Source organism: Brucella sp. GW823-FHT04E01, assembly GCF_058796175.1.
Map to the genome: position 1 here is coordinate 644,757 of NZ_JBXAIK010000003.1, position 56,678 is coordinate 701,434.

Genomic DNA, 56,678 nt, shown 5'->3' on the forward strand with positions numbered 1-56,678 from the left:
TTCTGGTCTTGTCGCATTTGCGATCCGGAAAGGTTCAAGGCTCGATCGGATCATGCGCTAAAGCGGATATCTGTTTCTTAACCCACTTTAGAATCATTCTTAAAATATATGAAGTCTTTTCTCACCTTTAAAGGGGAAAAGTTGTTACCGGTATCAAATAACCGCGAGTTCCTCCCAGACCCGCTGCAAAAGCCCATTCTGACCTACTGGCAAACGTCTATCCATTCGGCGCTGACCAGCTCAGCCATTTTGTGCGGAGCGATGCGCACGGCACTGTTGGTCGCTCCGGCAGCGGGCACGACTTCCTCGAAATTCTTCAGCGATACATCGCAGTAAACGGGCAGGGCGCTCGGCAGACCGAACGGACACACGCCTCCGACCGGATGGCTGGTTTCGGCAAGAACGGTCTCGGCATCAAGCATACGAGGCTTGGTTCCGAACTGATCCTTGAACTTGCGATTATCGATACGCGCATCGCCACGGGTGACAATAAGAATGGTCTGGTCTTTGGCGGAAAAAGAAAGCGTCTTGGCGATCTGTCCCGGTTCCACGCCATGTGCTTCGGCGGCGAGAACAACGGTGGCGGTGCTCGTCGGCAGTTCAATCACTTCGATTTCAGGCGCTTTGGCCGCAAAAAAAGCCTTAACGGAATCCAGACTCATAGCTTCCCTTTTTCTTATTTTGATTATTAAACTCAAGTTTAAGCCGCAATGTGGCAAAGGACAAGTCTGGTTGCTTCCTTGCGGCGTTTTGGCATTCAGTTTCTAACAGATCGAAGTCTCGATCTGCAACAATGCGCCAGGACCGAGAATGGGAAGCAGGTGAGGGGAGTTTGTCTCATAACACGGCTGCCATTGGCCCCGTGTTATGAGGGGCTTTGCGCTTTGCTTCAAAGATCGACAGGGCGGCCGGATGCTTCCTCTTCCAAGGTTACTGCAATATCTGCATTAGCCGACAATCTCACCTTGTCGCCCTCGACGTCGGCAACAAAGCCGAGTTCGATATAGTGATGATGGTCGCTGTGCATACCGGAATTATCGGTTTTCTTCAGCTTGATGCGGTTATCTTCGATGCGATCGACCGTGCCGACATGTACGCCATCGGCGCCGATGACTTCCATATTCTCCTGGATTTTGTGCTGCATGGGGAATCCTCCGTGTTGAATGATGCCGGAACGGCAATCTGCAATTGAGGCTGCGTGAGAGAAGTTAGCGCGTTTTCAGAAACTGACCATGGTGGCCACACTGAAAGTTGTATTGCTGAAGGCTGGATCGAACTCTTTTGATCGTGATCGGATGCTGGTTTCGTTCCGTGTTGTTCAGAATGCTGGCAAATGAAACAGTGCACGTTGACGCCGCAAGAAAAGCTGCTAAGAAGTCACTCGCTAAGCAATTGGGCGCAAATCGATAGCTTGCTGTGATTTGCTGTTTTTCCAGACTTGTGAAAAGCATAGATAAAACAATTGCCTGGAGGGGTGGCCGAGCGGTTTAAGGCACCGGTCTTGAAAACCGGCGTGCGAGAGATCGTACCGTGGGTTCGAATCCCACCCCCTCCGCCATTTCGATATAAAATCAAAACACTGGCACTAGCCGCCGCCTGTCGTTTGCAAACCGAAGCCGATCGCGTTACTCCGGTTGCGAGCATGGGTGCTTCGGTGCAAGCTGCACGGTCCAGAGCCTGCTTCCATCAACATTTCTGGTAAGACGCAAAAAGCCCGCCCCGGTTTGGGGGCAGGCTTCGTGTGGTGGCGGCCTGTTCGGAAGCGAACTTCTCTTCACTGGGTAACGTGGGCAATCGCCTCAAGAATAACTTCTGCGACTTCCGACGGTTGGGAAATGTGCGGTGCGTGCCCGGCTGGCAGAGTAGTCACCTTTGCGGAGATTTTCTGCGCCATTGCTGTCTGGAGATCTGGTTGGATCATGCGATCCTGTTCACTCACCACATACCAGGACGGTTTCGTCGTCCACGCAACCACGGACACCTTGCCATCGAAACTACTGGCGTGGGTTGGGTGCTGTGTGGCGAATATCACCTTGGTTTGTTCAGGTGCAATGTCCTGAGCAAGATGCTGCTGCACACCTTCCAATGTCAATGTCAGGAAGCCATCCTTGTCGGCTTGGACGTGGTTAAAACCGGAAGGAGGCGGATAGTCCTTGGCCGTCTGGTTGACCGACATACCTTCGGAAAGCGCGAAGGCCGCCACATAAACAAGTGCTTTCACATTGTCGTTCTGGCCGGCTTCGGTAATCACGGCTCCACCATATGACCAGCCGACCAGCACAACAGGGCCTTGCAGTCTTTCAAGCGCGCGCCGGGTGGTCGCGATGTCGTCCTCCAGGGAGGTCAACGGGTTCTGTACGGCTACGACATTCACACCTTTTTCCTGCAGCAGGGAGATCAGTCGGCTCCACGTCGATCCATCGGCCCATGCTCCATGCACGAGGACTACAGTTGGTTGCTGTGCGCTGGGACGGGTCGCGGTGCTTGTTGTATCAGAGATGGGTTGCATGGCTTTGTGCCTTTCCTTCTAAATGGTGTTGTCCCGGTTGATCGCGGGATAATGGCAGCTTCGTGCATATTGTAGTTATGAAACAATGAGGATAAAATGGTTCATATTTTTCAATAATGGAAATGGATTGTTTGTAATGGATCGGTTGACTGGCATGAGAGTCTTCGTAAAGGCAGTCGAATCCGGGTCCATCTCGTCGGCGGCACACGAGTTGGAGATGTCGTCACAGCTTGCCGGCAAGCAGATACGTGCCTTGGAGCTCGGACTGGGCGTAAGACTGCTGACAAGGACGACGCGTCGGCAAAGCCTTACTGACAGCGGGCAAGTGTTCTACGAGCGCGCGAAGAACATTCTGGCGGAAATGGACCTTGCCGAAGCATTGATGGCGGAGACAAGGTCTGAACCAAGGGGAAGGCTTCGCATCAGCGCTCCGGTGACTTTTGGAAGCCACGCGCTTGCGCCCGAACTTTCGGAATATCTCAGGCGGCATCCCGAGGTGTCGGTAGACCTCAATCTTACGAACAGAAATGTCGATCTGGTGGAGGAGGGGTTTGACGTGATTTTTCGCGCTGGCGATCTCCCCGACAGCAGCCTTATTGCCAAGCGTCTTGCGCCCTATCGCCTTATTCTATGTGCTGCGCCTGCCTATATGGATTCTGCAAGCAGCCTGAAGACACCACAAGATCTGGTCGAACATGAATGCCTGATCTTCACGCATTCATCGCTCCGCACCCATTGGTCATTCATTGGGCCGGAAGGTGAGGTGACTATTTCAATCACGGGCCGCTTCTGTGCCAACAGCGGTGAAGCACTGCGTGCTGCAGCACTTTCTGGTATGGGCATCCTCTTTCAACCGTATGAACTGGTTGCCGATGAGATATCGTCAGGAAAGCTGATCCGGCTTCTCCCTGAATACGAACCCCCATCGCGCTCCCTGCATGCGCTTTATGCATCAGATCGACAGATGACACCCAAGCTCAGAAGCTTCCTGGATTTCGCAGCCGAGAAATTTGGTGACGGAAAGCGTTGAGAGGTCGCCTCGCAGATATCTCCCGAATTACTACGAATGTTTTCTGTCTTTTTAAGTACCTCCTGTTCCGGAAATTGTTTCACATTTTTCCAGATACGTTCCAGTGAAGCAGATCGTGATTAAATCACAATGTTCCATTGGTATTTATGCCGATAAATATCATGAACATTATCACTATCACGACTGCAAACAATGCAAGAGATTGAAGAACAGAGAATGTATCAAGTCCCATATTTATAAATCCTAAAATATAATATAGGTAAAACATATCACAAAACTTAATTTATGGCCAGTAATTGATTCGTTCTAGGTAAACGACAGCCATAAAAGTCAATATATCTCCATCTTTTATTTGCATAATATAGCAAATGGAGGGTGTTTTCATATGAGCCGTGGGTCTGAAAGCCGGGGCAGTTTCACACGTGCGTCCATTAGAGCGCATCCCGAAAAGTGTGAAACGGTTTTCGGATAAGATGCGCGTTAAAACAAATATTTAGAGCGCGTTGCGCGCCCACTGCCGGACGGCACGCGTCAACACCAGCCGTTGCTGTTGCAATCGTATGTGAAGCTTATGATGCTTCTTCTTCGATTACATTCTGCGCAACCTGTTCGATACCACCATTGAAGCGTTCTGCGGCAAGCAGCCCGAGCCACACGGCGATCAGGCAAAGCACAACCGAAAAACCGATATTGAACAGGGCTTTGCCGGGTTGTCCAGCGCGCAGAAGATCCATCGTTTGCAGGCTGAAAGACGAGAAAGTGGTGAAGCCACCGCACACGCCGACCATGAAGGCGAGGCGCCAGATTTCCGGTATGGGAAAACGGCCTTGCTCCAGTGTCAGTGCACCGAAGAACGAGATTGCAAAAGAGCCGACAATATTGATGACGATGGTGCCCCAGGGAAGTTCGCGGCTTATCGGCAGCATCAAGAGGGCCAGCCAGTACCGCGCGACACTTCCGATCGCTCCACCGAGCGCTACCATGAGGGTTGCTTGCATTGTTCTGTGTCCATTTCAATAATGGATAGAGATTAGTCGGTGACGTCTGGAAATTCGATAGAATATCTCACTTCGAGAGGTCTTGCGACGCACTCTTCTCCTGTTTCAATTCAAGCAGGAGTCATCAGCCAATTGCTGGCAGTTTCGGGAGAACCCCATTCCCATCATGTACGGCGAAAACCGTCATTGATTTATACTGAAATATCGGACTGTTCGTCAACGTAATGGGCGCGGATGCGGCGCCCATCCCGATCACAAACCGGTAATCAGTTCAGCGCGCCGCTCTTGCGGCGTCCCAGCCGCCGTTTCACCGCGTCGCTGGCGCGATAGATGAACGAAGCGGGTGCAGGCAAAGTGCGCCGCATGAAGGCGACCTTGCGCAGATAATTGTCGATTTTCCAGGTTGCCCATGTGCCGCCCCGGAAATAGGCAACGTCGCCAGCCCGCAAGGTGCGTGTGCCGCCGTCCGCGTCGGTGACGTGCACTTCACCTTCCAGAATATAGACGGTTTCATCCCAGCCGAAATACCAGCGGAAAGTGCCTGCGGTGCAATCCCAGATGGCCGTATAGGCGGCTCGGTCCCGGCTTACCGATTGCTCGCTGGAGCGCGCATGCGGAGTGCCGTCCAGCACCCAGTCAGGATTGATCGGTGCGGGTTTCAGTTCCATTTCCATTGCATTATCGGAGACCACAGCCGGTCCCGTGGGCGCAGCGAAACCCCTCGGCATCGTTCGAGTTACAGCAAGAACGGCACTTGCAAGCATGAATTTCCAAGCCATGATTTCCCCCGAATGGCAGTCATCTTTCCAAATAACGGCTAATCGTCAGGAATGCGTTAAAGGCTTGAAAGAAACGATCTTTCCCCGCAACTCATGCGAGACTCGCAATTGGCTCTAGTAATTATTTTATGTCTTTGATTTTACTTTGTATTCACAGAAAACGAAAAACAGAATTCGGTTGTTGCTTCAAACAGGCGTGGGATAGAGACGCCACCGGAAATTGCTCCGGTGGCGAGGTGTCATGCTGCCACTATGCCATCACGGCGGGCAGGCAGTTCGAAGAGGCGGGCACCATTGTCGGTTCCTTTTTCTTGGTAACCAATGATCTTGAACCATTTTACGATGTCGGATCGGTCGAGCCAGCTTCGTGAATGGATTGGCAGGTCACCGGCCAAAGCCTGAATCTGCCGGATATGCTGCTTGCAGAAACGCACGGTATTTCGGTTGAAAAATTCTTCCTTCGCCGCAAAAAGCGTATCGGTGGCGCCATCCCCCTCATGCCAGGCGATGATAGCAACCACCTTGCCGTCCTGCAGCAAAGCATGTGCACGGCCTTCCCGCAGGTTCATCATCAGGTTGTCATAGGCGGCTTTGGTATCCTTGCCGGCGGCGATATATTCGATCGCCATACGCCTCGAAAGGTCGTGAAAAACGCTTTCAAGATCACCGACAGTCGCTGTGCGTGCCTTCATTTTTCTGACCTCCCTTCGTTTCACTCCAGTCGCGTGCAAACCGCGACAGCACCATAATGGCCACTTCCGGCCATCGCTTTCAACGTGAAAAGCCGCTGCCGGTTCCGGTCAGTCGAACCCAATTCAGCTTTGACGGGTGATCGTGACTGCAAGACCGGGCAATATGTGGCGGGCAGGGATTGTCTTCACGTGATTGTGAAAACTGCCCGCGCCTCGGCGTCATTCAACCGGATTTTCGTCGTTCTCCGGGCCTTTTCGGATTGCGCTAAGGCTCTAGTCTTATAGCGAACGCAGGTTGGTTATGCACAACTAGGGTACAAGTTGTTTGAACAATTCTGAAGGCTTGTGTATCCAGAGTGTATGTTTCTCATCTGCGTATCGTGGAATTTTCTCGGAAACACCTCCAAAAGTCTTACCCACCTAATCGGCAGGAAACGACAATGACCGACCTTCCCGGATATCCGAGTCGTCGCAGTTTTCTGAAAGCCTCCGCGGCAAGCGTGATGCTTTCAGGGCTCGCTGTCTCAGCCAAAGCGGAACCACAAACTCCCCCGGTTCCACTCGAAGAATATGAACGTCAATATTTCAATGAAGTCGAATGGGCTTTCATTCTCGCCGCAACGGCAAGACTGATCCCGTCCGAAGGCGATGGTCCTGGCGCTATCGAAGCCCGTGTTCCTGTCTTCATCGATCTTCAGCTTGCCGGTGATTACGGTCGCGCGGATGACTGGTACATGGTTGGCCCCCACGATGCGTCCGCCGATCCGACGCGCGGCTGGCAGACGCCGCTCAACCCTGCGCAGATTTACAGGCAGGGTATTCCTGCCTTCAATGCGTGGTGCGAGCAGAAGCATGGCGCTGCGTTCTCGGCCTTGACGGCGGAACAGCAAGATGCGGCGCTGACCTCGCTGCAGAAGGGGGAGGTCGGCTTGCAGCCTGAACTGCGCGACTTCTTCACAGTCCTGTTGCAGAACACCAAGGAAGGCTATTTCGCCGATCCGATGTATGGCGGCAATCACGGCATGCAGGCCTGGAGCTTTATCGGCTTCCCCGGCGCGCGCGGCAGCTACAAGGAATGGGTCGAACGCTACAATGTTCGCTACCCGTTAGGCCCAGTTTCGATCAAGGGCGAGAGGGCTTAACAATGGCACGTCAGGAAAAGAAAAAAGACGTGGTCGTCGTCGGCCTCGGCTGGACCGGCGCTATTCTGGCCATGGAACTGGCTCAGGAAGGGCTTGAAATCGTTGCGCTTGAGCGCGGGCATGACCAGAACACGGTCCCCGATTTCAAATATCCCAACATGATCGATGAGCTGAAATATGGCGTGCGTCTGAAGTTGATGCAGCGCGCCAGCCAGCAGACGGTCACGATCCGACGCAACGAGAATGAAGTTGCATTGCCGTATCGCAGTTTTGGTTCGTTTCTGCCTGGTAACGGCGTTGGCGGAGCGGGCACGCACTGGAACGGCCTGAACTGGCGTCCGCAGCCGGAAGAGCTGCGCCTGCGCTCCTATGTGCAGGAACGCTGGGGCGAACAGATCATTCCGGAAGACATGCTTCTGGGCGATTATCCGATCCATTACGACGAGCTGGAACCGTTCTTCGACCGTTTCGAGCGTATTGCCGGTATTTCCGGGAAGGCTGGCAATCTCAAGGGCAAGACCGTCGAGGGCGGTAATCCGTTCGAGGGATGGCGCTCAAACGACTACCCCATGCCACCGATGCACACGACCTGGGACGGCCGGAAGTTTGCCGATGCCGCGCAGGGCATGGGGTATCATCCCTTCCCGTCGCCCGGCGGCATCGCGTCGACGGCCTATGTCAATGAATATGGCATGCAGATGGGGCCGTGCAACCATTGCGGTTTCTGCGAGCGCTTCGGCTGCTACCAGTATTCCAAGTCTTCGCCTCAGACAGCAATTCTCGATGCACTGAAACGCATGCCGAACTTCTCCTATCGCACGGAGTCGGAAGTTCTGCGTGTCGAGATGGCGCCAGACGGCAAGACGGCTACGGGCGTGACCTATTTCGACGAGGCGACGCAGGAGGAAGTGTTCCAGCCCGCCGATATCGTTATTCTTGCGTCCTTCTCGCTCAACAACGTGCATCTGGCGCTGCTTTCCGGCATCGGCCAGCCATACGATCCGGCAACGGGCGAAGGTGTGACCGGTCGTAATTATGCCTATCAGATGAATGGCGGCGTGACGCTCTTCTTCAAGGATGAAGAGTTCAATCCGTTCATCGGCACCGGCGCGAACGGCATGTGCATCGACGATTTCGGTGTCAACCAGATCGATTTCGGACGAGAAGGCTTCATCGGCGGTTCGTACTGGCGCGCAGGCCAGACCAACGGCCAGCCGATCCGCAGTATGCCACTGCCGTCCGGTACGCCGGGCTGGGGCGGTGCATGGAAGAAGGCCATTGCCGAATGGTACGGCCATGCCATGTCCATCGGCAGCCATGGCTCGCATATGGCTTACAGGACTAACCATCTCGATCTGGACCCAACCTACAAGGATCGTCACGGTCGCCCGCTCATGCGCATGACCTTCAACTGGAATCCGAATGATATCCGGATGACCCAGTACATGAAGACCAAGATGGAAGAACTGGCCAAAACGATGAACCCGGACCTGATGCAGTCGTCCTTCAAGAAGGAAGGCGCGCAATATGACGTGCGTCCCTATCAGACGACGCACAATACGGGTGGCCATAGCATGTCGGAAAACCCGCGTGAGGGCGTGGTCAACCGCTATTCGCAGGCATGGGACAAGCACAATGTGTTCATGACCGGCGCGGGCAATTTCGTGCAGAACACGCAGTACAATCCGACAGGCCTGCTCGGCGGGCTTGCCTATTCGACTGCGCATGCGATCCGCACGCAATATCTGTCCAATCCGCGTCCGCTGATCTGAGGAGAATGGTGATGAAAACTTTTCTTCGCATAATCGGCGCTCTGGTCGTCATCGGTATTGTCGCGCTGCTGGCCTTCATCTTCGTGCCGGTACAACTGACTAAACCGACCAAGGAACTGGCCGCAGACTGGAAGCCTGCCGAAGGGCAGGGCCAATATGTCATGTATGCCTCTGACTGCATGGCCTGCCATACGGCGGAAGGCGGCAAGCCCTTTGCCGGTGGCCGCCCGATTGCAAGCCCGATGGGTACGATCTGGACGACCAACATCACTCCGGATAAGGAAACCGGCATTGGAAACTGGACACTCGATCAGTTTCGCGCCGCTCTCTATGACGGCATTCGTGCCGACGGCTCGCATCTTTATCCAGCAATGCCATATGAGAACTATCGCAAGCTGACGGAAGAAGATGTCCGCGCTCTGTATGATTATTTCATGCATCAGGTGGAGCCGGTGAACAATGTCGTTCAGGAAACCAAGCTCGGCTTCCCGTTCAACATGCGTTTCGGCATTCGCGCCTGGAACTGGCTTGCTCTCGGTCAGGAAGCGGCCTTCAAGGCCGCCGGCAAGTCGGAAGCAGAGGATCGCGGACAGTATCTGGTCGAAGGACCGGCACACTGTGCTGCCTGCCACAGCCCACGCAATACGCTGATGGCGCAGAGCGGCACGCAGGTCGGTGACAAGGACTTCCTCATCGGCGGTGTCGTCGATGGCTGGAACGCTCCGTCTCTACGCGGCGCCAATTCCGCTCCACAGAAATGGTCCATCGAGGAACTGGCAACCTATCTCGCAACAGGCCGCAATTCCCATTCAACGGCCAATGGCGAAATGGGCCTCGCTGTCGAACATTCGCTGCAGCATCTCACTGATGCAGACAATCTGGCGATGGCCGCTTTCCTGAAGGGGATCGACGGTGCGGCTGTCGAAGTGCCGCAGAGCTTCGCTTCTAAGGCGTCGATGGCGCTGCCAGCGGCTCCGGCCGATGCGGCCGGTGAAGCAACGACAAAGATGCTGACGGAAGCTTCTCCGGATATGCCTCTGGGCGCACGTCTCTACATCGATAACTGCGCCGCCTGCCACTTCGTGACGGGCAAGGGCGCGCCGGAAATCTTTCCTGAGCTTGCCGGTAATGATCTTGTGACAGGTTCGGAGACGAAACCGCTGATCTCGATCATCCTGCATGGCGCAGAGGTTCCGTCCACGGCGAAGCGTCCGATGCGTCTGGTGATGCAGGGTTATGCCGACCGCCTGTCGGATGATGAAGTCGCCGAACTGGCAACATTCGTCCGCTCGGCATGGGGTAACAGCGCAGGACCGGTAAAGGCGACAGATGTCGCGGCTGTCCGCAACAGCCAGGGGCACTAACAATAGAACGGCGGAACGAAAGTTCCGCCGTTCTGCTATCTAAGCCGCTTCGATATCGCGCATCGGCGGGTTTCCATAGAAGCGGCTATATTCGCGACTGAACTGTGACGGGCTTTGATAGCCTACGCGATGGCCAGCCGTACCAGCATCCAGACGCTCGACCAGCATCAGCCTGCGTGCCTCGTTCAGACGCAGTTGCTTTTGATACTGAACCGGCGTCATTGCCGTAATCGCCTTGAAGTGATGATGAAATGACGACGCGCTCATATTGACGTGTTCGGCAAGCTGTTCAATCCGCAATGGCGCTGCGAAGTTCTGCCGAAGCCACCCGATAGCCCGTGCTATCCGGTTGGCCTGACTGTCGGCGGTTGCGATGTTGATCAAACGCTCGCCGCCGGGACCAGTCAGAAGGCGATAAAGGATTTCCTGTTCGATCAGGGGCGCCATCACCGGAATATCCTCGGGATTGTCAAGTAGGCGCAGCAGGCGCAGAGCCGCATCCAGCAGTCCAGCAGGCGCTGCATTGACGGTAATGCCCCATTGATCGCCATCTGCCATCACGTGCCTGCGAACGTCGGCGCGCCCGATCAGGTCGGTGAGCTTTTCGCTGTCGATGGCAAGCGCCAGACACAGATGTGGTGCTTCCGGGCTAGCTTCGACCACCCGCCATGTGACGGGCAGGTCCAGCGACGTCACCAGATATTCGCCCTTGGTATAATTGATCGTCTCGGAGCCGAGACGCAGGGATTTCGCGCCCTGCAACACCATGGCGAGACAGGGCCGATAGCTGCTGTGGCACGGTATGCTTGGCGTCGTCCGCCTGCTGATCCCCAGACCTTCGATCGGTGTTCGGTATTCGCCGTCCTGTGCGGTGAAACGCTCCGCCAGCGCGGCAAGTTCCTCGTAGGTGTCGTTCAGTGACGTCATAGGTGATCCGCTTCAGATGAGATAGAATACAGCAATTATTGATCAGGCAGGCATGCATCGGCAATCGCGAAGCAGGCAGTTTTGCAGGATCGTGCAAGAAGCTTGCAGGATCGGTCTACCGCTTCTGCCCTTGCTTCCGGCATATTCTGCCTGCTTCCCCAATCCAATAAATGGAGTCTATCATGGCCATAGCAAGAGGTTACGCTGCTACGGATGCAGATGAGCCGTTGGTTCCGTTCATTTTTGAACGGCGCGAGCCCAATGCAGATGACGTGGTCATCTCGATCCAGTATTGCGGCGTTTGCCATTCCGACATCCATACCGTCCGCAATGAATGGAAGAACGCAGTTTATCCCATCGTTCCGGGGCACGAAATCGCAGGTGTCGTCACCGCCGTCGGTGATGCGGTTACCAAGTTCAAGGTCGGCGACAAGGTCGGCGTCGGCTGCTTCGTGGACTCCTGTGTTGGCTGCGCCAGCCGGGATGTCGACAATGAGCATTATCTTCCGGGCCTCATCCAGACCTACAACACCTTCGACACCGAAGGAAAGGCGCGGACGCAGGGCGGATATTCCGACCATATCGTCGTCAAGGAAGGCTATGTCCTTTCCATGCCTGACAATCTTCCGCTTGATGCGGCAGCACCGTTGCTCTGTGCAGGCATCACCCTCTATTCGCCGCTGCGTCACTGGAATGCAGGTCCCGGCAAGCGTGTGGCGATCGTCGGCATGGGTGGACTCGGACACATGGGCGTCAAGCTCGCCAATGCCATGGGCGCGCATGTTACGGTTCTAAGCCAGTCACTTTCCAAGAAGGAAGATGGCCTCAAGCTCGGCGCTCATGAATATTATGCGACTAGCGACGCGACCACTTTCGAAAAGCTGGCGGGATCGTTCGATCTCATCATCTGCACGGTTGGCGTCGCCATCGACTGGAATGCCTATCTTGGCCTGCTCAAGGTAAACGGAACGATGGTTGTCGTTGGCGTTCCCGAAGACATGGTGCCGGTGCATGCGTTCTCGCTTATTCCCGGCCGCAAGTCGCTTGCAGGATCGATGATCGGGTCGATCAAGGAAACGCAGGAAATGCTGGACTTCTGCGGCCAGCACAACATCGTTTCGGAAATCGAGAAGATCAACATTCAGGAGATCAACGAAGCCTATGAACGCGTTCTGAAGAGCGACGTGCGCTACCGCTTCGTCATCGATATGGCTTCGCTGGCAGCCTGAAATCGATAATCTGCGCGGCGCCAGATCACGGTGCCGCGCAGATCATTTTCATTCAGCCTTGGTTACATCGTTATCGGCGCCGGAGATCGAGATCGTCGGTTCGGCGGAACCGCCTGCAAGCGACCAGGTCACCTGATGGTTCGCGCCGCTGACATCGAACTGCGAAGGTCCATCGACCTTCACATTGACGATATTCTCCGCGCCGGAAACCTCCAGAATTGAAGGATCTGTTCCTTTCTTCAAGGTGGCGGTTACCTGATTGTTCGACACTTCAACGATCAGATTTTGCGTTGCTCCACCCGAAACCGTGTTGTCCGTGCCGGATACCGAAAGCTTCCGGGCGTTTTCGAAAGTCACAGTATGAGAAACGCCATGTATGGTGACATGGCCGCATTCTCCCTTGAGCTTGACGTTATTTTCCGCACCGTAAATCCCGACATCGCCGGAGGTGCAGGTGATTTCCCTGCCGAGGCCCACACCTTCGATTGTCTGTTCGTCGGCGAAAGACGATGGTGCTGCAAGAAGTGTCAGGCTGCCTGCCAGCAATGCAATTTTCAACATCTCGACCTCTTTTACCAAAGCCATGTATGGCGATTATTAACCATAGCTCATCTGTTCTGTATAGATATGGCATCATGTCGACCGATGGTTGATCGATTTAAACATATTGCTTATCGCTTATTATCAAGAGCTGAACTACACTTGGCTATGCAGCGGGGGAAGTGCAGCTTTGGGACTCGACCAGAACACTTTGTTTTTTGCGACAGGTATCTGCTCTCTGGCAGTAGGGCTGACGATTCTCAGCGTCTGGTATCAGAACTCGCGTGACAAATTTCTGCTCTGGGGTTGCCTTGGCATGATCCTGCTCGGCACGGGGGCAGTACTTTACTATGCGGGGCCTTTGCCGCTGGCTACGGCCTCCATTGTCGCCTTCGGTTTGGAGAGCGTCGGTTTCATCTTCCTGATTGTCGGGTCACGGCAGATTTCCGGACGTCCGATACAACGGAGCTTTCTGGTCGTGCTGGCGATTGCTGTAATATGCGCTACGACGCTGCCCATTCTGGCCGGACAGACGGGCACTGGCACAGCGATCTTCAACCTGACTTCGGCCCTGTTGCTCCTGCTGACGGCGAAAGAATATTTCCATGTCTATCGGGAAGCGCCGGTTCCGGTCATTGGCATGATCGTTCTTTATGCCCTGACAGCGATTTCATTCTTTCTGTGCGGCGCTGTCATCCTGCATCAACAACAGTGGGTCATGACTACGATCCCAAGCAATTGGGCTGAAGATATCAATGCCATCACCGCAATCATAGGCATTACGGGCATTGGCGCGCTGTCGCTGAATTTCACCCAGTCGCGCATTGCGCGTCGTCATGCCAACGAGGCGCGCACCGACAGCCTGACCGGATTGCTGAACCGGCGCGCGCTTTATGACGTGCTGGACGATAATGAACTGCAGCTCGGGGATTCAGTCGTGATCTTCGACCTTGATGCTTTTAAATCCATCAATGATACGCATGGCCACATCGTCGGGGATGAAGTGCTGTACACGTTCTCCGGCGTTCTGCGTAATCATGTCAAAGGTCAGGCTCTCATTTCCCGCATCGGCGGTGAGGAATTTGTTCTGATCCTGAGGCAGAAACATAATAGCGATGTTCTTGCCTTGGCCGACACGATCCGGAAAGCCTTTTCGGCGATCGTGTTCGAGGCTTCGGCTGGAGATTTCTCAACGACGACCAGCGCAGGCATCGCTTTCTGCATGCCGGGTAACGAAGATTTCCAAACGGTCTTCCGCAGGGCAGATGCGGCGCTCTATCGTGCCAAGCATCTGGGCCGCAACAAGGTCTGCACCGAACTGCACAGCGTCGCTTGAGCTTCTTTCAAATGAAAAGGGCCTGAAATCAGGCCCTTTCGCTTTTCATTCCGTCATTACATCACGTACCGAAGCGCTCTTCGCTGAGCGCCGCCGCCATCAGAGCCTTGGTATAATCTTCGCGCGGGTGGTCGAAGACCTGTTCGGTATCGCCCTGTTCGACAATCTTTCCGTTCTTCATCACAATCACATAGTCCGAAACGGCCCGCACGACCGCCATGTCGTGGCTGATGAAGAGATAGGACAAGCCGTGGTCTTTCTGCAGGTCGCGCAACAGGGCGACGATCTGCTTCTGCACCGAACGATCGAGCGCGCTTGTCGGTTCGTCGAGCACGATCACGCGCGGTTTCAGGATCATCGTGCGCGCAATGGCGATGCGCTGGCGCTGGCCGCCGGAAAATTCGTGCGGATAGCGATTGCGCATGGCCGGGTCCATGCCGACTTCCCGCAGGGCATCCTGCGCGCGGCGATCACGCTCTTTCGCCGAAAGGTTCGGTTCGTGGATCAGAAGCCCTTCAGTGATGATGCGTCCCACCGTCATGCGCGGGCTGAGCGAGCCAAAAGGATCCTGAAAAACGAGCTGCAATTCGCGGCGTTTCGGACGCATCGCCTGCGATTCCGTCGGCAATTCCTTGCCGAGATAAGCGATGCGGCCTTCTGATGGGAGAAGACGCAGAATGGCGCGACCGAGCGTGGACTTGCCGGAACCGGATTCACCCACAATGCCGATGGTCTGGCCTTCTTTCAATGTCAGCGAGACATTGTTGACGGCGGTGAGATAGTTCGCAGCGCCGAGCCATGGTTTGCTGATAAGAAAATTGACCTTCACATTGTCGGCGCGAACAAGCACCGGCGCGTCGTCACGGGGAGGGGCCTTTTCGCCTTCCGGCTCCGCATCGAGCAGCATCTTCGTATAGGGATGCTCCGGTGAGGTGAAGAGCTTTTCCGTTTCGTTGGTTTCAACCACTTCGCCGGAGCGCATCACATAGACCCGGTCGGCGAAGCGCCGCACGATGCCAAGATCGTGCGTGATGAAGACCACCGCCATGCCCAACCGCTTCTGCAGATCGGCCAGAAGATCGAGAATCTGCGCCTGAATGGTGACGTCGAGCGCAGTCGTCGGTTCATCGGCAATCAGGATGTCCGGTTCGTTGGCGAGCGCCATGGCGATCATGACACGCTGCCTTTGTCCGCCTGACAGTTCATAAGGATAGCTGTCGATGCGGCGTTCAGGTTCTGGAATACCAACCAGCTTGAGCAGTTCAAGAATACGCGGACGCGCCTGCTTCTTGTTCATGCCGCGATGATAGCGAAGCGGCTCGGCAAGCTGGTCGCCGATGCGGTAAAGCGGATCGAGCGACGTCATCGGCTCCTGAAAGATCATGGTGATCTTTGCGCCGCGGATATTGTTCAGTTTCTTTTCGGACATGCCGATCAGATCCTGACCGCGATAGAGCGCCTGGCCGGTTGCCTTGCCGTTCTGGGCCAGAAGCCCCATCATTGCCATGGTCGTCTGGCTCTTGCCTGAACCGGACTCGCCGACAATGGCGATGGTTTCACCGGCTTTGACATCGAGATTGATGCCGCGCACCGCCTGCACCGGCCCGTCATGCGTGTCGAATGTGACCTTCAGGTCGCGCACGCTCAGAATGTTTTCACTCGTCATCTCAGCGATCCTTCGGGTCAAGGCTGTCGCGCAGGCCATCGCCAAGGAAGTTCAGCGCAAACAGGATGATGGTCAGCGTTGCGGCAGGCCAGATCAATTGCCAGCTTGCGCCGCGCATGTTCTGGGCACCTTCGGAAATCAGCAGCCCCAGAGAGGTGAGGGGGTCCTGAACACCGAGACCGAGGAAGGAGAGGAGACTTTCGAGCAGGATTGCCTTCGGCACCAGCAACGTCACGAAAACGATGACCGGGCCGAGCGCATTCGGAATGATGTGGCGGGTGATGACGCCGCGCCGTGTCGCGCCTAACGCTTCCGCAGCCTGCACAAATTCCTGACGTTTGAGGCTCAATGTCTGTCCGCGCACGATGCGCGCCATATCCAGCCACTCCGTCGCGCCGATGGCGATGAAGATGATGAAAATGGATCGCCCGAAGAAGACGAGCATCAATATCACAAAGAAGATGAAGGGCAGCGAATAGAGAATATCCACGAGCCGCATCATCACATTGTCGATGCGCCCGCCGAGATAACCGGAGACAGCGCCATAGGACACGCCCAGAACCAGTGCCATCGCCGAGGCAAGCAGGCCGATGGCAAGCGACATGCGCACACCGATGAAGATGCGCGTCATCAGATCGCGGCCCAGATTATCAGTGCCGAGCAGGAAATAATTGCGTGCCACGTCGAGGGTCAGCTTGCCCGACAGCCCGTCAGTAGCGATCTCGATTTTCGGATTGCTGAACAGGTCGGAGCGCTGGAAATAACGCAGCACACGCTCGTCCGTCGGACGCTGTGCGGTAAAGTCGACAACGACATTGTTGCCGTTCAGTTCCGGCTCGCCGGCAGCTTTCAGCCGCGCCCGGGCAAGTTCGCGTTCAAGGCCTGGCATGATTGTATCTTCACGCGGATAGGCTTCGAGGCTCGGTGCCACACGCACGAACTGCGGATAAATCTTGTCATAGGGGTGCGGGCTCAGCATCGGGCCGAAAATGCCCAGAAAAGCCATCAGAAGAAGGACGATAGCGCTTGCCACGGCAGCCTTGTTCTTGCGCAGGCGCAACCATGCGTCCTGCCAGAGCGAGCGGCTTGGAACTTCCAGCCGGGCTGTTTCCGTCGGTACAGTAAGATCAGTCATAGCGAACCCTCGGATCAAGCCATGCATAAAGAAGATCGACGATCAGGTTGAACACCACGACGAAGACCGAAATGACAACAACGGTTCCCATGACGAGGGTGTAATCGCGGCTAAGCGCGCCCTGCACGAAGTAACGACCGATGCCGGGAATGCCGAAGATCGTCTCGACCACGACCGAACCTGTGAGCAGGGCGGCTGCCGTCGGGCCGAGATAGGAGACTGCGGGGAGCATCGCGGCGCGCAAGGCATGCACGCCCACAACCACACGCGATGGCAGGCCATAGGCGCGGGCGGTGCGCACGTGATTGGCGCGCAACGCCTCAATCGTTGCGCCACGCACGAGACGCGCAATGACGCCGACCTGCGGCAATGCAAGCGTCAGGACCGGCAATATCCAGTAAGTTATATTGGCCGAAGACCAGCCGCCCGCCGGAACCCATCCGAGAATGACGCCGAACAGAAGGCTGAGGAGAGGGGCCACGACGAAGTTGGGCGTGGTGATGCCGAATGTGGCCAGTGCGACGACGAAATAGTCGACAGCTGAGTTCTGCTTCAACGCCGCCAGCGTGCCGAGGAATGTTCCGATGATCGCTGCAAGCGTCAGACCGAGCGTGCCGAGCATGATAGAAACCGGCAGGCCGGAAGCGAAAAGATCGTTCACCGAGAAGTCGCGTCGTGTGAAGCTCGGTCCAAGATCGCCGTGCAGAAGATTGCCCAGATAAATCAGATACTGCTGCCACAGCGGCGCATCCATATTATAGGCCTTCTTGAGGTTCTCCAGGATCAGTGGATCAATCGGCCTTTCAAGGTCGAAAGGTCCGCCGGGCGCAAGCCGGATCAGAAAGAACGTCAGCGTGATGATGATGAATATCGTGGGTATCGCACTACCCAATCGTCGGAGCGTATAGCCCAGCATGTTCTTTTCCCTTCTTTGCCGGACCGCTTTGAACGATCCGGCAAATCCCACTAAGGGCTTGTTTCTTTTTTGTTTTTAATTCTTTGTCGATAACCAGCGCGTGCCGTGCGAATTCATGAGGTTATCTTCGTAACCCTGAACACGGTCGGCAACGAGGGCGGTGGACGAATAATACATCAGCGGCACGACAGCGCCGTCGCCGAGCAGTATCTTCTCTGCTTCAGCCAGGATTTTTGCACGCTCGGCGAGATCGGTCGTCGTTGCAGATTTCGCCATCAACGCGTCGTAATCCTTGTTCGACCATTCGGCATAATTGAAGTAATTGCCGGTGGTATAAAGCTCCAGGAACGAATTCGGATCGTTGTAATCGCCGATCCAGCCGTCACGGGTGATGTCGAACATACCCTTTTCCTGAAGGTAGTTGTAGAAGGTGGCGCCTTCCACTTCGTTGAGCGTTGCCTTGATGCCGATATTGCCCAGCATGTTGGCAAGCGCCGCCATGGTATTCTTGTGGTTTTCCGAGGTATTGTAGCGCAGCGTCACGGAAAGGCTGCCCGGTTGGACACCGGCTTCCTGCAGCAATTCCTTGGCCTTGTCCTCACGGTCCAGCACATCCTCGTCGGCGAAATCCAGCTTCGGCGCGTCCTTGACGTAATTCGCAATGCCGGGCGGCACCATGGAACTGGCTGGCAGCATCACACCGCGCCAGACTTCATTGGCGAGAAACTCACGATCGACGGCCATCGATATGGCCTTGCGCACGCGCGGATCGCGCAGCTTGCTCGATGGCTCGCCTTTGATGTCGACATAATAGATGCCAAGATAGGGAGCGAGGCGGAACTGACCGCCGAGGTTCTTTTTCACATAGTCCATCTGTTCGGCAGGAACATCGGAACAGATATCGACTTCCTTCGCCTCGAAGCGGCGCATGCAGCTTGCGCGATCCTCGAACGGTATCCAGTTCACCGCATCGATCTTCACATTGGAAGCATCCCAGTAATTCGGGTTCTTCTTCATGGAGATTTTGTCATTGGGAGTGAAGCTGACAAGCGTATAGGCGCCATTGGTCACCATGTTGCCGGGCAGGGTGAACTTGTCGCCGAACTTCTCGACAGCCTTCTTGTTGACCGGGAAACCGGTCTGATGAGTGAGAAGTTCGAGGAAATAAGGGGCAGGGTTCTTGAGAGTGATTTGCAGCGTCTTGTCGTCAAGCGCCTTCACGCCAAGCTGATCGACGGGCATCTTGCCGGTGGCAACTTCCTCGGCATTCTTAATGGCGTAGAGGACGCTGGCATAGCCGGCAGCCGTCTTCGGGTCCATGATGCGGCGGAAGGAAAACTCGAAATCGCCGGCGGTAACAGGGTCACCGTTCGACCATTTGGCATTCTCGCGCATGTGGAATGTGTAGGTGAGGCCGTCTTCGGAAATATGCCATGATACGGCCGCTCCGGGAATGGCTTCGCCCTTCTCGTTTTGCGCCAACAAACCTTCATAAAGATCACGAAGAACACGGTTTTCCGAAACGGTGGTTGTATGGTGCTGGTCCAGCGTGGCGGGATCGGTATCGTTGCCCCGGTTGAGCACTGTTTCTGCCGATGCGGCACCGGCTAGCGCCATCAGGCAAACGCCTGTCATCAAGAATCCGCGAACCATTGAAAACTCCCATATGCTTATTAAAAAATGTTAGCCCCGACAAAAGAGGGCCCTCCGGAACTGCCGGAAGAGAAAAGGGCCGCGCCAACAGGCGCAGCCCAAGCTGAAAATTTATTGCTTAAACGAGAGCCAGCGCGTCTTGTGGCTGTCCATGAGGTTGTCGTTCCAACCGTCGATCTTGTCCGAAACAAGGGCGCGCGACGAATAATAGAGGATCGGGATATTGCTCATCTCATCGAGCTTCAGCTTTTCAGCTTCAGCCAGCGTCTTGGCGCGCTCGTTGAGATCGAGAATTTTTTCTGCCTTCGCCATCAGCGCATCGTAGTCGGCGTTCTTCACCTTGGAATAGTTGAAGCTCACATTGCTTTGGCTGATGAAAAGGAAGTTCTGCGGATCGTTATAGTCACCGATCCAGCCTGCACGCGCGATATCGAACGGACCATCGTCGCGCATGAAGTTGAAGTAGGTCGCACCTTCGGTTTCGTTCAGTGAAGCCTTGACTCCGATATTGCCGAGCTGATCGGCGATGGCGGCCATGGTATTCTTGTTGTTTTCCGAGGTGTTATAAAGCAGTTCGATCGAAAGTGTGTTCGGTTCGACGCCAGCTTCCTTCAACAGTTCCTTGGCCTTGTCTTCGCGTTCCAGCATGTCGTCTGAATAGTCGAGCTTCGGCGCATCCTTCACATAATTGGCGATGCCCGGAGGAACCATCGAATAGCCCGGAAGCATGGTGCCCTGCCAGACCTGATCGGCAATGAAATCACGGTCGATGGCCATGGAAATCGCCTGGCGGACGCGTGGGTCCTTCAGCTTGCTGTCGGCGGTCTTGCCCTTTACCGGCAGATAATAGACGCCGAGATAAGGCGCCATGCGGAATTCCTTGGAAAGGTTCTTCTTCACATAGTCCATCTGCTCGGCCGGAACGTCGGAGCAAATCTGCACTTCCTTCGCCTCAAAACGGCGCATGCAGCTTGCGCGATCCTCGAACGGTATCCAGTTGACCGTATCGATCTTCACCTGATCCGCTTCATAGTAATACGGATTCTTCTTCATCACGATCTTGTCGTTCGGTGTGAAGCTTTCCAGCATATAGGCGCCGTTCGTCACCATCTTGCCGGGCGTGGTGAACTTGTCGCCATTTTCCTCGACGCTTTTCTGGTTCATCGGGAAGCCGGTCTGGTGGGTCAGAAGCTCAAGGAAATACGGAGCAGGGGCGTTCAACGTGACCTTGAGCGTATGGTCATCGACGGCTTCAACGCCGAGCTGGTCAGTCGGCTTCTTGCCACCGGCAATATCTTCGGCATTCTTGATGATGAACAGCATGCTGGCGTACCCGGCGGCTGTCTTCGGGTCCATCAGGCGGCGGAAGGTGAACTGGAAATCACCGGCCGTGACCGGATCGCCGTTCGACCATTTTGCGTCATCGCGCAGATGGAAGGTGTAGACCGTACCGTCTTCGGAAACATCCCAGGATTTGGCAACGCCCGGAACTGCTTCGCCGTTTGCGTTCTGAATAGTCAGGCCGTCATACAAGTCGCGCATGACATTGCCTTCAGCCACCGTCGAGGTGCGGTGATGGTCCAGTGTCGCCGGATCAGTGTCGTTGCCGCGATTGAGAACGACTTCTGCCGAAGCTGCGCCAGCCAGCGCCAGAAGACACACACCTGTCAGTAGAAATTTACGATACATTTGAGAACCCCTCCTTTGAAATTTTTGAAATGGCCCGCATCTTATGGATAAGCGCGCCACTTGCAAGAGAACTTATCAACACTTTGACTTAATTAACATATTCACATTTTCTTGAGCGAATTAAGTGCTCGCATTCTGGTACGGAACTATGGGTTTTCACCGGATTTACAAAGTAGAAATGGCCGCTGAGCGCGCCCGAAAAACGCCGTAATTTCCGCCGTTTGCGACGTTTGAATGTCAGCTGAAACGAGGTGGAAAAAAGGTCCGATTCGCTGGAAGTTACATGCTCGTTTTCAGTGCCATTTCTCTAGTGTTTGGTGCCGCGAATATTCAGGGCTTAGATGTCGATAGCGTCGCAAGCGGTTGTCGCGATGTTTCAGGACAGATGGATATAGGGTAGTTCCATAATACATATTATCTGATTCATGTTGATGCCAAGGGAAGCTTGATCGCTCATGAAAAGAAGCGCCTTTTCAGGCGCCTCCTTCTGTCTGTCTCAGAATGTCCGCTGGAGCGCGATCAGGCCTTGCCACGCGTCTGACCCGTTAAGGACAGACTTTTTGTCACGCCAGCGCACGTAAGAGATTTCGGGCGTGACCGTGAAGCCAGGAACCAGTTCGTAAGCGACGTTTGCCGTCGTGTAGAACGTGTCTGTGGCATCGTAAGAAAGCTGGGCATTGATGATGGCCTTGTCGGATATTTTGTAAGCGCCGCCACCCCAGGCAGCCCAGTCGCCGCCCCATTGACCGTAGAAACTATTGATTGCGCGAACCTGGCCTGCAACTTGTCCGTTGTCGCCTTTGACGTCCATATAGCTGTCTTTGTTGGACTTAAAGCCACCCATGGCCCACACGGACAGCTTGTCATTGATGTTGAGATTGCCACGCAGCTTGCCCGCCCATTTTTCGTTCCGGGCATCGTATGCAGCAACTGTAATGACCGCGCCCCAGTCTTGGGCATATTTCAGACCACCAACGATGTGCGGGGTATAGTCACTGATAGTGCCATCAAAGCCATATTGCTTATCTGTATCGAGATTGTTGCCCTGTTCCAGCGACAGGATCGCCGAAATGCCGTTGCTGCCGGAGTAGGTATAGCTGATCAAGCCTGTACGATAGCCGCCTGCAAGGATCACATCATCGTTAAAGACGTCGCCGAGATACCCCACGAAGGATATGAACGTCGAAAAATCGAGGCCGACACGCAGTCCCGCCAGATCGACATATGCAACGCGCAACGAGCCGGTGGAGCCGGAATCTTTGCCATTGCCCCACTGAAAACGGGTTTCCGCATAGGTTTTTAGTGTGCCGAGCTCCGTTTCGGATGCCGTGCTGGCACGCAATGTGAAACGGGCAGAATTGTCCCAGCTATCGCGCTTGCTGTTGCGCTGGAGATGAGGTGTGCCGTCCTTGTCAGTGAAGCCGCGGCCATAAACATCGTCCCCGCCCTGCATAAGATAGCGGACATAGCCGTGTATACGCAGGCATGTTTCAGTTCCGGGAATATAGAAATATCCCGTGCCGTATGCGTCACAAACCCGGACGTATTGTGTCGATTCCGGTTCCGGCGCGATAACTGCGTCTGCGCCATAGGCTGCAGATGCACTGCATGCCGTCGCAATGCAGCCTGCCAGCGATAAAGTAAACTTCATGTCCCCTCACAAATATAAAAATATGACCGGAAATACTTTCCCGGTCTAAAACGTCGCCAAGGTAAAACAAAAAAATATTTTCTATAATCGCAAATTCTAATAAGCGAATTATAGTGCGTGCTTATATGTGTGCTATTAAAGTAATTATCACAATAAGTAGGGAGTTATTACTTAAAGTAGTAAGATTAAAACAAGAAATATACAGTCGATGCATCTGGCGACTCCGTTTCGGGGTCGCGCCATCAATGGGAGGGCTTTATGCATCGCAGTTTCTTTCTTGCAGGCGCTTGCTGTTTTTCGTTGGCTACCGTCGCGTCAGCCGAAACCGTGTTGAACCGTGATAGCGGCAGCGATCCATCAACACTGGATCAGCACCGTACAACGACGGTCAATGAAAGCGCTTTGCTGCGTGATCTCTATGAGGGGCTTATTACCGAAGATGCAAAGGGCGAGCTGATACCGGGTGTAGCGCAGTCGTGGGATATTTCTCCCGACGGACTGACTTATATGTTCCATTTGCGCGCAGGTGCAAAATGGTCGAACGGCGATCCGGTTACCGCAGGTGATTTCGAATATTCGCTGCACCGTATCATCGACCCGAAGACTGGTGCGGGTTATGCCAATGTTCTCTATGCGATCAAGAACGCCAGGGAAATCAATACCGGCAAGCTCCCACTGGATCAGCTGGGCGTCGAGGCGCTTGACGACCGCACGCTGAAAATCACGCTTACGTCCCCTACCCCTTATTTCCTTTCACTGCTGACCCATCAGACGACCTTGCCGCTAAACAGGAAAGCCGTCGAGAAATATGGCGACAAGTTCACTCTGGCGGGAAACATGGTGTCGAACGGTGCCTATACATTGGCCAGCTTCACACCAAATGCGCAGATCGTCATGAAGAAAAACCCGAACTACTGGGATGCATCCAATGTAAAGATCGACGTGGTGAACTGGATTCCATTCGAGCAACCGGCGTCGTGCATGCGCCGGTTTGAGGCCGGGGAGATCGACATTTGCGGTACGGTCCCCGCCGAGCAGATGGACTACATCAAGTCCAATCTGGGGCATAATCTGCGTGTCGCCCCCTATTTCGGCACCTTTTATGTCAGTGTCAGAGGCGAACCGGATAGTAAGTTGCGCGATCCTCGTGTGCGTGAAGCCATATCGATGGCGATTGATCGAATGTTTCTGGCCAATGAAATCCGGCGTGGCATGATGATGCCGGGTTATTCGATGGTGCCTCCCGGTACTGAAAACTATGTCGTGGACGCGCCCCGGCTGGATTACATGAATATCGATATTCTGGATCGTGAGGACAAGGCCAGGGAATTGCTGAAGGAGGCCGGTGTCGCACCGGGAAGCCTGTCGGTCAAGCTGCGCTATGCCACTTCGGTCAACAACAAGAACACGATGATTGCTATCGCAGACATGCTCAAGAATATTGGCATCAATGCTTCACAGGACGAAGTCGAAGGCGCGACTTATTTCAATTATCTGCATGAAAAAGGCATGTATGATTTTGCCTATCAGGCATGGATCGGCGATTACAACGACGCTTATTCCTTCCTGAGTATGTTCACGACCGACAATTATTTCAATAATTCAGATTGGTCGAACAAGGATTATGACGCGCTGATTACAAAATCGGAAACGATGACCGACACTGGAGCGCGGGCTGAAACCCTTGCTCAGGCTGAGCGCATTCTGCTGAAAGAGGTTCCGGTCATCCCACTGCTCTACCCTTCATCACAAGCGCTCGTGGCAGATAAGGTTGAAGGCTACAGCGACAATCTGATGAACATACACGCAACCCGCTGGCTGTCTCTTCAAAGCAAATGAAATAAAGGCTGGTTGTATGGCCATCGCGCGGACGGGTTGCGCGGTGGCCTGATTCCAATGTTTCAATCAAAACAGGAAATGCTCTAGCATAGCACTTTCAACTGAATCAGTTTCCGACGAGATCAAAACGGTGGGGTATGAAACCAGCAATCGAGCAGCTCTTTCCCGGCTTTGAGATGCGGGAAGTGGAAACGAATGATGTTCGTTTTGCGGTCATGACTGGTGGTAAAGGCCTGCCGGTTCTGTTGCTGCACGGTTATCCGGAAACCATGGCTGCATGGCATCGCATTGCCCCTGAACTCGCCCGCTCCCGCACAGTCGTCGTGCCTGATCTGCCGGGCTATGGACGAAGCCGCATCACGTCCAATCCGGTTGGTGCCGGATCAAAACGCCGGATGGCCGCTAGTCTGGTCGCGTTGATGCAGGCGCTCGGGCATGAGCGGTTTGTTGTGATCGGGCATGATCGCGGTGGGCGTGTCGCCTATCGCATGGCATTGGATCACCCGGACAATGTGGTTGGACTGGTATCCGTGACGGTCGTACCGACTCCGGAAATGTGGGAAGGCGCCAGCAAGGCTTTCGGCATGGGGGCGTGGCACTGGTTCATGCTGGCACAGCCCGAACCGCTGCCTGAAATGCTTCTTTCCGGCAATCCTCGTTTCATGATCGATACGACCTTGCAGAAGATGGCGCATGGTCTCGACAAGCTGCATCCGCTTGCACTTGCGGATTATCGGGAAGCCTTTGACAGTGCGGAAGTCCGGCACTGGATATGCGAGGATTACCGCGCAGGCGCAGGTGTGGATGAAGCTGACGATCTTGCGGATCGGGCGGCAGGACGGCGCATTCATGCGCCGGTTCTGGTTTTCTGGGAACAAGGCCGACGCTATGGCGGCGGGCGCGAACCGCTCGATATATGGGCAGACTGGGCCATCGATGTTGACGGCGAAGGACTGGCTGGCGGGCATCTTCTGCCTGAGATGGCCTCAGGTCCAATACTGGCTCGGTTAGACCCGTTTCTGCGGAGAATCGATGCCGGTGCATTGGCGGCAGAACAAGTACGTGACCGTTAATCTTATTGAAAATCCCGCTATGTGACTTTATGCGAAAGCAATCTTCCATATTTTTCCGTGGCAGAGACGTAATGAAATTTTGTTTGCCGGGCCTAGCAGGAAATCTGTTGCGCCAGGCTGACACCCGCATCGGAGGAGAACCGGAATGGATTTCACCCTGACACGCCGTCAGACATTGATGGGACTTGGTGCGTTGGGCATCAGCACGGCTTTCGGCTCCCCTGCCCGCGCCGCGACGCGAAATCTGGCCGTTCTCCATCTGGCGAGCCATGCGCCGAGCTATATCGCGCACGAGCGTGGCTATTTCAAAGATGCTGGTCTCGATATCGAGTTGAAGTTCTTCGAAGCCGCCCAGCCCATGGCTGTCGCCATCGCATCCGGCGATGCAGATTTTGGTGTGACGGCAATGAGTGGCGGGCTTATCAGCCTGGCCGACAAGGGCGCGATCAAGGTCATCGGCGGTGCGCTTGCAGAAGAAAAAGGCATTACCGGCAACGTCATTCTGGCCTCCAACAAGGCCTATGAAGGCGGGCTAACGGAACCGTCCAAGCTGGCGGGACACAGCTTCGGCATCACCACGGCTGGATCGTCATTCCATTTCATGGCGCACAAGATCGCCAAGGCCAACAATATTCCTCTTTCTGAAATCCAGCTGCGCCCATTGCAGAAGCTCGGCGCTGTTGTCGGTGCCCTGTCGACCGGGCAGATCGATACCTGGGCCATCCAGCCCAATATCGCCAAGAAGCTCATCCGTGAGGGCGCTGCAAAGCAGATCGGTCTCGTCTCCGATTATGCGCCGGATTATCAGGTCACGACAGCATTCACGTCTACTAAGAATGCGTCCGACGAGCGCGCCATGACCGAAGCCTTCGTCAAAGCCTATTCCAAGGCAATCGACGATTATAATGCGGCCTTTGTCGACAACACTGCAGACGATGCAGCGCGCGACGACATTGCAAAGATCGTGCACAAATATGTCGAAAGCGACAGCCCGTTCGAGACGGCAAAACAGAACCTTATCGATGGTGCTATGCGCATCAACAAGGGGCTGGCCTTGTCGCTCAACAGCTGCGTGGAGCAGCTCGACTGGTTCCGCTCCGAAGGCATGGTCAAGGAAGCTGTCACACAGGAAAAGCTGTTCGACACATCCTATGTCAAGACAATTTGAAACTGGCTAAGGCTGGTTGAAACTGAACATTCCGTGCCCGACAGGTTTTGTCGGGCGCAAAGCCCGACGACAGGTATTCCAAACCGGGATGCGCGTCAAAACAACGAGATAGAGCGCGGATTTGATCCAATCATATCGAAACGCGCTCTAACGTCGAAGGGCGGACTTTCTGACTGGAGTTGAAATGGATCTGCAACTGAAAAACATCAGCCATTCTTATGGTCCGGTCGAAGTTCTCAAAGATATATCGCTTACCATCCCGCAGGGGCAGATCGTCTGCCTGATCGGCCCTTCGGGCTGCGGAAAGTCCACGCTCCTGCGTTTTCTGGGCGGTCTTGAGCGGCCATCCTCGGGCGAAGTGCTGCAGATAGGCTCGCCGCCGAAGGATTCACTCAATCCCCTCACTTATGTTTTCCAGCACTTTGCGCTGCTGCCATGGCGCAGCGTGGAAGGAAATATCAAGCTGGTGCTGGAGGATCATGGTCTTGGCCGGGCGGAAATGGACAGGATCGTAACCAATGTTCTGGAGCGCACCCGGCTGTCGGATTTCCGACAGGCATTGCCGAAGCAGCTTTCGGGTGGCATGCGCCAGCGCGTGGCGATTGCACGCGCCTTGTCGGTACGCCCTGCCGTCATGCTGATGGATGAGCCCTTGTCGGCGCTCGATAGCCAGACACGGGAACTGCTGATGGATGATCTGATTGCGCTGTGGACGCGCCAGCCATTCACCTCGGTCTATGTCACGCACAATCTCAACGAGGCGGTGCGGCTCGGCCATCGAGTGGTGGTGCTGTCGCGACGACCGGGACGGATCAGGGAGATTGTCGATATCGATATTCCGCTTTCCGAGCGTCACCTTGGCGACCCCGTTCTGGAAGAAAAGCAGAAGCAGCTCTGGGAGCTGATGCGGGCGGAAGCGCAGGCAGCAGATCAGGAGTTGATCAATGGTTGAGATCGCAGAAATGAAGCAGTCCAGCCAGGATGTTCGCCCGGTTCCTTTCCGGGGGGGCGGTTTCGCACCTCAGCCGGTGCGCCACATGGCCCTGATCCTGTTTATAGCGCTGCTGGCGCTGGCGGAAATCGGAACCCGCAGCGGCTTCATATCCAATCTGACATTGCCGCGCCCATCCGCCGTGCTGGAAACCTTCGTCCAGCTCTGGCAGACCGGCCTTCTGTGGCAGCATCTGCTGCCATCGCTGCGGCGGCTTGTTGTCGGCGCCAGTCTCGGTATCGCGGTCGGTGTGAGTCTCGGGGTAATGATCGGCTTGTTCAGCTATGTCCGCGCCGGTCTGGTGCCGCTCGTTGCTGCTCTCTTCCCGATCCCCAAGATCGCACTCCTGCCACTCTTCGTGATCTGGTTTGGCATCGATGAAATGTCGAAATATATGCTCATTGCCTTCGGCACCTTTACGCCCACCGTCGTCGCCACTTACGGCGCGGTCGATAATGTGGATCGTTCGCTTGTGCGCATGGGCCAGAGCTTCGGTCTTGGATGGTGGTCTATCGTGCGCAAGATCATCCTGCCCGGCGCATTTCCTGCGATCCTGTCCGGGCTGCGAGTGTCGATCTCCATCGCCATCATTCTGCTGGTCGCAGCCGAAATGCTCGGCGCCCAGTTCGGCGTCGGTTCCTATATCCTTGAAGCCGGATCGCTCTACGATCTTGAGAAGCTGTTTGCCGGAGTCACAATCCTGTCGGTGATGGGACTGATCGTCAATTTCATCATCGGGCAGATCGAGAAGCGTTTCTTGACCTGGCGTGGCTGATCGCAATAATATTTCGTATAGACATATTATTGTCGACAGAATGAAATGTGTTGTCCGCTTTTCGTTGCATGTTCTTACCGGGACGTTATACGAAGGGACTCTATCGCAAATTTTTGCGTCTCATTTTAGATGCCAAGATCCCGCGTCTTGTCTGTTCCCCCATTCATGAGGCGCTACCCGAAAAGGAGCGGAAATATGAGCCGTTATGGCAAAGCACATCGTAAGTTCACCGGATGTGACGAGCGATGAGCGCCGAACCAAGCCGTATTCAGCCGGAAGAAACACGCAAGACTGCAATCGCGCTCAAGGATGTGCAGATTTCGTTCAAGCTGGCCGATGGCGGCCGCTTCGATGCTGTCGCCGAAAGCAATCTTGAAGTTGCTGAAAACGAGTTCGTGGCGATTGTCGGTCCGACCGGCTGCGGAAAATCCACATTGCTCAATGCCGTTGCCGGGCTTCTCGTACCGGCCAGCGGTACGGTCGAAATCAGCGGCCAGCGGCTGCAGGGTCTCAATCGCAAGGCAGGTTATCTTTTTCAGCAGGATGCCCTCATGCCCTGGAAGACTGTCTTGGACAATGTCTCCATCGGGCTGGAAATTGCAGGCACCTCGAAGGCTCAGGCGCGCGAACAGGCCCGTGAGTGGCTCGGCCGCGTCGGTCTTGCAAGTTTCGGCGACCGCTATCCGCATATGCTGTCGGGTGGACAGCGCAAGCGCGTCGGCCTTGCGCAGGTGCTGATCCGCAATCCGAAATATCTGCTGATGGATGAACCCTTCGGTCCCCTCGACGCACAGACGCGGGTTATCATGGGCGACCTTCTGCTGGACCTGTGGTCGCAGGACAAGAAGGCGGTCATGTTCGTGACCCACGATCTGGAAGAGGCTATCGCGCTGGCGGATCGCGTCGTCATCATGTCCGCCGGGCCGCGTGCCCGCATCATGGCCGAATATAAAATCCCCCTCGCCCGCCCACGCGAGATTTCCGAAATTCGTCTCGACGACAAGTTTCACGAAATTCATCGCGAAATATGGAGCGCGCTCAAGGAAGAGGTTCTCAAGGGCTATCAGCAGACGAGTGGGGAAAAGAAATGAAAAAGCCTATGCTGTTTTTGGCGCAGCTCAGCGTGGCTGTCGCCGTTATTCTGGTCTGGCACCTCTTCACCGCCACCCATCTGCTAGGCAATCCGGCCAAGGCGAAGTTCTTCTTTGCGACGCCGGGCGATGTGGCGCAACGCATCTACAAGTGGTTTGCGGAAGGCACGATCTGGTATCATCTCGGCATCACGCTGCTTGAAGCCATGCTGGCCTTTGCCATTGGCGCAATTGGCGGCGTGCTGATCGGGTTCTGGTTTGCCCGCAAGCCTTTGCTCGCGGCGATCTTCGACCCTTATGTGAAGGCAGCCAATTCGTTGCCGCGCGTCGTGCTGGCGCCGATCTTCGCGCTGTGGCTTGGCCTCGGCATCTGGTCGAAGGTGGCGCTCGGCGTCTCGCTGGTCTTTTTCATCGTCTTCTTCAACGTCTATCAGGGCGTGAAGGAAGTGAATCAGACAGTGCTCGCCAATGCGCGTATGCTTGGCATGAACGAGCGCCAGCTTCTGCGCAATGTCTATCTGCCATCGGCGCTGTCTTGGATGTTTTCAAGCCTGCATACGGCTGTCGGCTTTGCCGTCGTCGGCGCGGTTGTCGGCGAATATCTCGGCTCGTCGGCAGGTCTCGGCTATCTGATCCATCAGGCGGAAGGCGTGTTCGACGTCACCGGTGTCTTTGCCGGTATGCTGGTGCTGACAGCATTCGTACTGCTCATCGATTGGGGCGTGTCCATCGTCGAGGAGCGCCTGCTTGTCTGGCGCCCGAAAGCTGCCGGACACAACGGTTAAGAGGATTCAAGGAGGAAACCATGAGGACAACACGTAGAGATATATTGCTGGGCGCCGCCGCCTTCGGGCTGGCGGGTATTGCCTCGCGCCTGCCTGCCTACGCGCAGGATGCATCTGCGACGCCGGAAAAGCCGGAGCTGATGTTCGGTGTTGGTGGCAAGCCGCTCTTCTATTACCTTCCCCTCACCATTGCCGAGCGCAAGGGCTTCTTCGAGGAAGAAGGCATCAAGGCGACTATCAATGATTTCGGTGGCGGCGCAAAGTCCTTGCAGGCGCTGATCGGCGGTTCGGTCGATGTGGTAACCGGCGCATACGAACACACCATTCGCATGCAGAACAAGGGACAGGACATCAAGGCCGTCTGCGAGCTTGGCCGCTTTCCGGGCATCTGCATCGGCGTGCGCAAGGACCTCGCAGGCGAAATCAAGACGATTGCTGATCTCAAGGGCCAGAATGTCGGTGTCACGGCGCCGGGCTCTTCAACTTCGCTGCTGCTGCAATATGCGCTCATCAAGAACGGTCTGGCAGCAGATGCCGCTTCGATCATCGGTGTCGGCGGTGGCGCAAGCGCGGTCGCAGCCGTCAAGAAGGGCGAAATTGCAGCCCTCGTCCATCTTGACCCGGTCATCACGCGCCTGGAAGTGGATGGCGACATCACCTTGATTCTGGATACGCGCACCGAAGAAGGCACGCGCCAGCTTTTCGGTGGCACCAATCCGGCCGCGACCGTTTATGTGCAGCAGAGCTTCATCGATGCAAATCCGGTAACGACGCAGCGGGTCGTCAACGCTTTCGTCAAGTCGCTGAACTGGATTCACAAGGCTTCTGCCGATGACGTGGCTGATGCTGTGCCGGAAGAGTATCTGCTGGGCGACCGCGAGCTTTACAAGACCGGCTTCGAGAAGTCCCGCGCCATGTATTCCGAAAAGGGCCTGATTGCGGAAGACGGCTTCAAGAGCCTGTTCGAAATGCTCAAGGCGCTCGATCCGGAACTGGCAAGTGCGGATATCTCATTTGCGCAAACTTTCGATCCACGTTTTGTGGAAGCCGCAAAGGCATAATCCGCTTTGGGCAGGGGTATTCCCTGCCCTTTGCACCCTTCGTCGCCGGAAGTTCAAAAGCGGCTCTTGGCAAAGCGCTCCTGCAGCCATTGGGCGGCTGGCCCCTGCCGTCGCCGCTTGTTCCAGATAAGCTCAAGCGCGACCGGATGCGCACCTTCGTCGAACTGCAGTTTCGGAATGACGAGTTCCGGCGCCAGCGGTGAATCCTGCAAGATATGTTCGGGAATGAATGCCCAGCCGATCCCCCGCGTGAGGATCTGAAGGATAACCCAGTGGCTTTCCACCCACCAGACTTCGGCACCCACCCGCAGACGACGGCTTTCAGCCGTATCGCTGTGCTTTCGGGCCATGATCTGGCGAAACGATCTCAAATCTTCCCAGCTGACCGCCGTATGAGCCAGTGGATGCTCTCGCCCGCAGACGAGAACCAGAGGCACCCATCCGATGGTGTGGAAGCCAAGTTCATCCGGCATCTGCTCGGCGCGCCACATCACGCCGAGGTCCGCCTTTCCTTCCAGCACAAGCCCGCTTATTGCCGTTGACGGCGGAAAAGTCAGCTCCAGTTCGACATGCGGGTATTCCTGCGCGAAGGCTGCAAACAGCGTCGCGATAGCCGGTTCGGGATAAAGCTCGTCGATTGCGACCACGAGACGGCTTTCAACATGATCGCCGAAATTTCTGGCGACGGAAATCAGATGTTCACGCCGGGCAAGCAGCAACCGCGCTTCCGGCAACAGCCGCGCACCCGCCTCCGTGAGCACCGGATTGCGGGATGCACGGCTGAACAGCTTGACGTCGAGATCGTCTTCCAGCGAGGAAACCAGCACACTGACGGCGGACTGCGCCTTGCGCAAATATCGCGCGGCAGCGGAGAACGAGCCGTGATCCGCTGAGGCCACAAAGGCTTCTAGCTGTTCGAGTTCGATACTCATTTATCGCAAATCCAGATAGTATCTAACTTTTCTTATCGCCAGAATAAGATAGAAGCACGCGCATTAACAACAGGGATTAAAGGAAATGCGCAGTTTTATGGACCGTGTCCGCCACGCAACGATGTTCGAAATCATCGGTCTGGCGATCTTCATACCCGGTTCCGCCTTCATTCTGGACAAGCCTGCAGCAGAGATGGGCGTGATCGGGGTTGTTTCGGCAACCACTGCAACCGTGTGGAATTTTCTGTTCAATCTGGGCTTTGACAAGGCGATGCTGCGTTTCACGGGTAGCGTCAACAAGAGCATGGCTGTCCGTGTTCTTCACGCAATCCTTTTTGAAGCCGGATTGATCGTGCTGCTGATCCCGTTCATCGCCTGGTATCTGGGAATTTCGCTGATTGCCGCCCTTGTGATGGATATAGCGATTGTCGTTTTCTATCTGGTCTATGCGTTTGTGTTCAACATTGCATATGACAGACTGTTCCCGCTACCGCTCGGGCAGACCGCAGAAGCGGTTTGACATCGCTTCAAGAGTGACGCGGCCGCGCCTTAGAGGCTGAATCCAAAAGCGGCATGTGTGTGCGAAAATGGTGATTTTCGAGCACCGGAGCACAATGTACTTTTGGGTACATGAGCACCGGAACGGAGACAAATTGCCATTTGCAGCCACACAGGGCGAGTTTTGGAGTGGGCTTTCAACAGGGGGCGCGGCGTTTGCGCAGGTTTGCCTGCCGTTGCTCCCAGGCGATGAGCAGCAGGCTTGCCAGCACGATGAGGAATGCACCGGCAAACACATTTGCTGCCGGAACCTCCGCCCAGATGAGATAACCGTAGATAAAGGCCCAGATGAGCCCGCTATATTCCACTGGCGCCAGCGCCGAGGCGGGTGCATGGCGAAATCCTTCATAGAGAAGGAACTGGCCGAGTGTCGATACAAGTCCCAGACAGATCATCAGAAGCCAGCCGGAGAGATCGGGGTCCTGCCATGTCCACGGAAAGGACAGCGCGCAGGCCAGACCGAAAAGCAGGCCGGTGGCATACATCTGCGTCATCGTGGTTTCGCTGCGGCTGACGAGCCGGACCAGGATCGTGCTCCACGCCCAGCAGAAACCTGCCACGATGCACATGGCGGCGGGAATGAGATTGGGCGAATGGGTGGGATTAGCAGCAACCGTTACACCGACAAAACCTACGGCGCAGGCGATCCACCTCCCCGGTCCGATTTTCTCCTTGAGCACGAGGATCGACAGGAACATGACCATGATCGGTGCGGAGAAATAAAGTGTGGTCAGTTCTGCCAGCTCGAGATGGCGGGCCGCATTGTAGAACAGCAGCCACGCGCCAAGCATAAGTGCGGCACGAAGGACGATGGTGTTGCGATATGGGCTTCGGAAAATGGACGGATGGCGGCGATAGCGTATCAGTACGCCGGTAATGACTACGATCACCAGACTGCGCATGAACAATATCTGCGGCACCTGATAGGTCGCGACGAGCCATTTTACCATCGCGTCCTGAAGGGCGAAACAGGCGTAACCGCCGCAAGCAAGCGCGATGCCTGCGAGCGGTCTTGAGTTAACTGACCCGGTGACCATGGATTCCTCGATCCGGCCCTAGAATCCCTACTGCGGAAAGGGCCACGAACGCTGAATTTGCAGGACTGGAGCGTGTAAGCAAGGGGCTGATATATGACGGCCGCAGACAGATGTGCCAATGTAGCCGGATTGCAACAAATTGGGAGGCTAAAACACCAGAGATCGATGCGCCGCAGTTCCTGCCGTCACGCCATCAGCGACCGACCAGGCGACGCTGTGTGCGCCACGGGTAATATCGCCCGCCGCAAAAATGCCTGGTACCGTTGTCGTCTTCAACCCGTCTGTCTGTATCGTTCTGCCGAGTGGCAGTTCATCCATTGCGCAGCCGAACGTGTCGGCAATCTGGCTATTCAGCCAATTGCGTGGCCCGATGTAAAGCGCATTGAGTGGGACCAGTCGCCCGTCTTCAAGTTCGATCTCTGAAATGTCGATCCCCTCGCCGTGCAACGCACGGACCGGGCTGCGTTCTATCTTCACGCCGCGCCGTTCCAGTTCTGCGAATGCCTCCGCATCCGGCTCCAGTCCCTTGTCAATGAAGAAGGTTGTCGATCCCCATTCGGAGATCAGCATGGCCTGATGCACCGACATCGGCGACATATTGAGAACGCCAAGCTGACGGTCGCTGAATTCATAGCCGTGGCAATAAGGACAATGAATGACGGAATTGCCCCATCGCTCCGCGAGGCCGGGAATATCCGGCAGTTCATCCGATATACCGAAAGCAAGGATCAGTCTGCGCCCTTCAACGATTTCGCCGCTATCAAGTTCGATCGCGAAGTTGTCGATTTCGCCACTACCGGAAACGGCCTTCCCTTGTGTGAACGTGACAGTCGGATAGGCTTCGACCTGCGCTTTTGCCGTTTCCAGCATGGACAGCGGGTTGCTGCCGTCCTGCGCAAAGAAACCATGCGAATGTTCGGCGAAACGGTTGCGCGGTTTTCCAGCGTCGATCACGCGGACAGATCGTCTGCCGCGCGCCAGATAGGTTGCGGCAGACAAGCCAGCGAAGCTGCCGCCGATAATGATTGCATCATGATGCATGACTGCTCTCCAGATCGAATGTTACGCCGCGCTCCAGCGCGCGCTGATGAAAATCCGCGCTCAGCATGGCGAGCGTGACCTCGCCAAAACGCTCCAGAAGAAGGTTTTCGGCGTCGGTGAATGCCTTGCTGAGCGAGGCATTGACTGCCTGCTCCACCAGACAGCCCGGCATTTCGGTGCGGTTTCCCATGGCCAGAAGCGCTGGTTCTCCGATGGCCTCGTAAATGTCGCGCAAGGTAACCTTATTGAGGTCGCAGGCGATCTCCCACCCGCCGCCATGTCCCTTTTCCGAGCGAACATAGCCCTGCTCTCGCAGGCCGCCCATGACACGTCTCACGACGACTGGATTGGTGGTCATGGCCTTGGCGAGAACCTCCGATGTGACCGGCCCTTTATGTTCCGCCATGTGGAGAAGGACGTGCAGAACGCCCGATAATTTGCTGTCTCTTTTCATGTAACTATAAATGTTACGAGAATCAGTAAATGTCAACACAACCAGTGAAAAGCACTGGGTCAGATAAATGTGATCGTTACGGAGTGGTTTGGATTATCTATATATTTCAGGCTTGTAACGGCTGCCAAGACGGTAACGATTTCCGGCATAGATCAGCTTGTTGACGGTCGCAACCGTTTCACCCGTCCATGTCCGGCGGTCCAGAAGCAGGCAGGCAATACCATCATCGAGACGCAGCAGACGCGCAATTTCCGCGTCTGGTGTTATCGCCGAAATGACCTGCTCAACCTCGGTCATCGGAGTGCTTTTCTGAAGATAATCGTAAGTCGTGATAGCCCGGAAGTCCTGCAATTCGTAATGCTGCACGAGACTCGTATTGACGAACCGCTCCTCAAGCTGCACCGGCACCTCGTTTTCGAGGTGCACGATCAGCGAATGGGCGATGGGGATACTCTTATGCAGTTCGAACGCATTGAGCAGTTCGGGCGTCGGTTCGATAATGTCGAGGGTGACGACTTCGGCGCGGTGCTGCCCGCCACGCGCCTTGATTTCATTGGCGATGTTGACGACTTCGATCAGCGTCGTTTCCGGCTTCGGGGGCGCGACGAAAGTGCCGACGCCCTGAATACGCTTCAATATGCCCTGATCGGTCAGTTCGCGCAGGGCCCGGTTGACGGTCATCCGGGAAATGCCGAGTGCATCCACCAGTTCATGTTCCGAAGGCAGGCGATGATTGCCGGGCCAGCGACCGGAGCGGATGTTGTCCAGCACCTGCGCCTTGACCTTCTCATAGAGCGGCCCGGCGGTTTCGGGCAGTTCCATGTCGGCGGCATGATGGGATTCCGATTTGTCGCCAGCACCCATGAGTCACATCCCTGTCCGTATGATCGTTTTCAAGCCGTCCGCTTCACCGGCAATCAGCCGGGCATAGGCGTCCGGAACCTCATCGAGCGATATTTCCCGGTCGACAAGCTGCAACAGCGACGCCTCAAGATCGGGCAGGATTTTTGCAATTTCACGCAGTTCGTCCTGATAGGCATGGCAGCCGATCAGGCTGATCTCCCGCTCGACCAGACTATTCGGATCAAGCTCGATCCTGCCGTGGGATATGCCGACAAGTGCGAGTGAACCGCCGCCGGAAAGCACGTCGAGCATTGCCTTGAGGACGCCGATATTACCGGTGGCATCAATGGCATAGCGGATTGGCTGGCCATCGAGTGCGGCTTCAATTGCCGCCTTGTCGAGCGGAACCTTGGTTGCGCCGGTGACAGTTGAAACAAGATTGGCGCGCTGCTCGTTGCGGTCGCAGACCAGCACCGGACCGTCATGCAGGCGGGAAAGAAGAAGCGCTGCAAGCCCGCCGATTGGCCCGCAACCCACAACGAGGACCGCCTCGCCCGACGGTACGCGCTGCTTGCGGATGGCGTGCAACGCCACCGAAAGCGGTTCGCCCATGGCGGCGACCACCGGGTTGATGGCCGGATCGTAATGAACGAGGAGCCGTGCAGGAAGTGCTGTCTCCTCGGCAAAACCGCCATCGCAGACTTCACCGATGAACCCCAGCGTTTCGCAGACATTGTGCCTGCCGCTTTTGCAGGACTGGCATTCGCCGCACCAGTAGCGGGAGTCCGCGATCACCGTCTCGCCGGGTTTGAAGCTGGTCACGCCAGCACCAGTTTCGGTCACTACACCTGCAAATTCGTGGCCTGCGACCGAAGGCGAACGACTGATCCACTGCCCGGTCATGAAATTATGCAGATCGGAGCCGCAGATACCGGCAGCCGACACTTTCAGCCGGACCCAGCCCGGCTCAGGCCGCGACGGCGGGTCGATTGTCTCGACCCGCAAATCCTTCGCCGCATAAAGCCGGACAGCCTTCATCGTCAGCCTCCCCGGCTCTTTCTAGAGGTAATCCTTGCGGATTTCTGACACGGCGTTCTCGTGTGAGGAGAACCCTTCGTAACGCGCCAGTGTGCGGGCATGTTTTGCAAATTCCGGATAGGCGGAAGCCGTCACATAGCCGATGGACGAACGCTTGACGAAATCCGTTACCGAAAGCGGACCATAGGTCCGCGCCCAGCGGCTTGTCGGCAGCACGGCGTTCGGGCCGAGGCCGAAATTGCCGATGACGACCGGCGTGTGCGGTCCCATCAGGATTTCGGCAGCTTCTGTGATATGGCCGAGATGCGCGAACGGATCGGTCGAAAGAAGCTCCAGATGTTCCGGCGCATAGTCGTTGATGAACTTGTAGCTCTCTTCTACGGAAGACGTCAGGACGATGCCACCATATTTGCCGGTAAGCACGGTCTTGGAGAAGCCGACACGCTGTTCGGTCATGCGCGCCCAATGGTCCGGCAATGCGGCAAGCGCCTCTTCCGCGACGCGGCGGCTATGCGTGACCAGCCATGCGGAGGAATCCGGGCCGTGTTCGGCTTCGATCAAAAGATCGAGCGCCGCAAGGCCACCTTTCACCGTATCATCGGCAAAAATGACAGCTTCAGAAGGTCCAGCTGGCAGGCCAGGATCAATGACGCCGCCAAGCAGGCGCTTGGCTGCAACCACCCATGGGCTGCCGGGGCCGACGATCTTGAGCGCCGGTTTCACCGTTTCCGTGCCATAGGCGACAGCAGCGACTGCCTGCGCACCGCCGACCTTGTAGACGGTTTCTACACCTGCCAGCCGTGCTGCAACGAGTGTTGCGGCATCGACCGAACCATCCGGCGTGGGCGGAGTGACGATGGCAAGATCAGGCACGCCTGCAACGACAGCCGGAACGGCGGTCATCATGGTGACGGACGGAAAGGCTCCCTTGCCACGCGGAATATAGAGCGCGACGGAGCGGATCGGGGTGAAGCGGTCACCCGCAAAGGCGCCCGGACGCATTTCCTTCAGCCACATGGCCTCCGGCTTCTGTTCCTCGTGGAAATGGCGGATATTGTCGATGCCGAACTGGATCGCCTCGATCACGTCCTTTTCCACCTTGTCGAAAGCGGCATCAAACTCGGCTTCCGTTGCCTTGATGTTCGCCGGATCGACTTCTGCCTTGTCGAGATCGCGCGCAAAGCGGACAAGCGCCGCGTCGCCTTCGGTGCGAACGGCTTCGATGATCGGCTTAACCTTCTCGATAAAGCCCGACAGGTCGGTTTCCGAGCGCTTGAGAAGTTCGGCGCGCGCTGCGTCGTCCAGTTTAGCCAGTTCGTGAAAAGAAACATCGGACATGATCGGCTCCTTGTTGGCTGCGGTGGTGGCGCAACCCGTCATTTCGATTTGAGGAAGATGTCGAGCCCGACCAGCCGGTCGAGCAGGAAGATAGCAGCAGCGGCACAGGCGATGAAGACGACGGAGATGGCCGCAAGGTCCGGTGTGATGATGGACCGGATCGAATTGTAGATCTGCACCGGCAGCGTCACGATGCGTGCATCGACCAGAAGCAGGCTTACCAGAAATTCGTTCAGCGCCAGAATGAACATCAAGAGCGAGCCGCTGATGACGCCCGGCACGACGACCGGTAAGGTGACGAAGAAGAAGGTCGAGATCGGCCCTGCTCCGCAATTGGCGGCGGCGAGTTCCAGATCGGCATCGAGATTGGCCGCACTTGCCGTTACGGCCCAGATCATGAATGGGAGATTGATGACGCAGGCTGCAATCCCGACCGGCCAGAGCTGGCCCAGAATTCCTGCCTGACCGAAAACCAGCATAAGACCGATTCCGGAACCGATCAGCGGAATGGTGAAGGGCAACAGCAGATAAATCTGGATTGTCTTTTCAAACCGCACGGCATATTTCGCCAGCGCTATGCCAGCGAGCGTTCCGACCGGAATGGCGACAATGGTGCAGATGAAGGAGACGTAGAGCGAGCGCAGAAATGCATCCCAGAGGTCGCTCGTTCCGGCGATCTTCTGATACCATTTCAATGAGAACCCTTCCGGCGGGAAGGTAATCATGTTGCCGGATGTGAAGGATGCGCCAAGCACCACGATGGTCGGTGCGGAAAGCAGCACCAGAACGGCGATCACGAATGTCCATATGACGATGGATTTCGACAGTGGCGAGGTCATTTGCGCGCCCTCCCCATGGCCAGTGTGCCAGCCCCGAACAGCGTGAACACGATCCCGACAAGGATGGAACCGACGCCGACCAGAAGCAGCGCAAGCGTTGCGCCCAGTCCCTGATCGGATGTGCGGAAGAACTGGTCATAGATCGCATTGGCGATGAAATCCTGCGACCCGCCGCCCAGAATAGCCGGTACGGCAAAATCAGTGAGCGACAGCGTCATTACCACCAGTCCCGCGCCGATCAGGCCCGGACGGGCCATAGGCAGGACGACGTGGGCGAAGGTCCGCAGCCAGTTCGCACCGAGCGAACTCGCCGCCGCTTCCATTTCCTCCGGTATGGCCGTCAGGGCTGGCGCCAGCATCAGCACGGCGAATGGCAACATATATTGAATGAGGCCGAACAGAACTGCCGGATAATTATAGAGCAGCCGCATTGGCGCGATACCGACAAAGCCAAGCGCTTCATTGACCATGCCCTGATTGCCGAGAATGATGAGCCAGCCATAGGCGCGCACGACCTGACCGATGAAGAAGGGCAGGAACAGCGCGATCAGCAGGAATTTGCGCAATGCAGCCGATGGCGTGCGCACCATGAGATAGGCATAGGGAAATGCCAGAAGAAGCGTGAATGCGGTCACGACGAGCGAGCCGAACAGGCTGCGCCATGCCACGGTTGCAAAGAGGCTTTCCGTCAGTGCGCGCTTGTAATTGGCGAGCGTGTAATAGTCCGACATCAGGAATGTCGAGGTGTCGAGCGTGCGCAGGCTGGTATCCGCGATCTGGATCAAGCCCAGCACCAGCAGTCCGACCAGAGCAATCGCCGGAAGCAGCATCAGATAAGGCACGGCGCGATTGAACCGCGCGGGCCACAAAAAGGCTGCGATTGCTTCCAGCGCGTCCATGATGCGCCATGTCATGGGATAGGCAGTGCGTGCCGCTCGCATGTTTCAATTCCTGAATGTTTGTCCGAAATGTTTGCCCGAAGATGTCGGGCATCAGGATCGCCCTTTCGGGCGACCCGTCTTGCTTTCATGGAGCTGGATCAGCCCTGCATGATGGCCTTGAACTTCGAGAACCACTCGCTCTCGTTTTCCACCTGCACCTTTGCCGAAATACGGATGAGGTGTTTGAAATCCTCGTCCTTGGTCGGATAGGCCGGATCGTTCACCAGATCGGCGGGCGGGGTCAGGCCCGGCACGACACCCGGCAGACCGAGGCCGTCGAGCCAGACCTGCTGCGCATCCTTGGTAAGGGCGAAATTGATATATTCCTTGGCCCAGTAAAGCTCGTTTTCCGGCAGGCCCTTTGGAATCCAAAGGCCGTCGGTGTCGAACTTCGCGCCCTCTTCCGGAACGGTCCAGTCGATCTTGACGCCGTTCTTCTGGGCTTCGCGCGCATTGGTGGAAATGGTGCAGGCCAGATCGATTTCGCCCTTCTGGAACCAGGTGGTGAAATCCGGGTCTTCGCCGAGAAGCGGCTGTTGCTGCTTCACCTTGGTGATGAAATCCCATGCGGGCTGCATGTTGCCCGGAATGTCTTCCAGCTTGCCACCACCGGCAACCTGCGCAGGGAAGTGGAAGCCGATGCCATCATTATAGAGCGCAATGCGTCCCTTGAACTTCGGATCGAGCAGAGCGTGCCACGACTTCGGCGGGCCATCCGGGAAGGCTTCCGGACGATAGGCCAGCACATAGACATAGCCATATGTGTTGACGATCGGATAGCCGTCGAGACCAACCGGCTTGGCAAGATCGGTGGTGTTCTTGAGGTTCGACAGGTCCGACAGGTCTTCCGTCACGCCGCGCAATGCCGATTTGGTCGCATTGGTGGTCGTATCCCAGTTGACGTGGATCGGTGGAACACGCTTCTGCGCGACCGCAGCCCAGAGCTTCGGCTGGATTTCGTTGTCTTCCGTCAGGTCGTGACGGATGGAAATGCCGGTCTTGGCGGTAAATGGATCGGACACGCCCGCTTTAAGCGCCTCCACCCAGCTACCACCCCAGGCGCGCACGATCAGTTCCTTCGGCTTAGCTGGCTCTTCAGCAAATGCGCGCGACAGGCCGAGCGATGTCGTGCCGGCTGCAGCGGCAAAAGCGCCTGCGCTCTGCAGGAAGCGGCGGCGGTCGAGTATCAGAAAAGGTTTCTTCAGATTGCTCATTTTGTTTCTCCTCTGGAGTTTCCCCGTAACGTTTCAATTCATGCGGCAAAGACGATGAGATCGCGGGCGTTCCAGCCAAGATGCACGGTTTCACCTTCCGCAAACTGGCTATGGCCGATGGGATCGTGGTCGAAGACGCGCATCAACACATCTCCCAAGGCAGGAACCTGCAATTCATAGACGATGCGTTCGCCTTCAAAAATCGCGTCGGTAACGATGCCTTCAAGCACGGTATCGAGTTCTGCATGTGCCGCGGCGCTGCCGCCGATACGGATCTGTTCGGCGCGGATTGCACACGAGACATTTGCGCCGGAGCCAATCGGTTCGCGCCCCTCGCCTGCCATGCCTACCAGAGCTATTCCGGCATCGACCCGCACGAAATTGCCGTCGAGCGAAGACGCCTTGCCGGAAATGAAATTGGTGACGCCGATGAAGTTCGCCACAAAGGCGTTGGACGGATTGCGATAGGTCTCGGATGGCTGCGCCATCTGCTGAATTTCGCCGCCATCCATGACGATGATTTCGTCAGATACGACGAGCGCTTCGCGCTGGTCATGGGTGACATTGATGGTCGTAACGCCAAGTTCGCGCTGGATACGGCGAAATTCGAGCTGCATTTCCTCGCGCAGCTTGCGGTCAAGCGCTGCCAGAGGTTCGTCGAGCAGAAGCAGGTCCGGTTCGAAAACGAGGGCGCGCGCGATGGCGACACGCTGCTGCTGGCCACCGGAAAGCTCGTGCACGCGCCGTCCGCCGAGGCCGTTCAGACGCACGAGGTCGAGATAACGCTCTACGCGCTCGGGGATCGAACGCGCATCGAAGCGGCGCATTTTCAGCGGAAAGGCGACATTTTCAGCGGCCGTCATATGCGGGAAAAGCGCAAGCTTCTGGAAAACCATGCCGATGGAGCGCTTGTGCGGCGGTACGGCGCTGACAGCTTCATCGTTGATGAATATTTCACCGATGCTCGGTTTTTGGAAACCGGCGATGAGGCGGAGAAGTGTCGTCTTGCCGGAGCCGGACGGCCCGAGAATGGTCAGAAAACGGCCCTTGGCGAGATCGAAAGATGCCGCACGCACGGCATGGAAGCCGTTATAGATCATGCTGACATTGTTGACCGATACGGCAGCCGGTCCGTTGGAGACTTTACGGCCAGTTCCGGTTTCGGTTGTATTCATCGTTGTTTCCCATTTCAGTCAAAGCACCGGAAGGTACTTTATGAAGTTATTTCAATCCTGTTTCACAATCCGCTGATATTCCACTGGAGAGTATCAAATGGATGCAAGGTAGCCTCCGTCGATCGGGATCACCTGCCCCGTGACATAGGACGATGCGGCGCTTGCCAGAAACACCACGGCGCCCGCAACATCTTCCATTGCGCCGAAACGGCCCTGCGGAATCTTGCCCAGCATCGCCTTCTGCCAGTCGTCATTCTCGTAAAACACATCGGTCATGGCAGTGCGGAAATAGCCCGGCGCAATGCCGTTGACGCGGATGCCGGAAGGCGCCCATTCTGTCGCCAGAGCATGGGTCATGCCCATCAGGCCGGATTTGGAAGAACCGTAGGGAGCGGCGGTTGGTACACCGACATAGGAGGTCAGCGAGCACAGATTGATGATCGCTCCCCCCTTTCCGCTCTCCGTCATCTGGCGGGCAGCAGCCTGCGCACAGAAGAACGCGCCTTTGAGATTGGTCGCCACGATGCGGTCCCAGAGCGCCTCGTCCACATCGAGCGAGGGGCGGATTTCTTCATAGCCCGCATTGTTGACGAGAATATCGAGGCCGCCAAGAGCTTCTGCCGCTTGCGCGACGGCAGCACCACAGGCGGCAACATCGCGCACATCGAGCGAGAGGGTGGCCGAGGCGCGGCCATGGGCGGCGATACGGGATGCCGTTTCGGAGAGGTCGTCGGACTTGCGCGCTGTAATGGCGACATCAGCACCAGCCGAGGCTAGCGCTTCGGCAATGGCCTGTCCCAGTCCCCGGCTTGCACCGGTAACCAGCGCTTTACGCCCGCTTAGGTCGAAAAGCGATAAAACCTGCATCATGTTCCCCTGCGGACCTTTGGCAAAACAATATTGTTGCCCGAACTTCTAACTGTTCCGGGTCGAATGTTTAGCAATTTTTTGTGGTCTCCCCAGCATAGGAACATCTTTTTCATAACTTGTCTATACATATATATACAAAATTGGATTTTAGTCTTAGAACTTCTCTCCCAAAGGCGCGCGACAAGTGACGCGCTGCACCAGAGGAGAACGTGAATGGCGCAGGAAAATGCCCGGTTTGGCGGTCTGATTCGACCCGAAATCCGTGGTCTCAGCCCCTATAATGCCGGTCTCACCATTGCCGAGGTGGAGGCGCGCTATCATCCTCCGGCAATCGCAAAACTCGGCTCTAACGAGAACCCGCTTGGACCGTCACCCAAGGTGCAGGCGCTCTTTTCCGGTGCCCATGATCTGCTGCGGCTCTACCCCGACCCGTCTGGACGCGAACTGGCGCAGGAAGTTGCGATCGAGTTCGATTGGCCGCAGGACCGCATCATTCTCGGCAACGGATCGGAAGACCTGATCGGCGTAATCTGCCGCACCGTTTTGCGGCCGCGCGACCGGGTGGTCACACTTTACCCGTCCTTTCCGCTGCACGAGGATTATGCGACGACCATGGGGGCAAGTGTCGAACGGGTTGAAGTGACGCCGTCGCTTGAAGTCGACGTTGATGCGCTGGTGGCGGCAGTTGCGACCGCTCCACGTCTCGTGATGTTCGCAAATCCGCTCAATCCGGTCGGGAGTTGGCTGACACCGGAGGCTTTGCAGCGCGTTGTCAATGCGGTCTCGCCGGAGACGCTGCTGGTCGTGGACGAAGCTTATGCCGAATATGCAGCCGGTGACGATTATCCGTCTGCCGCCACACTTCTGCGCGACAGCGGCCTTCACTGGGTGGCGCTGCGTACCTTCTCCAAGGCTTATGGGTTGGCCGGTGCGCGGCTCGGGTTCGGGCTTGTCAGCGACCCGGACTTGCGCGGGTTTCTGGACCGCGCCCGCACGCCTTTCAACGCCAATGGCATTGCACAGGCTGCGGGGCTGGTTGCGCGCCGGGATAAAGACCATCTCGCAAAGGGTATCGCGCTTGCGCTTAGCGAGCGGGACCGGATGGCCGGTTTCCTGAGCGAGCGACAAATCCGTTTTGCGCCCTCCAAGGGGAATTTTCTGTTCATCGACGTGAAATCGGATTCTGTTGCGTTTGCCGAAAAACTGCTGGAAGACGGCGTCATCGTGAAGCCTTGGAAGCAGCAGGGCTACACGACTTTCATCCGCGTCAGTGTCGGTGCGCCGGAAGAAAATGATCTTTTCATGCGCTCTTTCGAGAAAGCCACAGGACTGGCTTGAGTTTGAAAGCAGGTTTCGGGAGGCTGTCTCCTGATCTCATGCTAGAAAGGTCTCATGAGAGACCTTTTCGACCAGATTGAACCGCATGAAATCCTGGCGCCGGGCGCTGTGCTTCTGCGTGGCTTTGCGCTTCCAAGTGAGGATGCTGTTCTGAAAGCCGTGGCCGATGTTTCTGCCGTGGCCCCCTTTCGTCATATGACCACGCCGGGCGGATATCGCATGTCGGTTGCGATGACGAATTGTGGAGAATTCGGCTGGGTCACGGACCGGACCGGCTATCGCTACAGTACCGACGATCCGGAAACCGGCCTTCTCTGGCCGACGATGCCGGATGCCTTCCGCGCGCTTGCCCAAACTGCTGCCCGTGAAGCTGGTTATCCTGATTTTGCGCCGGATGCCTGTCTCATCAATCGTTATGAACCGGGTGCGAAACTTTCATTGCATCAGGACAAGGACGAACAGGATTTCAACAATCCGATTGTTTCGGTGTCGCTCGGTCTGCCTGCGACTTTCCAGTTCGGCGGGTTGAAGCGAACCGACCCGATTGCGAAATATATCCTGCATCACGGTGACGTGGTTGTGTGGGGCGGACCTTCACGTCTCTTCTATCATGGCATACTCGCCCTGAAGCGCGGCGAGCATGAAAAACTGGGTCCGTTTCGCCACAATCTGACATTCAGAAAATCGCGCTGACAGTCGCCAAACGCGGTTTTCGGAACGGACAAGCGACAGAAATCGCCTTTTAATTGTGGCGAAGGACCGTTCATTGTGTGGTGGTTTTGTGGCAAGTGGAGTTTTAGTTAAACGCCCCGCCGTCGCTTTTACTCTCCGGACGCTCCTTCGCAACTTTATCGCGGTAGCCACTGGCTCGGTAGGCGGCAATCGGTTCGATGGCCCCGCCGGTGCGGCGACGTGCTTCCGCGAGGATCGGTTCGACATCGGTTCTATAGGCGCGTTTCAGGGTATCGGATGCCATCAGCGCATCGTTTTCCTGCTGATAGGTTTCCAGTGCCTCACGATCCACCAGAAGCGCCTGCGCATAGGCACGGCGGATTTCATTGGCGGATGAGATCAGGCTTTCCAGCGGATCGGTCACATTGTGCGACTGGTCGATCATATGGGCCGGATGAAAATCCTTCACACCGCGATAATCGGCATCCACCAACTCATTGAAAACAAGGAATAATCGATACGGATCGATAGAACCGGCGTCGAGATCGTCATCGCCATACTTGCTGTCGTTGAAATGGAAACCGCCGAGTTTCCCGAACTGAATCAGCCGCGCAACGATCATTTCGATATTGGTGTTGGGCGCATGGTGGCCAAGATCGACCAGACATTGCGCCTTTGGCCCTAGCGTCGAGGCGATGAGGTAATTGGTGCCCCAATCCTGCACCACCGTCGAATAGAAGGCCGGTTCATACATTTTATGCTCAGAGAACAGGCGCCAGTCGTCGGGTAGTGCGTGATAGATTTCACCCATGGAAGCCAGATAGCGCTCAAAGGCGCGAGTGAAATTCTGCTGGCCCGGAAAGTTGGAGCCATCGCTCAACCAGACGGTCAAGGCTTTGGAACCTATGGCTTTTCCGATTTCGATACATTCGATATTGTGCTCTACGGCTTGCGCCCGCACTGCCGGATCGACATGGGTAAGCGACCCGAATTTGTAGGAAAGCTTCTGGTCTGCGCCGTCGGCAAATGTATTGGAGTTCATGGCGTCGAAGCCGAGACCAAGCGCTTCGGCATGGGCTTTGAGCTTCTTCGGATCGGCCTTGTCCCATGGAATATGCAGGGAAACATTCGGTGTGGCACGGCAAAGCTCGTTGATGACGGCGCAATCGTCCAGCTTGTCGAAAATGCCGCGCGGCTCGCCGCCGCCCGGAAAACGCCCGAAGCGGGTGCCGCCTGTGCCTGTGCCCCAGGATGGCACGGCCACGTAATAGGCCGCTACCTTGTCTGTAATCGTGTCGATCTCGATGCCACGGCGCAAAAGCTGTTCGCCGAGCGCCTGATAATCGCTCTTCAATGATTTCTCAAAACCGGAATTATGCTCGGCGATGAAATCGGCCGCAATGCGTTGCTCGGACATGGTTCCTCCCAGAATGTCCAGATTATATGGTCAGCGCGGAAAGCTCTGCTGGTTTCCGGCGTCGACATTGATGATGTTGCCGGTCGATTTTGCCGAAGTATCGCTTGCAAGAAAGTAGATGGCTTCAGCAATGTCTTCGGGGAAGACATTCAGCTTCAGCATGGAGCGCTTGCGATAATGTTCCTCAAGCTCGGAAACATCAATCTTCGAGGATGCAGCGCGCTGTTCGCGCCATTCACCGTCCCATATCTTGGAGCCGCGCAGAACCGCATCCGGGTTGACCACATTGACGCGGATACCTGCATCCGCGCCTTCCAGTGCCAGACAACGCGCCAGATGGATTTCCGCAGCCTTTGCAGCGCAATAGGCCGAAGCATTGGGCGAGGCTGCAAGCCCGTTCTTCGAGGCGACAAACACCACATTGCCGCCGATTTTCTGGCGGCGGAACAGGCGGAATGCCTCCCGCGAAACGAGGAAATAGCCGGTCGCCAGAATGTCGATATTGCGATTCCACATGGAGAGTTCGGTGGTTTCCACCGGCGCGGATGATGCAATGCCGGCATTGGACACCAGAATGTCGATGCCGCCCAGCTCGACACTGGCTTCAACAAAGGCATTGGCTACGCCCTTTTCGTCGGTGACGTTTAGTTCGACGCTGCGCACCTGATCGGCACCAAAGCGCTTTACGAGATTTTCGTGAGCGGTTTTGAGCGATCCTGCATCAATATCCGCCAGAACCACGCAAGCACCCTCGCCTGCCAGCCGTTCCGCTGTGGCAAAGCCGATGCCGCCAGCGCCGCCGGTAATGAATGCAATGCGCCCCGCGAGGCTTTTCGGCTTCGGCATACGCTGCAGCTTGGCTTCCTCAAGCAGCCAATACTCGATATCGAAGGCTTCCTGTTCAGGCAGGCCCTGATATTCAGATACGCCGGATGCACCGCGCATCACATTGATCGCATTGACATAGAACTCTCCGGCAATGCGCGTCGTCGCCTTGTCGCGCGCGAAGGACAGCATGCCAACGCCGGGGATCAGGAAAATCACCGGATTGGGATCGCGCATTTTGGGCGAATTGTCGTGCTTGCACGTCTCGTAATAGCGCTTGTAATCGGCGCGATAGGCTTCAAGCGCATCCTCAAGCCCGGCAACGATGACGTCCACATCCGGCTTGGCCGGATCGAAATCGACGACAAGCGGGCGGATTTTGGTGCGCAGGAAATGATCCGGGCAGGACGTGCCAAGCGCTGCCAGCGGGCGCAGATCGTTTGAATTTACAAATTCCAGCACGGCATCCTGATCGTCGAAGTGACCAAGCTTGCGCTCGTCCTTACCGATAAGTCCGCGAATTTCCGGCATCAGCCGTGCTGCAATGGCGCGGCGCTCGGAAACTGGGAGGCTCTGTGCGACCGCACCGCCGAAAGCGGGCTTGCCTGCCGTCTTCTGATCCAGCCATTCAATGGCCTTGTTGATGATGGCAAGCGTGGTTTCATAACAGGCTTTAGCATCATCGGCCCAAGTGAAAAGTCCATGACTTTCAAGGATAACGCCCTTAGCGTTGGGATTTGACTTCACGAAGGCTTCAAGGTCGAGGCCAAGCTGGAAACCGGGACGACGCCATGGCAGCCAGCCGATCTCGCCGCCGAAAATCTCGGCAGTCAGTTCACGAGAATTCTTGGATGCAGCGATTGCTATGATCGCATCGGGATGCATGTGATCCACATGCTTGAAGGCGACAAATCCGTGCAATGGCGTATCGATGGAAGCGGCGCGCGGATTGAGGTTGAAGGTGCAGTGCGGCAGGAAACCGACCATGCGGTCCTCGTCCTCGACGCCCTTATAGATGCCCTTCAGCGCATCGAGCTTATCCTGATATAACGTGGCGAAACCATCAAGTTTGATGGTTCCGACATCGCCGCCCGAACCCTTGACCCAGAGAACCTGAACCTTTTCGCCGGTCAGTGGATCAATTTCCTCGACTTTCGCAGACGTGTTGCCGCCGCCGTAATTGGTGATGCGCTTGTCGGAACCGAGCAGATTGGAGCGATAAAGCAGCTTGCCCGGCTCATCCATCGTTGCTGCTCTGGCATCATCCCACCGGTTTTCGAGAAGCCTGCTCTGGGCCACCATGTCATCCTCCCAATTCTGTTATGGTGAATCGCAAGCCGCCTGTACGTCTGCATGTCCGTCCGCATGCATGTCCAATGTGCCAGCGATCATGTTGCGGCAGATATGACGTATCAAACGAATTGCTGTCAATCATAAACGATCATAATCAATCATTAATGTAACTATTGTGCCCCATTGTGATTGTTTGTGATTGACATGCGCGACATTTATGCCCGATACAAAGACAAGGAGGAGCTATGCACGAAAGAGAGCGCCACCGCATCATCCTGAGTGCTGTTCAGGAAAAGCCGGTGATTACCATTCAGGATCTGGTGGAATTGACGGAGGCGTCGGAAGCGACCCTTCGCCGGGATATTGCTTCGCTCCATATGCAGGGCCGTATCAAGCGCGTGCGTGGTGGCGCAGAGGCTATTCATCCGCCGCAGTTCGGAAATCTCGCAGGCCGTCCTTTCAAGGTTTCGGAGACCGAAAACACGGACCGCAAACGTGCAATCGCTCGCGAAGCCGTGGCGCTTTGCGAGGAAGGCGACAGCATCATCATCAATGGCGGATCCACGACTTTCCAGATGGTGCATTATCTTGCTCCGCGCCGCCTGCAGGTGCTGACCAATTCGTTTGCCATCGCCGAACATCTTCTGCGCCAGTCGAAAAGCACGGTGATCGTGCCCGGCGGTGCGATCTATCGCGACCAGAGCCTTATCCTGTCGCCTTTCGACAATGACGTTATTCGTAATTTCTACGGACGGCGCATGTTCATGGGCTGTCAGGGGATCAGTCCGCTCGGCGTCATGGAATCCGATGCGCTGATCATCCAGAGCGAGCAGAAACTGATGGGCCAGGCGGACGAACTTGTCCTGATGGTTGATTCAACGAAATTCACACGCCGCTCCAGCCTCATCCTTTGCCCTCTCGACCGGGTCAGCACATTGATCACCGATGACGGCATTTCGGACGACGCGCGGCGTATGGTGGAAAATGCGGGCATCCGGCTCATCGTGGCGCAGGTCTCCGCAAATGCCGGCAAGGGCGACCCACGGGAGGATTCCGCCGAGGTGGCCTGAGCCGGAAAAAGCGAAACATATGTCTTTATACTGGGAGGAATGAGACATGAAACTTTTCAAGAAACTGGCACTAGGAACTGCGCTGGCTGTTGCCTTCATGGCCACTCATGCGCAGGCCGCCGACATGAAGATCGGACTTGTCGCGAAGTCGCTCGGTAACGGCTTCTTCGAAGCTGCCAACAAGGGCGCGCAGGAAGCGGCCAAAGAGCTAGGCGGCGTCGAGGTCATCTATACTGGCCCGACCACCACGACGGCAGAGGGCCAGATCGAGGTCATCAATTCCCTGATCGCGCAGGGTGTGGACGCCATCGCCATTTCGGCCAACGATCCGGATGCTGTCGTCCCTGCCCTGAAGAAAGCTGCACAGCGCGGCATCAAGGTGATCTCGTGGGATTCGGGCGTCGCGCCTGAAGGCCGTATCGTCCACCTCAACCCGTCTTCCAACGAACTGATCGGCAAGATGTGCCTCAAGCTTGCAGCCGATCACCTGCCGGACGGCAAGGGCGATTTCGCGATCCTGTCTGCCACCACCACCTCGACCAACCAGAACATCTGGATTGGCGAGATGAAGAAGCAACTCAAGGACTTCCCCGGCCTCAATCTGGTGACCACCGTTTATGGTGACGACCTGGCCGACAAGAGCTACCGTGAAGCACAAGGCTTGCTGACTTCAAATCCAAATGTGAAGGTCATCGTGGCCCCCACCACCGTTGGCGTTCTCGCTGCCTCGCAGGCCGTGAAGGATGCGGGCAAGATCGGCGATGTCTATGTGACCGGGCTTGGCCTTCCGTCCGAAATGGCCGGCGCCATCAAGTCGGGCGCAACCAAGGAATTCGCCATCTGGAACCCGATCGACCTTGGCTATTCGGCCACGCAGATCGCCTATCACCTCGTAAAGGGTGATGCCGATGGCAAGCCGGGCTCGGAAATTGAAGCCGGACGCATGGGCAAGATCAAAATCGGCGAAAACGGCGAAGCCGCAATGAGCGATCCTTTCGTCTATGACGCGTCGAATATCGACGAGTTCTCCAAGGTCTTCTGATCGGAAAGCGCATCCCGAAAAGTGGAAACCGGTTTTCGGGATGCGCGTACAAAAAAGCGGCATTGGATATGCAAGCCCAATGCCGCCTATCGTTTTCCAAACCCGATTTCAGGTATCTGCGATGAATGCAGCCTTTCAATCCAGCGGCCCATCCGGCGGAGAGCGGACGCTTTCCACCACGGATCAGCCCATTCTGGAAATGCGCGGCATAGCCAAGACGTTTCCGGGCGTGCGTGCGCTCGATGACGTGAACATCGCGCTTTATCCCGGCAAGGTGACGGCGCTGATCGGAGAGAATGGCGCTGGCAAATCCACGCTTGTGAAAATCCTGACCGGCATCTATCAGCCCGACGAAGGCGAAATCTTCATCGGCGGCAAGCCGGTACATTTCGCAACCGCACAGGATGCGACCGATCACGGCGTAACGGCCATTCATCAGGAAACTGTGCTTTTCGATGAATTGTCGGTGGGCGAGAACATCTATCTCGGCCATGCGCCGCGCACGAAGTTCGGCTTCGTCAACTGGAAGGCCGTCTATGCCCGCTCGCAGGCACTGCTGTCCTCGCTCGAAACGACGGTCGATGCCCGTATCAAGCTGAAAGAACTTTCCATCGCCCAGCGCCATCTGGTTGCCATTGCCCGCGCCTTGTCCGTGGATTCGCGCATTGTTATCATGGACGAGCCGACCGCCGCCCTGTCGCGCAAGGAAGTGGACGACCTGTTTCGTATTGTGGCGCGGCTGAAGGCACAGGGCAAAGCCATCCTGTTCATCAGCCACAAATTCGATGAAGTATATGAAATCGCCGACAATTACGCGGTTTTCCGCGACGGGAACGCAGTTGGACACGGAGCGCTTGCCGATACACGGCAGAACGATATTGTGCGCATGATGGTCGGGCGGTCTGTCGAACAGGCTTTCCCCAAGCAGGATGTCGCCATCGGCAAGCCGGTGCTCAAGGTCGAAAACTATTCGCATCCAACCGAATTTCGCGACATTTCCTTTGAGCTGCGCAAGGGCGAGATCTTCGGCGTTTACGGCCTTGTCGGCGCCGGGCGCTCGGAATTCGCACAATCGCTGTTCGGCATCACCAAGCCATCGCGTGGCCGCGTGACGCTTGAAGATCGCGAGATCAGTATCCGCCGCCCCGGCGATGCGGTGCCGCATGGCATCGTCTATGTGCCGGAAGAACGCGGACGTCACGGGGCCGTGCTGCAACTGCCGATCTTCCAGAATGTATCGCTGCCGTCGCTTGCCCGCACCTCGCGCAATGGTTTTCTGCGCATGGCGGAAGAGCTGGCGCTGGCGCGAAAATATGCCGAGCGTTTCGACCTGCGCGCAGCAGCGCTTTCGGTCCCTGTCGGAACCCTTTCCGGAGGCAACCAGCAGAAGGTCGTCATCGGCAAGTGGCTCGCGACCAATCCGAAGGTCATCATTCTCGATGAGCCGACCAAAGGCATCGATATCGGTTCCAAGGCGGCGGTTCACGCCTTTATCAGCGAACTGGCGGCGGAAGGGCTCAGCATCATCATGATCTCGTCGGAACTGCCGGAAATCATCGGCATGTCGGACCGTGTGATGGTCATGCGCGAAGGACTGATGGAAGGCATCTTTGAGCGCGCCAGCCTCGACGCGGAAGTGCTGGTGCGCGCCGCCACCGGAAACACGGAGTAGACGATGAAACAGTTGCTCAAGCAGCGCGAACTCCTGCTTCTTGTCATCATCGCTATTCTGGTGGGGCTGTTCGCAAGCCGCGCTCCGGGTTTTGCCAGCGCGCATAATCTGGCAAATATTTTCAACGACACGTCCATCCTCATCATTGTCGCGCTTGGCCAGATGGCCGTGATCCTGACCAAGTCGATTGATCTGTCGGTCGCCGCCAACCTCGCCTTTACCGGCATGGCAGTGGCGATGCTGAATGCGACCTATCCGGGCCTGCCGCTCGTGTTTCTCATTGTGCTGGCAATTGGCATCGGCGCGGTTCTGGGCGCCATCAATGGCATTCTGGTCTGGAAGCTTAACATTCCGGCGATTGTCGTGACACTTGGCACGCTCACCATCTATCGCGGTATGGCCTTTGTGCTCTCCGGCGGCGCATGGGTGAATGCGCATCAGATGACGGCGCCGTTTCTCAACACGCCGCGCACGCCCTTTCTTGGCCTGCCGCTCCTCGGCTGGACAGCAATCCTGATCGTCGCGCTCGTCTATGTGCTGCTGACGCGGACATTCTTCGGTCGCGCCCTTTATGCCTCCGGCGGTAATCCGACCGCAGCCGTCTATACCGGGATCGACGTCGGCCGCACGCGCTTCTTCGCCTTCGTGCTGTCGGGTGCGCTCGCCGGGCTTTGCGGCTATCTCTGGGTGTCGCGCTATGCCGTCGCCTATGTGGATGTTGCAGCCGGTTTCGAACTCGACAGCGTTGCGGCCTGCGTCATTGGCGGTATCTCGACACTTGGCGGGATAGGCTCTGTTGCCGGTGCGGTTCTTGGCGCCCTGTTCCTCGGCGTCATCAAGAACGCCCTCCCCGTCATTGACATATCGCCCTTCTGGCAGATGGCGATTTCCGGCTCCGTTATCATCTTGGCCGTGATCTTCAATGCACGACAGGAAAAGCGGCGCGGACGCATCATCCTGCGCGACAAGGCTGCAAAAACTTACGAGGAGGTTGCGGCATGAATAATGAACAGCGCCGTCATATCCCCGACCGGCTCGGAACGCCATTCTCCCGCATCTTCGCAAGCTGGGAAATGCTTTTGCTTGGCGTGGCGATTGCGATCTTCATCGCGAATTCCTTTGCCTCGCCCTACTTCCTCAATGCCTGGAACCTGTCGGACGCCACGTTCAATTTCACCGAAAAGGCATTGATCGCCTTTGCGATGACGCTTCTCATTATTTCCGGCGAAATCGATCTTTCAGTCGCCGCAATCATTGCGCTCGCCTCGACGGCGATGGGGGCAGCGGCGCAGGCAGGTGTCGGCACACCCGGCCTCGTGATGATCGGCATCGGCACCGGTCTTGTCTGTGGCGCGATCAATGGCGGACTGGTGGCCGGGCTGAAACTGCCATCCATCGTCGTGACCATCGGCACGATGAGCCTTTTCCGCGGTATTTCCTATATTGTCCTGGGCGATCAGGCCTTTGGCGGCTACCCGGCAAGCTTTGCCTATTTCGGACAGGGCTATGTGTTCTGGGTGATCTCTTTCGAATTCGCACTGTTCGTTCTGTTTGCCGTGCTGTTTGGCATACTGCTGCATGCCACCAGCTTCGGTCGCCGCGTCTATGCCATCGGCAATAATGAATTCGCAGCCCGCTTCTCCGGCATTCCGGTCGAGAAAACCAAATTCGTGCTCTTCTTATTGACCGGCGTGATGAGCGGTATCGCCGCCGTCTGCCTGACCTCGCGCCTTGGCTCGACACGCCCATCCATTGCACAAGGCTGGGAACTGGAAATCGTCACCATGGTCGTGCTGGGCGGCGTGTCGATCCTCGGCGGTTCGGGCACAATTGTCGGCGTGGTGATTGCCGCTTTCGTGATGGGTCTCGTGACCTTTGGGCTTGGGCTTCTCAATGTACCGGGCATCGTCATGTCGATCTTCATCGGCCTCCTGCTGATCGTCACCATTTCACTGCCGATCCTCATCCGGCAGTTCAAAACGAGGCGTGCAGCATGACTGGCGAACGCTATGCATTTCGCATGAAGCTCAATCCTGGCATGGAAGCGGAATACCGCCGCCGGCATGACGAGATATGGCCGGAACTGGTGGACCTTCTGCACGAGGCAGGCGTGTCGGATTACGCGATCTATCTCGATGAAGAGACCAATATCCTGTTCGGCGTACTGATACGTAAGCCCAATCACGGCATGGCCGCCCTGCCTGATCATCCGGTGATGAAAAAGTGGTGGGCGCATATGGCGGATATCATGGCAACGAATGCCGATAATTCGCCGGTTTCCGTGGACCTCAAGCCAGTGTTTCACATGCCATGAAGCGCATTGCCATTCTGGATATAGGCAAAACAAACGCTAAAGTCGTTGTGCTTGATGCGGCAAGCGGCGAAGAAATCGTCGCAAACCGCATCTCCAATACGGTGCTGTGCGATGGCCCCTATCCACATTATGACATCGAGGCTCTGTGGCGCTTTTTCCTGAAAAGCCTTGCCGCTTTTGTCAAAGAGCCGGGCTTCGACGCCATTTCCATCACCACGCATGGCGCGGCGGCGGTTCTCGTCGCAGATGATGGCACGCTGGCCATGCCTGTTCTCGACTATGAACTCGACTATCCGGCTGAAATCCGCGCGGCCTATGCGGCCATAAAGCCGGACTTCAAAGATACATTCTCGCCACCGCTGTCGCTCGGCCTTAATCTCGGTGCGCAGCTTCATTATCTGAAGACGGTATTTCCCGCCGATTTTGCGCGGGCGCATTTCATATTCACCTATCCACAATATTGGGCTTGGCGCTTGACCGGTGTCGCCGCTACGGAAGTGACATCGCTCGGCTGTCATACGGATCTGTGGTTGCCGAAGGAAACCGCCTTCTCACCACTTGTCGACCGGCTGGACATTCGCGCAAAATTCCCGCCGCTTCGGTCTGCCTTCGATACGCTTGACGAGGTTCTGCCCGAGATTGCAACAGAGGTCGGTTTTTGCAAAGCCGTGCCGGTTCATTGCGGCATTCACGATTCCAATGCATCGCTACTCGCGCATCTGATGGAGCGGGAGGGCCCGTTCTCGGTCGTCTCGACCGGGACGTGGGTAGTCAGTTTCGCCGTTGGCGGTAATTTAGATGGGCTTGACCCGGAACGCGACACGCTTGCCAATGTCGATGCCTATGGCCGTGCTGTTCCATCCGCCCGTTACATGGGCGGGCGCGAATTCGATATCATGACGGAAGGACTGACCGTCCCCCCGGTCATCGACCAGCCCGATATT

The 56,678-nt window shown here is 56.3% G+C and carries 52 protein-coding genes, 1 tRNA gene, 1 pseudogene and 1 riboswitch (1 of these 55 only partly in view); of the genes and pseudogenes, 25 read left to right on the plus strand and 29 right to left on the minus strand.

Annotated elements, in window-relative coordinates:
• Window positions 1-203 precede the first annotated feature (203 nt).
• Complete coding sequence (locus AC1RHM_RS13435) at window positions 204-662, minus strand: YbaK/EbsC family protein (protein ID WP_010658814.1); 459 nt, start codon at window positions 660-662, stop codon at window positions 204-206.
• 227 nt (window positions 663-889) lie between these two features.
• Window positions 890-1,144 carry a DUF2171 domain-containing protein gene (locus AC1RHM_RS13440; protein WP_010658813.1) on the minus strand — a complete coding sequence of 85 codons (255 nt, stop codon included), beginning with the start codon at window positions 1,142-1,144 and terminating at the stop codon, window positions 890-892.
• A gap of 324 nt (window positions 1,145-1,468) precedes the next feature.
• Between AC1RHM_RS13440 and AC1RHM_RS13445 the strand changes: the two genes are divergently transcribed.
• Window positions 1,469-1,558: transfer RNA gene (locus AC1RHM_RS13445), tRNA-Ser, on the plus strand.
• 216 nt (window positions 1,559-1,774) lie between these two features.
• Here the strand turns inward: AC1RHM_RS13445 and AC1RHM_RS13450 are convergent.
• The gene (locus AC1RHM_RS13450) at window positions 1,775-2,509 is read right to left on the minus strand and encodes an alpha/beta fold hydrolase (protein ID WP_029375953.1); all 735 of its coding nucleotides are present in this window, start codon (window positions 2,507-2,509) and stop codon (window positions 1,775-1,777) included.
• 136 nt (window positions 2,510-2,645) lie between these two features.
• Here AC1RHM_RS13450 and AC1RHM_RS13455 point away from each other — a divergent pair, with 136 nt between their 5' ends.
• Window positions 2,646-3,539 carry a LysR family transcriptional regulator gene (locus tag AC1RHM_RS13455; protein WP_010658811.1) on the plus strand — a complete coding sequence of 298 codons (894 nt, stop codon included), beginning with the start codon at window positions 2,646-2,648 and terminating at the stop codon, window positions 3,537-3,539.
• A gap of 569 nt (window positions 3,540-4,108) precedes the next feature.
• Here AC1RHM_RS13455 and crcB read toward each other — a convergent pair.
• From crcB to AC1RHM_RS13470, 3 genes are all read right to left on the minus strand, one after another.
• Window positions 4,109-4,537, minus strand: a complete 429-nt coding sequence (crcB, locus tag AC1RHM_RS13460) for a fluoride efflux transporter CrcB (RefSeq protein ID WP_010658810.1) — start codon at window positions 4,535-4,537, stop codon at window positions 4,109-4,111.
• 108 nt (window positions 4,538-4,645) lie between these two features.
• Window positions 4,646-4,709: riboswitch (Fluoride riboswitch) on the minus strand.
• A gap of 94 nt (window positions 4,710-4,803) precedes the next feature.
• Window positions 4,804-5,316: a cupin domain-containing protein gene (locus tag AC1RHM_RS13465; protein ID WP_010658809.1), complete on the minus strand. Its 513-nt coding sequence runs from the start codon at window positions 5,314-5,316 to the stop codon at window positions 4,804-4,806.
• A gap of 239 nt (window positions 5,317-5,555) precedes the next feature.
• Window positions 5,556-6,008: a hypothetical protein gene (locus AC1RHM_RS13470; protein ID WP_010658808.1), complete on the minus strand. Its 453-nt coding sequence runs from the start codon at window positions 6,006-6,008 to the stop codon at window positions 5,556-5,558.
• 440 nt (window positions 6,009-6,448) lie between these two features.
• Here AC1RHM_RS13470 and AC1RHM_RS13475 point away from each other — a divergent pair, with 440 nt between their 5' ends.
• Genes AC1RHM_RS13475 through AC1RHM_RS13485 form a run of 3 tightly spaced genes read left to right on the plus strand, consistent with a single transcriptional unit; the run spans window position 6,449 to window position 10,286 of the window.
• Window positions 6,449-7,150: a gluconate 2-dehydrogenase subunit 3 family protein gene (locus tag AC1RHM_RS13475; RefSeq protein ID WP_010658807.1), complete on the plus strand. Its 702-nt coding sequence runs from the start codon at window positions 6,449-6,451 to the stop codon at window positions 7,148-7,150.
• A 2-nt stretch (window positions 7,151-7,152) separates the two neighbouring features.
• Window positions 7,153-8,922: a GMC family oxidoreductase gene (locus AC1RHM_RS13480; RefSeq protein ID WP_010658806.1), complete on the plus strand. Its 1,770-nt coding sequence runs from the start codon at window positions 7,153-7,155 to the stop codon at window positions 8,920-8,922.
• Between the two features lie 11 nt (window positions 8,923-8,933).
• Entirely contained in the window at window positions 8,934-10,286 is a 1,353-nt protein-coding gene (locus tag AC1RHM_RS13485) for a cytochrome c (protein ID WP_010658805.1), read from the plus strand.
• A gap of 39 nt (window positions 10,287-10,325) precedes the next feature.
• Here AC1RHM_RS13485 and AC1RHM_RS13490 read toward each other — a convergent pair whose 3' ends face one another.
• A complete protein-coding gene (locus AC1RHM_RS13490) occupies window positions 10,326-11,213 on the minus strand; it encodes an AraC family transcriptional regulator (RefSeq protein ID WP_010658804.1) in 888 nt (295 codons plus the stop codon).
• A 182-nt stretch (window positions 11,214-11,395) separates the two neighbouring features.
• Here AC1RHM_RS13490 and AC1RHM_RS13495 point away from each other — a divergent pair, with 182 nt between their 5' ends.
• Complete coding sequence (locus tag AC1RHM_RS13495; protein WP_010658803.1) at window positions 11,396-12,442, plus strand: NAD(P)-dependent alcohol dehydrogenase; 1,047 nt, start codon at window positions 11,396-11,398, stop codon at window positions 12,440-12,442.
• A 48-nt stretch (window positions 12,443-12,490) separates the two neighbouring features.
• On the opposite strand, the gene AC1RHM_RS13500 is transcribed toward AC1RHM_RS13495, so the two are convergent.
• A complete protein-coding gene (locus AC1RHM_RS13500; RefSeq protein ID WP_010658802.1) occupies window positions 12,491-13,003 on the minus strand; it encodes a DUF3060 domain-containing protein in 513 nt (170 codons plus the stop codon).
• Window positions 13,004-13,172: 169 nt separating this feature from the next.
• Here AC1RHM_RS13500 and AC1RHM_RS13505 point away from each other — a divergent pair, with 169 nt between their 5' ends.
• Window positions 13,173-14,318 (plus strand): GGDEF domain-containing protein, encoded by a 1,146-nt coding sequence (locus AC1RHM_RS13505; protein WP_010658801.1) that lies wholly within the window; start codon window positions 13,173-13,175, stop codon window positions 14,316-14,318.
• Window positions 14,319-14,379: 61 nt separating this feature from the next.
• On the opposite strand, the gene AC1RHM_RS13510 is transcribed toward AC1RHM_RS13505, so the two are convergent.
• The 6 genes from AC1RHM_RS13510 to AC1RHM_RS13535 all read right to left on the minus strand — a co-directional run bounded on the left by AC1RHM_RS13510 (window position 14,380) and on the right by AC1RHM_RS13535 (window position 23,028).
• Complete coding sequence (locus AC1RHM_RS13510) at window positions 14,380-15,984, minus strand: ABC transporter ATP-binding protein (RefSeq protein WP_010658800.1); 1,605 nt, start codon at window positions 15,982-15,984, stop codon at window positions 14,380-14,382.
• Between the two features lies 1 nt (window position 15,985).
• Window positions 15,986-17,119 (minus strand): ABC transporter permease, encoded by a 1,134-nt coding sequence (locus AC1RHM_RS13515; protein WP_010658799.1) that lies wholly within the window; start codon window positions 17,117-17,119, stop codon window positions 15,986-15,988.
• Window positions 17,112-18,035, minus strand: coding sequence for an ABC transporter permease (locus tag AC1RHM_RS13520; protein WP_010658798.1), 924 nt, complete (start codon window positions 18,033-18,035; stop codon window positions 17,112-17,114). Before AC1RHM_RS13520 ends, AC1RHM_RS13515 begins: the two co-directional genes overlap by 8 nt.
• Window positions 18,036-18,110: 75 nt before the next feature.
• Entirely contained in the window at window positions 18,111-19,688 is a 1,578-nt protein-coding gene (locus AC1RHM_RS13525; RefSeq protein WP_010658797.1) for a peptide ABC transporter substrate-binding protein, read from the minus strand.
• Between the two features lie 111 nt (window positions 19,689-19,799).
• Window positions 19,800-21,377, minus strand: coding sequence for a peptide ABC transporter substrate-binding protein (locus AC1RHM_RS13530; RefSeq protein ID WP_010658796.1), 1,578 nt, complete (start codon window positions 21,375-21,377; stop codon window positions 19,800-19,802).
• A gap of 496 nt (window positions 21,378-21,873) precedes the next feature.
• Window positions 21,874-23,028, minus strand: a complete 1,155-nt coding sequence (locus AC1RHM_RS13535; protein ID WP_010658795.1) for a porin — start codon at window positions 23,026-23,028, stop codon at window positions 21,874-21,876.
• 258 nt (window positions 23,029-23,286) lie between these two features.
• On the opposite strand from AC1RHM_RS13535, the gene AC1RHM_RS13540 reads away from it, so the two are divergent.
• The 8 genes from AC1RHM_RS13540 (at window position 23,287) to AC1RHM_RS13575 (ending at window position 31,811) form a co-directional block, all read left to right on the plus strand.
• Window positions 23,287-24,867 (plus strand): peptide ABC transporter substrate-binding protein, encoded by a 1,581-nt coding sequence (locus tag AC1RHM_RS13540; RefSeq protein WP_151576588.1) that lies wholly within the window; start codon window positions 23,287-23,289, stop codon window positions 24,865-24,867.
• Window positions 24,868-25,004: 137 nt separating this feature from the next.
• Window positions 25,005-25,940: an alpha/beta fold hydrolase gene (locus AC1RHM_RS13545; protein ID WP_010658793.1), complete on the plus strand. Its 936-nt coding sequence runs from the start codon at window positions 25,005-25,007 to the stop codon at window positions 25,938-25,940.
• A 145-nt stretch (window positions 25,941-26,085) separates the two neighbouring features.
• Entirely contained in the window at window positions 26,086-27,108 is a 1,023-nt protein-coding gene (locus tag AC1RHM_RS13550) for an ABC transporter substrate-binding protein (RefSeq protein ID WP_492332564.1), read from the plus strand.
• A gap of 184 nt (window positions 27,109-27,292) precedes the next feature.
• Window positions 27,293-28,060, plus strand: a complete 768-nt coding sequence (locus AC1RHM_RS13555; RefSeq protein WP_010658791.1) for an ABC transporter ATP-binding protein — start codon at window positions 27,293-27,295, stop codon at window positions 28,058-28,060.
• Window positions 28,053-28,874, plus strand: a complete 822-nt coding sequence (locus AC1RHM_RS13560) for an ABC transporter permease (RefSeq protein ID WP_012092987.1) — start codon at window positions 28,053-28,055, stop codon at window positions 28,872-28,874. The genes AC1RHM_RS13555 and AC1RHM_RS13560 overlap by 8 nt, the downstream gene beginning before the upstream one ends.
• A 245-nt stretch (window positions 28,875-29,119) precedes the next feature.
• Window positions 29,120-29,965 (plus strand): ABC transporter ATP-binding protein, encoded by an 846-nt coding sequence (locus AC1RHM_RS13565; RefSeq protein WP_010658789.1) that lies wholly within the window; start codon window positions 29,120-29,122, stop codon window positions 29,963-29,965.
• The gene (locus tag AC1RHM_RS13570; protein WP_029927414.1) at window positions 29,962-30,750 is read left to right on the plus strand and encodes an ABC transporter permease; all 789 of its coding nucleotides are present in this window, start codon (window positions 29,962-29,964) and stop codon (window positions 30,748-30,750) included. Before AC1RHM_RS13565 ends, AC1RHM_RS13570 begins: the two co-directional genes overlap by 4 nt.
• A 20-nt stretch (window positions 30,751-30,770) precedes the next feature.
• Complete coding sequence (locus AC1RHM_RS13575) at window positions 30,771-31,811, plus strand: ABC transporter substrate-binding protein (protein WP_010658787.1); 1,041 nt, start codon at window positions 30,771-30,773, stop codon at window positions 31,809-31,811.
• 53 nt (window positions 31,812-31,864) lie between these two features.
• Here the strand turns inward: AC1RHM_RS13575 and AC1RHM_RS13580 are convergent, their stop codons facing one another.
• Window positions 31,865-32,743, minus strand: coding sequence for a LysR family transcriptional regulator (locus AC1RHM_RS13580; RefSeq protein WP_010658786.1), 879 nt, complete (start codon window positions 32,741-32,743; stop codon window positions 31,865-31,867).
• Window positions 32,744-32,828: 85 nt separating this feature from the next.
• Between AC1RHM_RS13580 and AC1RHM_RS13585 the strand changes: the two genes are divergently transcribed.
• Entirely contained in the window at window positions 32,829-33,263 is a 435-nt protein-coding gene (locus tag AC1RHM_RS13585) for a PACE efflux transporter (RefSeq protein WP_012092982.1), read from the plus strand.
• Window positions 33,264-33,272: 9 nt separating this feature from the next.
• Here AC1RHM_RS13585 and AC1RHM_RS13590 read toward each other — a convergent pair.
• From AC1RHM_RS13590 to AC1RHM_RS13645, 12 genes and pseudogenes are all read right to left on the minus strand, one after another.
• Window positions 33,273-33,403, minus strand: a pseudogene (locus AC1RHM_RS13590) (flagellar basal body P-ring protein FlgI); the annotation flags it as partial.
• Window positions 33,404-33,438: 35 nt separating this feature from the next.
• Window positions 33,439-34,338 carry a DMT family transporter gene (locus tag AC1RHM_RS13595; protein ID WP_010658784.1) on the minus strand — a complete coding sequence of 300 codons (900 nt, stop codon included), beginning with the start codon at window positions 34,336-34,338 and terminating at the stop codon, window positions 33,439-33,441.
• A 147-nt stretch (window positions 34,339-34,485) separates the two neighbouring features.
• Window positions 34,486-35,379: an NAD(P)/FAD-dependent oxidoreductase gene (locus tag AC1RHM_RS13600; protein ID WP_010658783.1), complete on the minus strand. Its 894-nt coding sequence runs from the start codon at window positions 35,377-35,379 to the stop codon at window positions 34,486-34,488.
• Entirely contained in the window at window positions 35,369-35,833 is a 465-nt protein-coding gene (locus AC1RHM_RS13605) for an Rrf2 family transcriptional regulator (RefSeq protein WP_012092979.1), read from the minus strand. Before AC1RHM_RS13605 ends, AC1RHM_RS13600 begins: the two co-directional genes overlap by 11 nt.
• A 93-nt stretch (window positions 35,834-35,926) precedes the next feature.
• On the minus strand, window positions 35,927-36,697 hold the full coding sequence (gene hutC / locus AC1RHM_RS13610; RefSeq protein WP_010658781.1) for a histidine utilization transcriptional repressor HutC: 771 nt from the start codon (window positions 36,695-36,697) through the stop codon (window positions 35,927-35,929).
• A gap of 3 nt (window positions 36,698-36,700) precedes the next feature.
• Window positions 36,701-37,714: a zinc-dependent alcohol dehydrogenase gene (locus AC1RHM_RS13615; RefSeq protein WP_010658780.1), complete on the minus strand. Its 1,014-nt coding sequence runs from the start codon at window positions 37,712-37,714 to the stop codon at window positions 36,701-36,703.
• Between the two features lie 21 nt (window positions 37,715-37,735).
• Window positions 37,736-39,052 carry a histidinol dehydrogenase gene (gene hisD / locus AC1RHM_RS13620; RefSeq protein ID WP_010658779.1) on the minus strand — a complete coding sequence of 439 codons (1,317 nt, stop codon included), beginning with the start codon at window positions 39,050-39,052 and terminating at the stop codon, window positions 37,736-37,738.
• A 38-nt stretch (window positions 39,053-39,090) separates the two neighbouring features.
• Window positions 39,091-39,891, minus strand: a complete 801-nt coding sequence (locus AC1RHM_RS13625; protein ID WP_010658778.1) for an ABC transporter permease — start codon at window positions 39,889-39,891, stop codon at window positions 39,091-39,093.
• A complete protein-coding gene (locus AC1RHM_RS13630; protein ID WP_010658777.1) occupies window positions 39,888-40,832 on the minus strand; it encodes an ABC transporter permease in 945 nt (314 codons plus the stop codon). The genes AC1RHM_RS13625 and AC1RHM_RS13630 overlap by 4 nt, the downstream gene beginning before the upstream one ends.
• 98 nt (window positions 40,833-40,930) lie before the next feature.
• Complete coding sequence (locus tag AC1RHM_RS13635) at window positions 40,931-42,046, minus strand: ABC transporter substrate-binding protein (protein WP_010658776.1); 1,116 nt, start codon at window positions 42,044-42,046, stop codon at window positions 40,931-40,933.
• Window positions 42,047-42,084: 38 nt separating this feature from the next.
• The gene (locus AC1RHM_RS13640; protein ID WP_010658775.1) at window positions 42,085-43,221 is read right to left on the minus strand and encodes an ABC transporter ATP-binding protein; all 1,137 of its coding nucleotides are present in this window, start codon (window positions 43,219-43,221) and stop codon (window positions 42,085-42,087) included.
• A gap of 93 nt (window positions 43,222-43,314) precedes the next feature.
• A complete protein-coding gene (locus tag AC1RHM_RS13645) occupies window positions 43,315-44,088 on the minus strand; it encodes an SDR family NAD(P)-dependent oxidoreductase (protein ID WP_010658774.1) in 774 nt (257 codons plus the stop codon).
• 216 nt (window positions 44,089-44,304) lie between these two features.
• On the opposite strand from AC1RHM_RS13645, the gene AC1RHM_RS13650 reads away from it, so the two are divergent.
• Both AC1RHM_RS13650 and alkB read left to right on the plus strand, forming a co-directional pair.
• On the plus strand, window positions 44,305-45,429 hold the full coding sequence (locus tag AC1RHM_RS13650) for a histidinol-phosphate transaminase (protein ID WP_010658773.1): 1,125 nt from the start codon (window positions 44,305-44,307) through the stop codon (window positions 45,427-45,429).
• Between the two features lie 54 nt (window positions 45,430-45,483).
• Window positions 45,484-46,122, plus strand: a complete 639-nt coding sequence (gene alkB, locus AC1RHM_RS13655; RefSeq protein ID WP_010658772.1) for a DNA oxidative demethylase AlkB — start codon at window positions 45,484-45,486, stop codon at window positions 46,120-46,122.
• A 103-nt stretch (window positions 46,123-46,225) separates the two neighbouring features.
• On the opposite strand, the gene rhaI is transcribed toward alkB, so the two are convergent.
• Entirely contained in the window at window positions 46,226-47,518 is a 1,293-nt protein-coding gene (rhaI, locus tag AC1RHM_RS13660) for an L-rhamnose catabolism isomerase (protein WP_010658771.1), read from the minus strand.
• A 30-nt stretch (window positions 47,519-47,548) separates the two neighbouring features.
• Window positions 47,549-49,645, minus strand: a complete 2,097-nt coding sequence (locus AC1RHM_RS13665; protein ID WP_010658770.1) for a bifunctional rhamnulose-1-phosphate aldolase/short-chain dehydrogenase — start codon at window positions 49,643-49,645, stop codon at window positions 47,549-47,551.
• Between the two features lie 236 nt (window positions 49,646-49,881).
• On the opposite strand from AC1RHM_RS13665, the gene AC1RHM_RS13670 reads away from it, so the two are divergent.
• From AC1RHM_RS13670 to AC1RHM_RS13700, 7 genes are all read left to right on the plus strand, one after another.
• Window positions 49,882-50,706, plus strand: a complete 825-nt coding sequence (locus AC1RHM_RS13670) for a DeoR/GlpR family DNA-binding transcription regulator (protein ID WP_010658769.1) — start codon at window positions 49,882-49,884, stop codon at window positions 50,704-50,706.
• Between the two features lie 46 nt (window positions 50,707-50,752).
• Window positions 50,753-51,748 (plus strand): rhamnose ABC transporter substrate-binding protein, encoded by a 996-nt coding sequence (rhaS, locus tag AC1RHM_RS13675; protein ID WP_010658768.1) that lies wholly within the window; start codon window positions 50,753-50,755, stop codon window positions 51,746-51,748.
• A 121-nt stretch (window positions 51,749-51,869) separates the two neighbouring features.
• On the plus strand, window positions 51,870-53,420 hold the full coding sequence (locus AC1RHM_RS13680) for a sugar ABC transporter ATP-binding protein (RefSeq protein WP_010658767.1): 1,551 nt from the start codon (window positions 51,870-51,872) through the stop codon (window positions 53,418-53,420).
• A gap of 3 nt (window positions 53,421-53,423) precedes the next feature.
• Window positions 53,424-54,422 carry an ABC transporter permease gene (locus tag AC1RHM_RS13685; RefSeq protein ID WP_010658766.1) on the plus strand — a complete coding sequence of 333 codons (999 nt, stop codon included), beginning with the start codon at window positions 53,424-53,426 and terminating at the stop codon, window positions 54,420-54,422.
• Window positions 54,419-55,417: an ABC transporter permease gene (locus AC1RHM_RS13690; protein ID WP_010658765.1), complete on the plus strand. Its 999-nt coding sequence runs from the start codon at window positions 54,419-54,421 to the stop codon at window positions 55,415-55,417. The genes AC1RHM_RS13685 and AC1RHM_RS13690 overlap by 4 nt, the downstream gene beginning before the upstream one ends.
• The gene (gene rhaM / locus AC1RHM_RS13695) at window positions 55,414-55,734 is read left to right on the plus strand and encodes an L-rhamnose mutarotase (RefSeq protein WP_010658764.1); all 321 of its coding nucleotides are present in this window, start codon (window positions 55,414-55,416) and stop codon (window positions 55,732-55,734) included. Before AC1RHM_RS13690 ends, rhaM begins: the two co-directional genes overlap by 4 nt.
• Window positions 55,731-56,678 carry the 5' portion of an FGGY-family carbohydrate kinase gene (locus AC1RHM_RS13700; protein ID WP_010658763.1) on the plus strand. It continues 414 nt past the right edge of the window, so 948 of the gene's 1,362 nt are visible here — the first part of the coding sequence; it begins with the start codon at window positions 55,731-55,733; its stop codon lies off the right edge, out of view. Before rhaM ends, AC1RHM_RS13700 begins: the two co-directional genes overlap by 4 nt.

What these genes read in the sequence shown, in the direction of transcription:
- AC1RHM_RS13565 (WP_010658789.1), top strand. Translation starts at nt 29,120, where the DNA reads ATGAGCGCCGAACCAAGCCGTATTCAGCCGGAAGAAACACGCAAGACT.
- AC1RHM_RS13480 (WP_010658806.1), top strand. Translation starts at nt 7,153, where the DNA reads ATGGCACGTCAGGAAAAGAAAAAAGACGTGGTCGTCGTCGGCCTCGGC.
- AC1RHM_RS13470 (WP_010658808.1), bottom strand. Translation starts at nt 6,008, where the DNA reads ATGAAGGCACGCACAGCGACTGTCGGTGATCTTGAAAGCGTTTTTCAC.
- AC1RHM_RS13650 (WP_010658773.1), top strand. Translation starts at nt 44,305, where the DNA reads ATGGCGCAGGAAAATGCCCGGTTTGGCGGTCTGATTCGACCCGAAATC.
- AC1RHM_RS13690 (WP_010658765.1), top strand. Translation starts at nt 54,419, where the DNA reads ATGAATAATGAACAGCGCCGTCATATCCCCGACCGGCTCGGAACGCCA.
- AC1RHM_RS13520 (WP_010658798.1), bottom strand. Translation starts at nt 18,035, where the DNA reads ATGCTGGGCTATACGCTCCGACGATTGGGTAGTGCGATACCCACGATA.
- AC1RHM_RS13440 (WP_010658813.1), bottom strand. Translation starts at nt 1,144, where the DNA reads ATGCAGCACAAAATCCAGGAGAATATGGAAGTCATCGGCGCCGATGGC.
- hutC (WP_010658781.1), bottom strand. Translation starts at nt 36,697, where the DNA reads ATGGGTGCTGGCGACAAATCGGAATCCCATCATGCCGCCGACATGGAA.
- crcB (WP_010658810.1), bottom strand. Translation starts at nt 4,537, where the DNA reads ATGCAAGCAACCCTCATGGTAGCGCTCGGTGGAGCGATCGGAAGTGTC.
- AC1RHM_RS13465 (WP_010658809.1), bottom strand. Translation starts at nt 5,316, where the DNA reads ATGGCTTGGAAATTCATGCTTGCAAGTGCCGTTCTTGCTGTAACTCGA.
- hisD (WP_010658779.1), bottom strand. Translation starts at nt 39,052, where the DNA reads ATGTCCGATGTTTCTTTTCACGAACTGGCTAAACTGGACGACGCAGCG.
- AC1RHM_RS13515 (WP_010658799.1), bottom strand. Translation starts at nt 17,119, where the DNA reads ATGACTGATCTTACTGTACCGACGGAAACAGCCCGGCTGGAAGTTCCA.
- AC1RHM_RS13530 (WP_010658796.1), bottom strand. Translation starts at nt 21,377, where the DNA reads ATGTATCGTAAATTTCTACTGACAGGTGTGTGTCTTCTGGCGCTGGCT.
- AC1RHM_RS13455 (WP_010658811.1), top strand. Translation starts at nt 2,646, where the DNA reads ATGGATCGGTTGACTGGCATGAGAGTCTTCGTAAAGGCAGTCGAATCC.
- AC1RHM_RS13645 (WP_010658774.1), bottom strand. Translation starts at nt 44,088, where the DNA reads ATGCAGGTTTTATCGCTTTTCGACCTAAGCGGGCGTAAAGCGCTGGTT.
- AC1RHM_RS13540 (WP_151576588.1), top strand. Translation starts at nt 23,287, where the DNA reads ATGCATCGCAGTTTCTTTCTTGCAGGCGCTTGCTGTTTTTCGTTGGCT.
- AC1RHM_RS13685 (WP_010658766.1), top strand. Translation starts at nt 53,424, where the DNA reads ATGAAACAGTTGCTCAAGCAGCGCGAACTCCTGCTTCTTGTCATCATC.
- AC1RHM_RS13640 (WP_010658775.1), bottom strand. Translation starts at nt 43,221, where the DNA reads ATGAATACAACCGAAACCGGAACTGGCCGTAAAGTCTCCAACGGACCG.
- AC1RHM_RS13450 (WP_029375953.1), bottom strand. Translation starts at nt 2,509, where the DNA reads ATGCAACCCATCTCTGATACAACAAGCACCGCGACCCGTCCCAGCGCA.
- AC1RHM_RS13490 (WP_010658804.1), bottom strand. Translation starts at nt 11,213, where the DNA reads ATGACGTCACTGAACGACACCTACGAGGAACTTGCCGCGCTGGCGGAG.
- AC1RHM_RS13665 (WP_010658770.1), bottom strand. Translation starts at nt 49,645, where the DNA reads ATGGTGGCCCAGAGCAGGCTTCTCGAAAACCGGTGGGATGATGCCAGA.
- AC1RHM_RS13510 (WP_010658800.1), bottom strand. Translation starts at nt 15,984, where the DNA reads ATGACGAGTGAAAACATTCTGAGCGTGCGCGACCTGAAGGTCACATTC.
- AC1RHM_RS13585 (WP_012092982.1), top strand. Translation starts at nt 32,829, where the DNA reads ATGCGCAGTTTTATGGACCGTGTCCGCCACGCAACGATGTTCGAAATC.
- AC1RHM_RS13635 (WP_010658776.1), bottom strand. Translation starts at nt 42,046, where the DNA reads ATGAGCAATCTGAAGAAACCTTTTCTGATACTCGACCGCCGCCGCTTC.
- AC1RHM_RS13435 (WP_010658814.1), bottom strand. Translation starts at nt 662, where the DNA reads ATGAGTCTGGATTCCGTTAAGGCTTTTTTTGCGGCCAAAGCGCCTGAA.
- AC1RHM_RS13670 (WP_010658769.1), top strand. Translation starts at nt 49,882, where the DNA reads ATGCACGAAAGAGAGCGCCACCGCATCATCCTGAGTGCTGTTCAGGAA.
- AC1RHM_RS13475 (WP_010658807.1), top strand. Translation starts at nt 6,449, where the DNA reads ATGACCGACCTTCCCGGATATCCGAGTCGTCGCAGTTTTCTGAAAGCC.
- AC1RHM_RS13495 (WP_010658803.1), top strand. Translation starts at nt 11,396, where the DNA reads ATGGCCATAGCAAGAGGTTACGCTGCTACGGATGCAGATGAGCCGTTG.
- rhaI (WP_010658771.1), bottom strand. Translation starts at nt 47,518, where the DNA reads ATGTCCGAGCAACGCATTGCGGCCGATTTCATCGCCGAGCATAATTCC.
- AC1RHM_RS13580 (WP_010658786.1), bottom strand. Translation starts at nt 32,743, where the DNA reads ATGAGTATCGAACTCGAACAGCTAGAAGCCTTTGTGGCCTCAGCGGAT.
- AC1RHM_RS13605 (WP_012092979.1), bottom strand. Translation starts at nt 35,833, where the DNA reads ATGAAAAGAGACAGCAAATTATCGGGCGTTCTGCACGTCCTTCTCCAC.
- AC1RHM_RS13680 (WP_010658767.1), top strand. Translation starts at nt 51,870, where the DNA reads ATGAATGCAGCCTTTCAATCCAGCGGCCCATCCGGCGGAGAGCGGACG.
- AC1RHM_RS13615 (WP_010658780.1), bottom strand. Translation starts at nt 37,714, where the DNA reads ATGAAGGCTGTCCGGCTTTATGCGGCGAAGGATTTGCGGGTCGAGACA.
- AC1RHM_RS13630 (WP_010658777.1), bottom strand. Translation starts at nt 40,832, where the DNA reads ATGCGAGCGGCACGCACTGCCTATCCCATGACATGGCGCATCATGGAC.
- AC1RHM_RS13545 (WP_010658793.1), top strand. Translation starts at nt 25,005, where the DNA reads ATGAAACCAGCAATCGAGCAGCTCTTTCCCGGCTTTGAGATGCGGGAA.
- rhaS (WP_010658768.1), top strand. Translation starts at nt 50,753, where the DNA reads ATGAAACTTTTCAAGAAACTGGCACTAGGAACTGCGCTGGCTGTTGCC.
- AC1RHM_RS13500 (WP_010658802.1), bottom strand. Translation starts at nt 13,003, where the DNA reads ATGTTGAAAATTGCATTGCTGGCAGGCAGCCTGACACTTCTTGCAGCA.
- AC1RHM_RS13485 (WP_010658805.1), top strand. Translation starts at nt 8,934, where the DNA reads ATGAAAACTTTTCTTCGCATAATCGGCGCTCTGGTCGTCATCGGTATT.
- AC1RHM_RS13600 (WP_010658783.1), bottom strand. Translation starts at nt 35,379, where the DNA reads ATGCATCATGATGCAATCATTATCGGCGGCAGCTTCGCTGGCTTGTCT.
- AC1RHM_RS13525 (WP_010658797.1), bottom strand. Translation starts at nt 19,688, where the DNA reads ATGGTTCGCGGATTCTTGATGACAGGCGTTTGCCTGATGGCGCTAGCC.
- AC1RHM_RS13570 (WP_029927414.1), top strand. Translation starts at nt 29,962, where the DNA reads ATGAAAAAGCCTATGCTGTTTTTGGCGCAGCTCAGCGTGGCTGTCGCC.
- AC1RHM_RS13595 (WP_010658784.1), bottom strand. Translation starts at nt 34,338, where the DNA reads ATGGTCACCGGGTCAGTTAACTCAAGACCGCTCGCAGGCATCGCGCTT.
- rhaM (WP_010658764.1), top strand. Translation starts at nt 55,414, where the DNA reads ATGACTGGCGAACGCTATGCATTTCGCATGAAGCTCAATCCTGGCATG.
- AC1RHM_RS13535 (WP_010658795.1), bottom strand. Translation starts at nt 23,028, where the DNA reads ATGAAGTTTACTTTATCGCTGGCAGGCTGCATTGCGACGGCATGCAGT.
- AC1RHM_RS13555 (WP_010658791.1), top strand. Translation starts at nt 27,293, where the DNA reads ATGGATCTGCAACTGAAAAACATCAGCCATTCTTATGGTCCGGTCGAA.
- AC1RHM_RS13560 (WP_012092987.1), top strand. Translation starts at nt 28,053, where the DNA reads ATGGTTGAGATCGCAGAAATGAAGCAGTCCAGCCAGGATGTTCGCCCG.
- alkB (WP_010658772.1), top strand. Translation starts at nt 45,484, where the DNA reads ATGAGAGACCTTTTCGACCAGATTGAACCGCATGAAATCCTGGCGCCG.
- AC1RHM_RS13550 (WP_492332564.1), top strand. Translation starts at nt 26,086, where the DNA reads ATGGATTTCACCCTGACACGCCGTCAGACATTGATGGGACTTGGTGCG.
- AC1RHM_RS13575 (WP_010658787.1), top strand. Translation starts at nt 30,771, where the DNA reads ATGAGGACAACACGTAGAGATATATTGCTGGGCGCCGCCGCCTTCGGG.
- AC1RHM_RS13625 (WP_010658778.1), bottom strand. Translation starts at nt 39,891, where the DNA reads ATGACCTCGCCACTGTCGAAATCCATCGTCATATGGACATTCGTGATC.